The sequence below is a fragment of the Mycoplasma zalophidermidis genome (assembly GCF_018913985.1).
Classification (GTDB): Bacteria; Bacillota_I; Bacilli_A; order Mycoplasmatales; family Metamycoplasmataceae; genus Mycoplasmopsis; species Mycoplasmopsis zalophidermidis.
In genome coordinates this window covers 1-57,671 of sequence record NZ_JAHMHK010000003.1, presented here as the reverse complement: position 1 = coordinate 57,671, position 57,671 = coordinate 1, and the positions used below count along the sequence as shown (strand labels likewise).

At 29.2% G+C, this 57,671-nt stretch carries 53 protein-coding genes (1 of these 53 running past the window's edge); 49 read left to right on the top strand and 4 right to left on the bottom strand.

Annotation, left to right across the window (positions count from 1 at the left end; genetic code table 4):
* Positions 1-1,563, bottom strand: partial view of an NAD-dependent DNA ligase LigA gene (gene ligA, locus KQ878_RS02415; RefSeq protein ID WP_216505456.1) — the 5' portion only. It extends 411 nt beyond the left edge of the window; the window shows 1,563 of its 1,974 coding nt (coding positions 1-1,563); the start codon lies at positions 1,561-1,563; its stop codon lies beyond the left edge, outside the window.
* 93 nt (positions 1,564-1,656) lie between these two features.
* On the opposite strand from ligA, the gene KQ878_RS02410 reads away from it, so the two are divergent.
* Complete coding sequence (locus tag KQ878_RS02410) at positions 1,657-2,463, top strand: alpha/beta fold hydrolase (RefSeq protein WP_216567866.1); 807 nt, start codon at positions 1,657-1,659, stop codon at positions 2,461-2,463.
* An 18-nt stretch (positions 2,464-2,481) separates the two neighbouring features.
* Here the strand turns inward: KQ878_RS02410 and KQ878_RS02405 are convergent, their stop codons facing one another.
* From KQ878_RS02405 to KQ878_RS02395, 3 genes are read right to left on the bottom strand one after another with little or no spacing between them, the layout of a single operon-like run.
* Positions 2,482-3,360, bottom strand: a complete 879-nt coding sequence (locus KQ878_RS02405; RefSeq protein ID WP_216505458.1) for an energy-coupling factor transporter transmembrane component T family protein — start codon at positions 3,358-3,360, stop codon at positions 2,482-2,484.
* The gene (locus KQ878_RS02400; protein ID WP_216505459.1) at positions 3,360-4,334 is read right to left on the bottom strand and encodes an energy-coupling factor transporter ATPase; all 975 of its coding nucleotides are present in this window, start codon (positions 4,332-4,334) and stop codon (positions 3,360-3,362) included. Before KQ878_RS02400 ends, KQ878_RS02405 begins: the two co-directional genes overlap by 1 nt.
* The gene (locus KQ878_RS02395; protein ID WP_216505460.1) at positions 4,319-5,122 is read right to left on the bottom strand and encodes an energy-coupling factor transporter ATPase; all 804 of its coding nucleotides are present in this window, start codon (positions 5,120-5,122) and stop codon (positions 4,319-4,321) included. Before KQ878_RS02395 ends, KQ878_RS02400 begins: the two co-directional genes overlap by 16 nt.
* Before the next feature lie 238 nt (positions 5,123-5,360).
* Here KQ878_RS02395 and KQ878_RS04400 point away from each other — a divergent pair, with 238 nt between their 5' ends.
* The 48 genes from KQ878_RS04400 to KQ878_RS02160 form a co-directional block, all read left to right on the top strand.
* On the top strand, positions 5,361-7,319 hold the full coding sequence (locus KQ878_RS04400) for a thiamine pyrophosphate-binding protein (RefSeq protein ID WP_216505461.1): 1,959 nt from the start codon (positions 5,361-5,363) through the stop codon (positions 7,317-7,319).
* Positions 7,320-7,430: 111 nt separating this feature from the next.
* The gene (gene secY / locus KQ878_RS02385; protein WP_216567865.1) at positions 7,431-8,906 is read left to right on the top strand and encodes a preprotein translocase subunit SecY; all 1,476 of its coding nucleotides are present in this window, start codon (positions 7,431-7,433) and stop codon (positions 8,904-8,906) included.
* Entirely contained in the window at positions 8,900-9,559 is a 660-nt protein-coding gene (locus tag KQ878_RS02380; protein ID WP_246526083.1) for an adenylate kinase family protein, read from the top strand. Before secY ends, KQ878_RS02380 begins: the two co-directional genes overlap by 7 nt.
* Positions 9,560-9,716: 157 nt before the next feature.
* Positions 9,717-10,466 carry a type I methionyl aminopeptidase gene (gene map / locus KQ878_RS02375; protein WP_216505463.1) on the top strand — a complete coding sequence of 250 codons (750 nt, stop codon included), beginning with the start codon at positions 9,717-9,719 and terminating at the stop codon, positions 10,464-10,466.
* Positions 10,467-10,682, top strand: a complete 216-nt coding sequence (gene infA, locus KQ878_RS02370) for a translation initiation factor IF-1 (RefSeq protein ID WP_171110746.1) — start codon at positions 10,467-10,469, stop codon at positions 10,680-10,682.
* Positions 10,683-10,691: 9 nt separating this feature from the next.
* Positions 10,692-10,805 (top strand): 50S ribosomal protein L36, encoded by a 114-nt coding sequence (gene rpmJ, locus KQ878_RS02365; protein WP_216505464.1) that lies wholly within the window; start codon positions 10,692-10,694, stop codon positions 10,803-10,805.
* 8 nt (positions 10,806-10,813) lie between these two features.
* Entirely contained in the window at positions 10,814-11,179 is a 366-nt protein-coding gene (rpsM, locus tag KQ878_RS02360; protein ID WP_171110750.1) for a 30S ribosomal protein S13, read from the top strand.
* A 12-nt stretch (positions 11,180-11,191) separates the two neighbouring features.
* Positions 11,192-11,590 carry a 30S ribosomal protein S11 gene (gene rpsK / locus KQ878_RS02355; protein WP_216505465.1) on the top strand — a complete coding sequence of 133 codons (399 nt, stop codon included), beginning with the start codon at positions 11,192-11,194 and terminating at the stop codon, positions 11,588-11,590.
* Positions 11,591-11,614: 24 nt separating this feature from the next.
* Positions 11,615-12,634, top strand: a complete 1,020-nt coding sequence (locus KQ878_RS02350; RefSeq protein ID WP_171110754.1) for a DNA-directed RNA polymerase subunit alpha — start codon at positions 11,615-11,617, stop codon at positions 12,632-12,634.
* Entirely contained in the window at positions 12,634-12,996 is a 363-nt protein-coding gene (gene rplQ / locus KQ878_RS02345) for a 50S ribosomal protein L17 (RefSeq protein ID WP_216505466.1), read from the top strand. The genes KQ878_RS02350 and rplQ overlap by 1 nt, the downstream gene beginning before the upstream one ends.
* 177 nt (positions 12,997-13,173) lie before the next feature.
* A complete protein-coding gene (locus tag KQ878_RS02340) occupies positions 13,174-15,603 on the top strand; it encodes an MAG1360 family OppF-related protein (RefSeq protein WP_216505467.1) in 2,430 nt (809 codons plus the stop codon).
* 177 nt (positions 15,604-15,780) lie between these two features.
* Entirely contained in the window at positions 15,781-18,285 is a 2,505-nt protein-coding gene (locus KQ878_RS02335) for a valine--tRNA ligase (protein WP_216567864.1), read from the top strand.
* Positions 18,273-19,133, top strand: a complete 861-nt coding sequence (locus KQ878_RS02330) for a bifunctional 5,10-methylenetetrahydrofolate dehydrogenase/5,10-methenyltetrahydrofolate cyclohydrolase (protein ID WP_216505469.1) — start codon at positions 18,273-18,275, stop codon at positions 19,131-19,133. The genes KQ878_RS02335 and KQ878_RS02330 overlap by 13 nt, the downstream gene beginning before the upstream one ends.
* A 210-nt stretch (positions 19,134-19,343) precedes the next feature.
* The gene (locus KQ878_RS02325) at positions 19,344-20,330 is read left to right on the top strand and encodes a phosphotransacetylase (protein WP_216505470.1); all 987 of its coding nucleotides are present in this window, start codon (positions 19,344-19,346) and stop codon (positions 20,328-20,330) included.
* A gap of 1 nt (position 20,331) precedes the next feature.
* The gene (locus KQ878_RS02320; protein WP_216505471.1) at positions 20,332-21,519 is read left to right on the top strand and encodes an acetate/propionate family kinase; all 1,188 of its coding nucleotides are present in this window, start codon (positions 20,332-20,334) and stop codon (positions 21,517-21,519) included.
* The gene (coaD, locus tag KQ878_RS02315) at positions 21,519-21,953 is read left to right on the top strand and encodes a pantetheine-phosphate adenylyltransferase (RefSeq protein WP_216505472.1); all 435 of its coding nucleotides are present in this window, start codon (positions 21,519-21,521) and stop codon (positions 21,951-21,953) included. Before KQ878_RS02320 ends, coaD begins: the two co-directional genes overlap by 1 nt.
* Before the next feature lie 2 nt (positions 21,954-21,955).
* A complete protein-coding gene (yihA, locus tag KQ878_RS02310; RefSeq protein ID WP_216505473.1) occupies positions 21,956-22,558 on the top strand; it encodes a ribosome biogenesis GTP-binding protein YihA/YsxC in 603 nt (200 codons plus the stop codon).
* 15 nt (positions 22,559-22,573) lie between these two features.
* The gene (locus tag KQ878_RS02305; protein ID WP_216505474.1) at positions 22,574-24,094 is read left to right on the top strand and encodes an MAG1430 family protein; all 1,521 of its coding nucleotides are present in this window, start codon (positions 22,574-22,576) and stop codon (positions 24,092-24,094) included.
* Between the two features lie 148 nt (positions 24,095-24,242).
* Positions 24,243-25,664, top strand: coding sequence for a pyruvate kinase (gene pyk / locus KQ878_RS02300; RefSeq protein WP_216505475.1), 1,422 nt, complete (start codon positions 24,243-24,245; stop codon positions 25,662-25,664).
* A 5-nt stretch (positions 25,665-25,669) separates the two neighbouring features.
* Positions 25,670-26,398, top strand: a complete 729-nt coding sequence (locus tag KQ878_RS04215) for a thermonuclease family protein (RefSeq protein WP_216567863.1) — start codon at positions 25,670-25,672, stop codon at positions 26,396-26,398.
* A gap of 64 nt (positions 26,399-26,462) precedes the next feature.
* Positions 26,463-27,299 (top strand): DNA-binding protein WhiA, encoded by an 837-nt coding sequence (gene whiA / locus KQ878_RS02290; RefSeq protein ID WP_216567862.1) that lies wholly within the window; start codon positions 26,463-26,465, stop codon positions 27,297-27,299.
* A gap of 268 nt (positions 27,300-27,567) precedes the next feature.
* Complete coding sequence (locus KQ878_RS02285) at positions 27,568-27,927, top strand: HNH endonuclease (protein WP_216505478.1); 360 nt, start codon at positions 27,568-27,570, stop codon at positions 27,925-27,927.
* A 124-nt stretch (positions 27,928-28,051) separates the two neighbouring features.
* Complete coding sequence (locus KQ878_RS04395; RefSeq protein ID WP_216567861.1) at positions 28,052-32,473, top strand: AAA domain-containing protein; 4,422 nt, start codon at positions 28,052-28,054, stop codon at positions 32,471-32,473.
* Positions 32,421-34,226: a hypothetical protein gene (locus KQ878_RS02275; RefSeq protein ID WP_216567860.1), complete on the top strand. Its 1,806-nt coding sequence runs from the start codon at positions 32,421-32,423 to the stop codon at positions 34,224-34,226. Before KQ878_RS04395 ends, KQ878_RS02275 begins: the two co-directional genes overlap by 53 nt.
* Positions 34,227-34,280: 54 nt before the next feature.
* Positions 34,281-34,412 (top strand): hypothetical protein, encoded by a 132-nt coding sequence (locus KQ878_RS04210; protein WP_281492785.1) that lies wholly within the window; start codon positions 34,281-34,283, stop codon positions 34,410-34,412.
* Between the two features lie 21 nt (positions 34,413-34,433).
* Positions 34,434-34,835, top strand: coding sequence for a hypothetical protein (locus KQ878_RS02270; protein ID WP_216567859.1), 402 nt, complete (start codon positions 34,434-34,436; stop codon positions 34,833-34,835).
* A gap of 95 nt (positions 34,836-34,930) precedes the next feature.
* Positions 34,931-35,431 carry a hypothetical protein gene (locus tag KQ878_RS02265; RefSeq protein WP_216567858.1) on the top strand — a complete coding sequence of 167 codons (501 nt, stop codon included), beginning with the start codon at positions 34,931-34,933 and terminating at the stop codon, positions 35,429-35,431.
* Entirely contained in the window at positions 35,431-37,353 is a 1,923-nt protein-coding gene (locus KQ878_RS04390) for an AAA family ATPase (RefSeq protein WP_308506970.1), read from the top strand. The genes KQ878_RS02265 and KQ878_RS04390 overlap by 1 nt, the downstream gene beginning before the upstream one ends.
* 244 nt (positions 37,354-37,597) lie before the next feature.
* Positions 37,598-38,551 carry a DNA polymerase III subunit delta gene (gene holA / locus KQ878_RS02255; RefSeq protein ID WP_216505482.1) on the top strand — a complete coding sequence of 318 codons (954 nt, stop codon included), beginning with the start codon at positions 37,598-37,600 and terminating at the stop codon, positions 38,549-38,551.
* A 305-nt stretch (positions 38,552-38,856) separates the two neighbouring features.
* A complete protein-coding gene (locus KQ878_RS02250) occupies positions 38,857-39,210 on the top strand; it encodes a type III restriction endonuclease subunit M (protein ID WP_216567857.1) in 354 nt (117 codons plus the stop codon).
* Positions 39,153-40,301, top strand: a complete 1,149-nt coding sequence (locus KQ878_RS02245; protein WP_216567878.1) for a site-specific DNA-methyltransferase — start codon at positions 39,153-39,155, stop codon at positions 40,299-40,301. The genes KQ878_RS02250 and KQ878_RS02245 overlap by 58 nt, the downstream gene beginning before the upstream one ends.
* A 175-nt stretch (positions 40,302-40,476) precedes the next feature.
* Positions 40,477-41,262, top strand: a complete 786-nt coding sequence (locus KQ878_RS02240; RefSeq protein ID WP_216567856.1) for an MAGa4850 family ICE element protein — start codon at positions 40,477-40,479, stop codon at positions 41,260-41,262.
* Between the two features lie 290 nt (positions 41,263-41,552).
* The gene (locus KQ878_RS02235) at positions 41,553-42,833 is read left to right on the top strand and encodes a hypothetical protein (RefSeq protein ID WP_216567855.1); all 1,281 of its coding nucleotides are present in this window, start codon (positions 41,553-41,555) and stop codon (positions 42,831-42,833) included.
* A gap of 2 nt (positions 42,834-42,835) precedes the next feature.
* The gene (locus tag KQ878_RS02230) at positions 42,836-43,306 is read left to right on the top strand and encodes a hypothetical protein (protein WP_216567854.1); all 471 of its coding nucleotides are present in this window, start codon (positions 42,836-42,838) and stop codon (positions 43,304-43,306) included.
* Positions 43,294-44,775, top strand: a complete 1,482-nt coding sequence (locus tag KQ878_RS02225) for a type IV secretory system conjugative DNA transfer family protein (RefSeq protein ID WP_216567853.1) — start codon at positions 43,294-43,296, stop codon at positions 44,773-44,775. Before KQ878_RS02230 ends, KQ878_RS02225 begins: the two co-directional genes overlap by 13 nt.
* 16 nt (positions 44,776-44,791) lie before the next feature.
* A complete protein-coding gene (locus tag KQ878_RS02220) occupies positions 44,792-45,115 on the top strand; it encodes a hypothetical protein (RefSeq protein ID WP_216567852.1) in 324 nt (107 codons plus the stop codon).
* A 1-nt stretch (position 45,116) separates the two neighbouring features.
* On the top strand, positions 45,117-46,220 hold the full coding sequence (locus tag KQ878_RS02215; RefSeq protein WP_216567851.1) for an ArdC-like ssDNA-binding domain-containing protein: 1,104 nt from the start codon (positions 45,117-45,119) through the stop codon (positions 46,218-46,220).
* A 9-nt stretch (positions 46,221-46,229) separates the two neighbouring features.
* On the top strand, positions 46,230-46,613 hold the full coding sequence (locus KQ878_RS02210) for a hypothetical protein (RefSeq protein WP_216567850.1): 384 nt from the start codon (positions 46,230-46,232) through the stop codon (positions 46,611-46,613).
* 377 nt (positions 46,614-46,990) lie between these two features.
* Entirely contained in the window at positions 46,991-47,203 is a 213-nt protein-coding gene (locus tag KQ878_RS02205) for a hypothetical protein (protein ID WP_216567849.1), read from the top strand.
* Positions 47,187-48,749, top strand: a complete 1,563-nt coding sequence (locus tag KQ878_RS02200; RefSeq protein ID WP_216567848.1) for an MAG3960 family lipoprotein — start codon at positions 47,187-47,189, stop codon at positions 48,747-48,749. The genes KQ878_RS02205 and KQ878_RS02200 overlap by 17 nt, the downstream gene beginning before the upstream one ends.
* Before the next feature lie 7 nt (positions 48,750-48,756).
* The gene (locus KQ878_RS02195; protein WP_216567847.1) at positions 48,757-48,942 is read left to right on the top strand and encodes a hypothetical protein; all 186 of its coding nucleotides are present in this window, start codon (positions 48,757-48,759) and stop codon (positions 48,940-48,942) included.
* 80 nt (positions 48,943-49,022) lie between these two features.
* A complete protein-coding gene (locus tag KQ878_RS02190; protein WP_216567846.1) occupies positions 49,023-49,244 on the top strand; it encodes a hypothetical protein in 222 nt (73 codons plus the stop codon).
* Between the two features lie 12 nt (positions 49,245-49,256).
* Positions 49,257-49,661, top strand: coding sequence for a single-stranded DNA-binding protein (locus tag KQ878_RS02185; protein ID WP_216567845.1), 405 nt, complete (start codon positions 49,257-49,259; stop codon positions 49,659-49,661).
* Between the two features lie 8 nt (positions 49,662-49,669).
* Positions 49,670-49,993, top strand: coding sequence for an Mbov_0395 family pilin-like conjugal transfer protein (locus KQ878_RS02180; RefSeq protein WP_246778290.1), 324 nt, complete (start codon positions 49,670-49,672; stop codon positions 49,991-49,993).
* 2 nt (positions 49,994-49,995) lie between these two features.
* Complete coding sequence (locus KQ878_RS02175) at positions 49,996-51,753, top strand: Mbov_0396 family ICE element transmembrane protein (protein WP_216567844.1); 1,758 nt, start codon at positions 49,996-49,998, stop codon at positions 51,751-51,753.
* Positions 51,753-54,587, top strand: a complete 2,835-nt coding sequence (locus tag KQ878_RS04385; protein WP_216567843.1) for an Mbov_0397 family ICE element conjugal transfer ATPase — start codon at positions 51,753-51,755, stop codon at positions 54,585-54,587. Before KQ878_RS02175 ends, KQ878_RS04385 begins: the two co-directional genes overlap by 1 nt.
* A gap of 7 nt (positions 54,588-54,594) precedes the next feature.
* Positions 54,595-55,371 (top strand): Mbov_0398 family ICE element protein, encoded by a 777-nt coding sequence (locus KQ878_RS02165; RefSeq protein ID WP_216567842.1) that lies wholly within the window; start codon positions 54,595-54,597, stop codon positions 55,369-55,371.
* A 3-nt stretch (positions 55,372-55,374) separates the two neighbouring features.
* A partial coding sequence (locus tag KQ878_RS02160; RefSeq protein WP_373422574.1) for an Mbov_0399 family ICE element protein occupies positions 55,375-57,671 on the top strand: 2,297 nt, incomplete at its 3' end.

The window sequence follows — 57,671 nt, the reverse complement described above, 5'->3', positions numbered from 1 at the left end:
CGAAATTAGTTTTGCTGCTCTAGCTCCAACATGTTTTATCCCAAGCGCGAACAAAACCTTATCAAAATCACTATTAAGACTTTTTTGAATACTGTTCAGTAAGTTATTGACTTTTGTTGAGCCGTAGCGCGGTAATTCTAAAATTTGATCTACTTTGGTTTCTAATTTGAAAATATCTTCAATACATTTAATGATTCCGTTTTTATAAAAATCTTTAACGGTGGATAAACCTAACCCTTTGATATTCAAGCTTTCGCGAGCAGAAAAATGATAAATTTTATTGATATTTACATCCGGACATTCCTCATTAGGGCAAAATTGATCTACTATATCATCATGTTCAACCAACATTGAATTACACGATGGACAATTCAAAATTTTAGGAAATACATTTAATGAATTTTTAGAAACAATATCAATTACTTTAGGAATTATTTCTCCAGCTTTTACAATAGTAACTTCATCGCCGATATCTACATTCATGTCTTGTATAAAATTATAATTGTGCATCGTGGCATTTTGGACAGTAGTTTGATTCAATACCACTGGTTCTAAATTAGCAACATATGTAATTTTTCCAGTTCTGCCAACGGTACCCACTATATTTGTAATAATGCTGGTAGCACTTTCAACTTCATATTTGAACGCTATGGAATGTTTCGGGAATTTTGCAGTTTTACCAAGTTTCACTCAGTATTTTAAATTATTAAGTTTTATTACAAGTCCATCCGCATCATAATCTAATTTGTTTTTGATTTCAGCAAATTGCTCTATTTCTTCTTCTAATTCTTCTGTTTCAACAACCTTGGATAATGGATTAGTAGGGATGTTTAAACCGTTCATAAATTCTAATGCTTCTTGTTGAGTATTTACTCCGTGCAATTCAGGTTGTACAAGTTCATATAAAAATGATTGTAGTCCTCTTTGAGCAACTATATCAGAATCCAATTGTCGCAATGTGCCGCTGGCTGCGTTGCGAGGATTCGCGAATGTTTTTTCTCCCAAAATACTCATTTTGCTATTCAATTCAACAAATTTAGTTTTCGGTAGAAACACTTCACCGCGAACCTCTAAATCTTTTTTATAATTAATAATATGTGGAATTGATTTAATTTGCATTATATTTTCTGTAACATCTTCCCCTTCAATACCATTCCCTCTAGTTAAAGCTTGAACTAGATAACCATTTTTATAATGCAATGAAATAGATAAACCATCAATTTTAGGTTCAACACTAAAATTGATATATTCAAATGGTACATTTTTTTCGATGTTGTTTATATATTTAATTATCTCATCATAATTATAGGCTTTAGAAAGAGACAACATAGGTTGTTTATGGGTAACCTTGGTGAATTTAGAATTATAAATATTCATCCCGCTACCAACGTGGTTAGTTGGAGATTGAGGATGTTTTAATTCAGGATATTGCAGTTCTAGTTGTTCCAATTCCTTCAATGCTTTATCATATTCCAAATCAGAAACACTAGGGTTATTATCAATAAAATATTCTTGATTTCACTTATTAATTAATGTTGTTAATTCTTGTATTCTTCTTTTCATAATTATCTCCGCCTAATTTATATAGTAATAATATAGCAAATTTATATATATAATTTAAATAGTACAACTATTTATTAATTTTATGGGGTGAAAATGAGTAAATGATTCGAATATGACGGCAGCAGTTTGCTTGAATGTTTAACCAAAAACAACAATTGTGAACAAAATTTATTAATTCTTCATGGATTCGCTTCCAATTTTAAACATATGAAATCCATATATGAAAATTTGAATGATAAATTTAACATTTACGCCTTAAATTTACCCGCTCATGGAGAAAGCGATTATGAGCCTGAGTGAATGGATTTTAAAGTTTTTCGTAATATCATATTAGAATTTATTCAGAGACTGAAACTGAATAATATTACCTTACTAGGACACTCAATGGGCGGCGCTTTGGCGCTTTTATGCGCTGAAAAAATTCCACATCTCGTTGATAGAGTTATTTTGTTAGCACCGATGAATAGAACGCAATTAGTTTATGAAGATAAATTTGAATATTTTTATCCTCGCAATATAAATCAATATAAAAACTTAGCTCAAATAATATTTGCAAAACCAGAAAATTTTCTCAAAAATAACAAATTTATGAATTCTGTCAAATATTATTTTAATAATAAACAAGAAACATTTAATGTTCTATATCCTTTTGGATTAACACTGAACAACGAAAAATATTTTGCTAAAATAGACCGAGCAATTTCAGTTGCTGATTACCCAATTTACCTAATTAATGGTACCCAAGACGGGATAATGCCGGTTAAATTAACAATAAAACATTTTAAAAAACTCAACAAAAATGTTGAATCATATTTAATTAAAAATTCGGGACACTCAATGTGGTTAGAAAACTTTAAGGATACTTTTAATATAATCAATAAAATCGTTTCGGACAAATAAAAAATCGCCAAAACGATTTTAAAATTGTGCAAAGCTGGTTAATTCATATCAGTTTGGGATTTGTAAAATATTATTTTTAATAAGCGCACACAATACAACTAATCCAGCCATAATGATAAAAACAATCACATCACGTCATGTGGGAATAAGTAGACGGTAACGAGTCCTTTTTCCGTAAGGATCATAGCCTCTAGTTTCCATGGCGTTAGAAAGATCTTCAGCTTTAGCGAATGATGTAGAAAACAAAGGAATAATTAATGTTGTAAAAGCTTTTGCCTTATCTTTAATTTTTCCGTTTGCGAAATCAACACCGCGGCTAGCCTGTGCTTTCATAATTCTTTTGGCTTCAATCATCAAGGTTGGGATGAAGCGTAAAGCAATAGAAATAACCATAGCAATAATGTGTGTGGGGATGAATAGTAATTTTAACGGAATCAGTAGATCTTCGAGTGCTTTCGTTAAAAGTATTGGCTTAGTTGTTGTCACAAATAAAGTAGTAACCATTATCATAATATAAATCCTAAATATCAAGGATAATGTCCGAGCAACTACACCATAACTGAATGCAAAAGTTTGGGAAGTTCCTATAAAAAAATACACATGATAGATATCTCTGGTTTGGTCATTAATTTTCATTGTATACACATTCACAAATAGTATTATTACGCCAATTATTAAAGGCATTTTTAGTAATGAGAATATACCTTTTAAATTTTTTGTACCTATCAAATAAACAATTAATAGTGGCACTAATAAAATAGCTAACGTTATAAAATGAAATGATATAAACGTTAAAACAATGTAAACTATATTACAAATTAACTTAATTCTTGGATCAAGACGATGAACAAACGTATCATCATAAACATATGATCCAACTGGAGATGTAGCAGACATTATTGACCTCCTTTATTAATTTTTTTACTGATGAAATTTGCTAACTCATCAATAGATTTTGTTTTTGGTACATTTCAGCCCAGTGATTCTAATTTAGAAATAAAAGCTAATAATTTTGGTGGTTGCATGTTATTTTTTAATAAAAACTCAGTATCTTTTAGCACGTCATAAGTTGGACCGTCTTTTATAATGGTACCTTTTTTCATCATCACAACTCTTTCGGTTACTTCCAACACATTATCCAAATCATGTGTAACAATGACTATTGTTTTGCCCATTTTATGTAATCTGGTAAAAATTGATAGAATTTCTTCAACACCAACCGGATCTAAACCAGCGGTTGGTTCGTCAGCAACAATAATATCAGGTTCAATTGCTAAAATACCCGCCAAAGCAACTCTACGTTTTTGACCGCCTGATAAACCAAATGGCGACTTTTGAAGATAAGAATCATCAAGTCCGCAAAGATTCAAATATTTTTTAGCTCGCATTTTGGCTTCTTCTTTATCTACACCAAATGACAAAGGGCCAAACATAATGTCTTTTTCAATTGTTTCTTCGAAAAGCTGGTATTCAGCAAATTGAAATGCGATTGCTACTCTTCTACGAATGTCTTTTGCTCTTTTAACTTTTCTTAAGTTTTTCGAGATTAATTTGATTGATTTTTGACCATTCTTATGATTTACTAGTTTAAGTCAAGAAGCCCTCAATTTGAAATCGTCTTGAAAATGTATTATTTGTCCAGTTTTTTTGTCTTTTTTAAAATTAGAAAAATTCCACTCTATTTCGCCTTTTGAAGGCAAAAGTAAACCATTTAAATGTTCAACAAATGTTGACTTACCACAGCCTGTTTGACCAATAACACCAACAAATTCGCCTTGCTTTAAATTAAAGTTAATATCTCGAAGAGCTGTAAATTCCATTCTTGTTCCACGACTATAAATGTGGCTTAATTTAGTTATTTTAATTTGCATAGTTGCTCCAATAGTTCATATTCATTGTATGTTGGTTCTACACCCTTAATTTTGTCGCTTAATTTATAAATAAAAGGTGAGTCAATTTTGGCAGTTTCGACTATTTCTTTATTATTTAATATATCCTTTGGAGCGCCTTGAGCAATTATTTTACCTTGGGAGAATACTAAACAATAGTCAGCCATAATAGCTTCGTCCATATCGTGAGTAATTGAAATAAGTGTTTTTTCTCTTTTTGACTGAATTTCACGAATAATATTTAAAACTTGATTTTTACCGACCGGGTCCAGCATTGATGTAACTTCGTCAAAAATTATCACATTAGGATCTAAGGCTAAAACTGAGGCAATCGCAACTCTTTGTTTTTGCCCACCAGAAAGTAGATGCGGTTCGCGAGTTAAATAATTTTTCATACCAACTCTATTAGCTAATTCATCAATAATTGGCTTCATTTCCTCACGTTTTAAGCATTTGTTTTCCAAACCAAATGCAATGTCATCTTCAACAGAAGCACCAACAAATTGATTATCTGGATTTTGAAAAATAATTCCTATTTGTTTTCTTATTTCGCGAAGTGTTTGTGCACTAATAACTACACCATTTATTTCAATTGAACCACCAGCAGGTTTATAAAGTGCTACCAACAATTTTGAAAATGTAGATTTACCGGAACCATTATGACCTAAAATGGCAACGTATTTACCGTCAGGAATTTCAAAACTAATACCGTCAATTGCATTGCGGTTAGCGTCAGGGTATTTAAATACTAAATCTTTAACTTTAATCATAATAGTTTATTATAACCTACAACCATATAATATTTAAACTTATATATAAAATATTAGTTTTTTAATAATTAATATCTTACATTAATATCCTATTTGCGACATTTCTAAATATAGTTAAATTATTATCTGAGTAACTTTGGTTTTCGATTTAACAGATTAATATTTAATAATAAATACCAGTTTATTGTATTAAATGCTAAAATTTATACTCTAAAATATAAATATTAAAGGTGGTCATATGAATAAGGATAAATTACTAGTTTCAGCAATGCAGGGATTGGCTTTGGACACTATTAACAAAGCAAAAGGAGGGCATTCTGGAATGGCGCTTGGTGCAGCCGAAATAACAGAAACGCTATTTACCAAGCATTTAAACATTACTAACCTAAACCCCAAGTGAGTAAATAGAGATAAATTTTTACTTTCGGCAGGTCACGGATCTGTGTCAATTTACACAATCATGCACTTTATGGGTTTATTAACTCTTGAGGATATGAAAAATTATAGAAATTTAAATTCAAAAACAACGGCTCACCCTGAGACTGATGCATTTGAATACATTGATGCATCAACTGGTTCTCTTGGGCAGGGTATCGCAATGGGTGTTGGTATGGCAATTGCTAGAGATTTTCTTGCAAATAAGTTCAATAAGCCGGATTTTAATCTATTCGACCACTCAGTATATGTTCTTCATGGTGATGGTTGTTTACAAGAAGGGATTGCTCACGAAGCTATTCAGTTAGCAGGTACTTTACAATTAAACAAATTCGTTGTAATTCATGATTTCAACAAGATTCAGCTTGATTCAGAAGTAAAAATCGTTAATAATACTGATTTAATGAAATATTTTGAAGCCATGAATTTTAATGTTTTTAAAATTGACTCAAATACTGAAAATATTGACAACATATTTAATAAAATCAAAAAAATAAATGGCCCAATATATATTCAAATTCACACAAAAATTGCCCAACACACACCGAATGAAGGTACTGTTAAAGGACACTCGGGTGTATTCGATGAGCAAACAACAATTGAAATTAAAAACAAATTGAAACTTAATTTTACTGAACCATTCAAATATAATATTTCAAATTACGAATATGCACAATCGTTTTGAAATAACAAAAATCTAAGATACAAAAATTGAATCAAAATGTTTGAAAACTATAATACTAAATATCCCAAATTATCAATCGAATTAGACAAATTACTGAAGAATAAAATTCAATACGATTTCAGCAAAATAAATTACACAAAATCCAATTTATCAACACGCGAATACACAAAGCAAATTTTGAACTTTATTGAACAAAATTATTGAAGTTATATTGGAGGTTCTGCAGATTTAACCTCTTCAACAAATGTAGGATTTAAGAAAGACTTCACACATGGCGGCCATAATTTAAGATATGGAATTCGCGAACATGCAATGACCGCTATAAATAACGGTATAAATTTAACAACAAACCTTAAAACATTTGCTTCTACCTTTCTAGCTTTTAGTGATTACGCAAAAGGGGCTTTAAGAATGGCTTCGTTAATGAAATTACCAGCAATAAATATTTACTCTCACGATTCTTACGCAATAGGTTCTGACGGTCCTTCCCACCAACCAATTGAGCAACTCACGATGCTAAGAGCAATACCTAATATGAAAGTTTTAAGACCTTGTGATGAAAATGAAATAACTTGAGCTTTTAATTACGCCATGAACCAAAATGACCATCAAATCAGCATCATAACATCTCGTCAAAATTTAGAATCATTTAACAGTGATATTAATACATTAAATACAACCAATTGTGTAAGGTTAATCAATGCTTTCCAAGGTCAATCAAAACACTTTTTAACATTACTAGCTTCTGGATCTGAAGTTATGTTGGCAAACAAGACTGCTGAAAAATTAAATAGTGATTTAGGTATAAATGTCAGAGTTTTTTCAGTACCACTTCTTCAAGAACTAACTGAAGAAAGAGAAATAATCCGGAAATTAGATATTGATAAGTATCCAGTTCTGGCAATCGAAGCATCAAATGATTGTATGTGATATAAATTTGCCCAATACAATGATTTTGATGTTGTTTTAGCCAATAGTTTTGGTGCCTCAGCAGATGCTAAAACAGTTTATGAAATGAATGGTTTTAATATTCAAAATATTATTTCGCGGGCATTAAAACTCCTTAAACTTAGCTAGCTATATTTTCTATTTTTAAATTGAAAAAAACAAAGTCAAAAAATGGACGAAAATTATTATTATTTAGTATAATGATAAATATTATTTATAAATTCAGTGCGAAAGGACTATATGAAAAGATTTTTCGGAAACCTCGGTTATAACATTTCCAAACTTTGATATCGACTGTCTCATTGGTCAAAAAACTTTTGAGAGAATAAAGATGTAACAAAAAAACTTTTATTTACACTAAGTTTTTTAGCAATTTATGTCATTATGACTACAATTGGAGCACCGTTTGTAAAAATTAAAACACAGGATGTTCTAAATCAAGATACGTTTTTTAATACATTAAACCTAATCGGTGGTGGTGGACTAAAAAACTTTTCATTAGTTGCGCTCGGTATTAGTCCGTTTATTAACGCTTCATTAATTATGTCACTGTTACAGACACGTTTATTCCCTTCCATTCAAAAATTAAGTCAATCAGGTCCACATGGTCGTAGGAAGCTAAATGTCATGACAAGAATCTTGACTCTATTTATAGCCTTTCCACAAGCAATATTACTATCGAAATCCCTAGGTTCGGGAGACAATCCATTTATTGAAATTATTCCTGCATATGGTTCGGGTTCATTAAACGTCACAACATACTTTATTGTGCCCATGATCTTAATCGGTGGCTCATTGTTTTCATTATTTATTGCCGAACAAATTACAGATAAGGGTATTGGCAACGGTACTTCATTGATTATTTTTACAGGTATGGCTTTCGCATTACCCAACCAATTTAAACAAGCTGTTAACTACTTTGTAGGTACTGGCTCTTCTTCATCATTATTTGTTGGAGCACTAAACTTTTTAGGATACTTATTTATATTTGCTTTAACTTTATTCGTTGTAGGGTTAATTTATAACTCGGAACGTCATATTCCAATTCAACAAACAGGTGCTGGTCGTTCGCGCAATGTGAAAGAAATGGGAAAATTACCAATCAAATTAAATCCTGGTGGTATTATGCCAATTATTTTCTCTACAATGGTAATTTCATTTCCAATTATGATTGCTCGTATTTTGCCAACCGGTAATGCAGGTAAGGCATGAATAGAAGAATACTTAAAATTTACATCTCCACTTGGACTATCATTATTAGTTGTAATTACCTTTTTCTTCAGTTATTTAATGGGAATACAACAATCAAAAATTGATAAAATCAGTGAAGATTTTGCTAAAAATTCAACTTTTATACCTGGTATACAACCAGGCGAGGAAACCGAAGATTATTTATTTTCAACAGTTTTAAGACTTTCGACATTTAGTGCATTTTATTTGGTTTTATTAGCTTCATTTCAATATCTTCAAATACTGCTAATTAATTGACCCCCGATTATTTCATTCGGCGGTACAAGTATTATGATTTTAGTATCAGTAGCATTAGAAACCATTGGACAATTTAAAGCAAGATTAAAAACAACACATCTTGCAAAACAAAAACAATTATCACGTAAAATTAGTGACCAAATCGCCTACGAAAATACTTACGGTGAACACGCTCCTGATAAAAAATCTAAAAACATTAAAGCAAACGGAGATGGATTATTATGATAGACGGCAAAAACGCAAAATTAAACATGGTCTTTATGGGCCCTCCTGGTGTGGGAAAAGGAACAGTTGCTTCCGTAATCGCAAAACAATACGGATTTATTCACTTATCAACTGGCAGCATATTTCGTGAAGAAATTACTAAAAAAAGTGAACTAGGTTTAAAAGTATCTGAAATTGTAAAATCAGGTAAATACGTTCCTGATGAAATAACAAATGAAATCGTTAAAAATAAATTAACTCAACTACAAAAAGAAAACAAAACAGTAATTCTTGATGGCTACCCTAGAACCTTACACCAAGGACAATTTTTAGACACTATCAAAGGTTTTGAATATGTTGTTATTTCACTATATGCACCTGAAGAATTAATTCTAAAGAGATTATCAGGACGTAGATTTTGTCCTACATGCAACACGGGTTACCACGTTGAATACATGCCATCGAAACTTGGTGATAGATGTGAAAAATGTCAAAGTTTATTAATTACTCGTTCTGATGACGCAATTGATGCAATTAAAGTTAGACAAAAAGTCTATCATGACGAAACAAAACCACTACTAGATTTTTACGAAACCAGTGGAAAAATGATTGATTTCGACGCATCCGGAAACGCTGATGATATCGCAAATAATATTATAAAAAGACTCCAAAAATAGGTCTTTTTTTATTATTAATACGCTTAATTTAAACCAATAAAATAGGTAAAAGGAAGAATTATATAATGTAATAAAATAAAATATTTATTACTAAATATATATATTTATGTTAAAATTTAAAAAGTTATTTGTTAATAACTAATTAAGGAAGAGCAACATGATACTAATCAAAACGCAAAAGCAAATTGAAGATATAACAAAATGTTGTCAAATCCTGGCTGAAGTCAAACAGGTTGTTTATGACGCCATAAGACCAGGGGTCTCATTAAAAGAACTGGATTCAATCGCTTTTAATGAAACAATAAAACGAGGTGCTAGACCTGCCTTCCTAGGATTGTATGGTTTCCCCAATACAATGTGCATCTCAGTAAACGAAGAATTGATCCATGGCATTCCTAGCGACTATGTGTTAAAAGATGGTGATTTAATCTCTTGCGACATGGGTTGCACCTATAACGGAATGAACAGTGATAGTGCTTTCACAAAAGGCGTGGGCAAAATCACTCCCACTGACCAAAAATTAATTAAAGTAGCTAAATTAGCTTTCCAAGCAGGTGTTGACGCTATTAAGCCGGGCGCCAGAATCGGAGATATTAGTTACGCTATTGGTCAAGTAATCAAAAAAAACAAACTTTATACCCCATCGGATTATTGCGGTCATGGCATCGGTCGAGATGTTCATGAAGACCCTAACGTCCACAATGACGGAAAACCAGGGACAGGTCCTAAATTAGTTGATGGAATGGTCATTTGTATTGAACCAATGATTATGCAAAAAAATGCTCGTATAAAAATTAAAAGTGATGGATGAACCGTTGTTAGCGCTAGCGGTTTAAACAATGCACACTATGAGCACACAGTCCTAATTAAGGATGGCAAGGGTGTTATATTGACGAAAGGAATTTAAATGGCAAAAGATGCTATTAAATTTAAAGCCGTTGTAAAGCAAGCCTTCTCTACCGACGAGTATGAGGTTGAACTTGAAAACGGTTTAGTAATTAAAGCTCATATTTCAGGAAAGATGCGTGTTAACCATATTCGTATCTTGCCTGGCGATTCAGTAGACGTAGAAATCAGCCCATATAACTTAAACTTGGGCAGAATTATCTACCGTCACAGATAAGGAGACAAAATGAAAGTTAGAGCTAGTGTTAAAAAAATGTGTAAGGATTGTCGTGTTATTAAACGTAGAGGCATTATCAGAATAATCTGTGCCCTACCAAAACACAAACAAAGACAAGGATAGGAAATTAAATGGCTAGAATTTTAAACATTGAAATACCAAATAACAAACGTGTTGTTGTTTCATTAACATACATTTTTGGAATTGGCCCAACAAGAGCAAAAGAAATTTGTGCAAAAGCAAATATCGATGAAAACGTAAGAGTTAAAGATTTATCAGAAGAACAACTATCAGCAATCCGTGAAGTAGCAAGAGGATACCAAACTGAAGGTGATTTACACCGTGAAGTTTCATTGAACATCAAACGTTTAATGGAAATCAAATGCTACCGTGGAATGAGACACAGAAAAGGACTTCCAGTTAGAGGGCAATCTACAAAAAGTAATGCTCGTACACGTAAAGGTCCTAGAAAAACTGTTGCTGGTAAGAAGAAATAATAGGAGATTATAATGGCTACAAAAACTACTAAAAAAACTAAAAAAAGATTAGTTGTTAGCGGTGTTGCGCACATCCACTCAACTAACCAAAACACAATTGTTACTTTTGCTGATGAGCAAGGTAACGTAGTTGCATGATCTTCTTCTGGTGCAATCGGCTACAAAGGTTCTAAGAAAAAAACACCTTATGCAGCTGGTTTAGCAGCTCAAGCTGCTACAGAATTAGCTAAAGAACGTGGTATGAAAACTGTTAGAGTTGAATTAAAAGGTTTAGGAGCTGGTAAAGATGCTGCTCGTAAACAAATTGAAGTATCAGGAATAACTGTCACAGAAATCAAGGATGTTACACCTGTACCACACAACGGTACAAGACCTCCTAAACGTGTTCTTAAACGTGAAAAAATGAGATAGAAATAATATCAAGAAGGAGTAAATATGGAAAAAATGGCAAAATTAGACTACACACAAGTCGAGACCATCAATTCAAACGCAAAAGAAGTTAACACAACGACTTTTGCAATTCAACCACTTGAAAGAGGTTTTGGTCAAACTGTTGCAGTTGCTTTAAGAAGAGTTCTGTTATCAAACATAACTTCATTAGCATTATGTGCAGTTAAGATTGAAGGTGTTGAGCATGAATTTGAAGTTATGCAAGGTGTAGTTGAAGATGTTACATCATTAATAATGAATTTACGTAAAGTTAAATTCCAATATGACCCAGATTTAGTAAGTGATGACGAAGTTATCAAAGTTGTATTAAATGCTGATAAACCGGGTTTAGTAACCTCAAGAAATCTTGAAGTTGTTAATTCAAATATTGAAATTACCTCAAAATCAGTTGACTTAGCTACAATTAGTGCCAAAGGAAGTCTGCACTTAGAAATGTATCTACGTGCTGGACGTGGCTATACTTCAAGCGAAGAAAATAAAAAGCTTATTTCATCTGTAAATTTTTTAAGTCAAATTCAATCAAATATTAAAAAAGGTATCTTAATTGCTACCGACTCAAACTTTAGTCCAATTGAAAATGTTAACTATAAAGTTAGTGAATTAAACTCAGCTTCAAACAACATTGAAGAAAGACTAGAATTTAATATAACAACCGACGGTACCGTCGGCGCTAAAGAAGCTTTAAAACAAGCTTGTGAAATTTTAGTTGCTCACTTTAGTGTTATTGGCAAAGTTGAAGATATGGTTATTGATTCTATTTTTAAAAAAGAAGAAGTTGAAAAAGAAGTTGAAAAAGAAGAAAATGATTTAGATATTTCTCAATTAAACCTTTCTGTTCGTTCACTAAACGCACTAAGAAAAATTGGAAAAACATCATTATCACAAATTGCTGCTATGACATACGAAGAACTTGAAAATACTAAAAACTTGGGTAAAAAATCTCTTGAAGAAATTATTTCAAAACTACAAGAATTCGATTATGAATTAACTAAAGGAGAAGAATAATGGCTAATCCAAAACAAATTTACAGCCGTGATACTAAATGAAGAAAAGGTGTAATGCGTACACTTGTGAGTGAATTATTCAAACACGGTCGTATTACAACAACTTTAACACGTGCAAAAGAATTGCGTCGTCACGCAGAAAAAATGATCACAAAAGCTAAAAACCCAACTCTTGCAAACCGTCGTGCTGTTGCCTCATTCCTACGTCCAACCTTAGTAGAAGGTAGCAAAGACGTCCTAAAACACTTATTCGACACAATCGCACCTAAATACGCAGAAAGAAATGGTGGATACACACGTATTTACAAATTAGTTTCTCGTCAAGGTGACTCAGCCCCTATGGCTATTATTGAATTAGTCTAACATTCAAATAACTTTAATTACTAATCAACGAAAATGGCTAATGCCATTTTTTGTTTTACCAAAATTATAGAAAAATCAATCAATTCATCAAAAAACATAATAAAATCCATTATTTTTTTGATTCATAATTTTATAAATAGTATCCATATTAAATTATTGAGATAAAATATATATATTATGGAGCAATCAAAAAAAATATTTACACTCGAATTACATTTTAAACCTAATAGAACAAAAGACAACTTTACTGACATCCCGTTGATTGCATTAGACAAAAATTCTTCTAATGCTTTTTTAGTTTTGGATCATGAATCAAAACTGTTTGGTAAAGGATTTGTCAGAATATTGATGTCTAACAAAAATATTAAAACTTTAAAAATTTATAATAACCATTCAATACCCACAGAGGTTTGAAACAATAAAGAAATTTTAAATAATATTTCCTTTTTTAATCTTGATTCATTAAGATTGGATTCCAATTCGATCCCTATTGTTCATGAATATCAACGGATTAAAGAAAACTATCAAATAACTAATTCAAGATTAGACCTCCTTAGATCTGTTATGAGCGTAAAAGAATATGAAATAAGAAATATTTTGTTGAATACAATTAAAACTAAAATTAACACGATTGCATCTGAGATTAGTAATTTTAAACGTGAACATGAATTTTTATTAAAAGAAACAATGAATCAAATTAAAGATAATAATATTTCTGAAGCATTAGGAAGTTCATATAAGCATAACGACATTTTTGAACACTTTATTGACCAAACTATCGGTAACTTCCTAGATGTTTATCGAGAAATTTACCACACTTGCAAAGAAGTTATTGATATGTATTACAGCAGCAATGATTACTTGGGAAGGGCACATTTAGAATCATTAATTAAAAGATTCGAACTACTGAGAAAAATGCATAAAACTTCAAGAGAAATGGTTAAAAGAACATTATTTCTGAACGATATCAAAAATGAAATATCTATACTTAAAAAAACCAGATCAGAAGTATACAAAACTGCGCAAAAAAGAATAAAAAACATTATTTCCTGATATAAGAAAGCAATTAAATTGCAAAGAAATAAGGTGCTATATTTTCAAAAAAACTCTCAACAATATCGATATTTAGCGAAACAAATAGCTGTTAAAAAATATATTATCAAAACCTTAAAAAACAACAAAAGAGGAATTAAATATTTAACTGAATCTAATTTTGATGAATTAAAGACTTATTTAGACTCGAGAATGTCACTTTTTATTGCAAATAACTTATCTAATACAACAATCAGTCAACATAAATTTTCAACAAAAAAAATAAACAGCATAATTAAAAAAGAATTCTATTTAGATTTGAACCAGTACGTAGAAACAAGTTTAAGCAATGAATCAATGTACCACGAGGAAATAAAATCACTTCAAAATAAAAAAAGACGAGTTAAACACAAAAAAATGAATGTCTTTGGTATTGAAAATTTTGACGAAGAAATTAATTATTTAAAGACTGAAATTGACTTGAGTTCAGCAAAAATAGAATGAAAAAAAGAAATTGATCGTAGCGAATATAAAAATACAATTTTAAATAACACTATGTTAAATAACAACTGTAACCAAGTAATTAAGATCCATCAAAATCTTTTATACATTAACACACAATGAACTATTAAATTTGACGAATATATTGAAAAAACAAACAAAAACAACAAATTTGAAATTGATGCATTGCATCAAATTCGCGAATCAACTTATAACTTAAACAAAATTTACTCTTCAATCAATTTCATGTTTGATTATTTAGAATTAATTCGTTATTTAATTTTTGATAAGTTTGATTTATCGGTTAAAAATATTAAACATATCGATTTATTTGCCAGATTAATTGAAATTCTAAACTCTGTTTCTTTTTCAACTGCAAGTTTAACCAAACCTATAACAAACATTTCGCCAATTTCTCGCCTAAAAATGGGTCTTTTATCTGAACTTATGAATGGAGCAACAACTCTATTTATCGCTGACGATATTACAAACAGTGATTATCGTTTGAAAAACGAATTTTTAAGAATAAATAAAGAATTCTGCGCGAAATCTGGCATTACTTACACATTTATTACCAATAACAGAGATTTAATTTTGGATAATGATTTTGAAAATCTTTTTGTCTTCTACGACAATAAATTAATTGAATATGGTAAAACCAAAGACTTATTCAAACAACCACTTCACCCTGTTTTCAGACGCTGATTAGATAATATTCCATTTAAAAAGCAAACTAAAGAAGATATAGAAAATTATGCTTTTAGCGATTTATTCGAGTTTAGCAACGACCATTTTATTGTTGCTCCTAATTCAATAATTAAGCGATTATCAGCTGATGAATTACATCAAATTCAACCAATGATTGAAACTCAAGAGCAAGATTTAACAACTATCAATGATTTAGAATCATATACCGATTCAACAGACACGATGATTGTAAATTTAGATACCACAAATTTAAACAAAATCGATATAGATACACAAAATATAACCAAGGAATTCATGATTTATAATGAAAATCTAGATGTCTCATCATTTGAAATTAATTTAACAGAAAATGAAGATGCCTACTAATTAGACAAAATACTAACACAACTATAAAACACGTAATTTGGAAAAACAACACATAAAAACTTATAATTTTAATCCATATTTAAAAAACTAAATTTTAACTCAATATAAGGGCACAAAGCCCTTATTTTGATATAATAATATATATTAATTATACATATTAACAATGAAGGTGGAATTATGAAACTAAATAAGATTTATGAACCGAATAAATTTGAATCAAAAATTTCAAAAAAATGAAAACAGAAAGGTTTTTTTAGCAAACATGATTTAACTAAAAGACCTTTCACTATAATTTTACCTCCACCGAATGTCACGGGTAAATTGCACATTGGGCACGCGCTAAATACAGCGCTTCAAGACACGATAATCAGATATAAGAAACTGAAAGGTTATGATGTTTTTTATGTTGCAGGAATGGATCATGCTGGTATTGCTACTCAAAGTAAAGTTGAAAGTAATATTTACAAATTAACCGGAAAATCTAGACACGATTTTGGACGAGATGAATTTGTAAATAAAATTTGAGACTGAAAACACAAATACTCAGATTCAATTAGAAAACAATGAGAAACATTGGGATTAGGACTTGATTATAAGCGTGAACGTTTCACTTTAGATAAAGAATCAAACAAAGCCGTTAACAAAGCTTTTATAGATTTTTACAAAAGAGGTTTGATTTACAGAGGCACAAAAGCCATTAATTGAGACCCTAAATTAAAAACAGCTTTATCAAACATTGAGGTGCTGCCTAAAGCCACTGAGCAAAACATGTTATATATCAAATACCCAATTGCAAATTCAAATGAATTTTTAACTATCGCCACAGTAAGACCCGAAACTATGCTTTCGGATGTAGCGGTTATTTACAACCCAAATGATAAACGTTACAACAAATTAAAAAACATTGAAATAATCCACCCATTAACTAAAAAAATTATTCCTTTCATTGCTGATGAGTATACAGAAATTGAATTTGGTAGCGGATTAATGAAATTATCTGCACATGCTGAAGTTGATATTGATATTATTAAAAAACATGATTTAGATGTTATTGAAACGATTAATCAAGACGGTTTCATAAATGCTCCTGACTCAATTTTTCACGGTCTTGAACGTTTTGAAGCTCGTAAAAAAATTGAACAATATTTAATTGATAACGACCTAATTGTCAAGATTGAAAAAACAACTTCTAACGTTGGCTACTCTGAACGAAGCGGCGAACCTGTTGAAATATTGGTTATGCCACAATGATTTGTTAAAATGGAAGAATTGAATAAATTAATTTTGAGTCATTTAAAAAAATGTGATTCTGTTAAATTTTTCCCAAAACGTTTTAAAGATACTTTAAAAACATGAATGGAAAACGCTTATGACTGAACCATTTCACGGCAACTTTGATGAGGGCACCGTATTCCAGCATGATACAATGGTGAAAATATAAAAGTTCAAGAATCATGTCCTGGCGAAGGCTGAGTACAGGACAGTGATGTTCTCGATACTTGATTCTCTTCTGGACTTGCACCATTTTCATTTCTTGGATGACCGCTTAAAAAATCAGAGAATATGCTAAATCGCTACTTTCCAACTTCCCTATTGGTTACCGGCTATGACATAATTTTCTTCTGAGTTGCTAGAATGTACTTTTTCTCATTAGCATTCAAAAACAATAAACCTTTTGAGCATTTACTATTAACAGGTTTGGTTAGAGACGAACAAGGACGTAAAATGTCCAAATCGCTAGGCAATGGTATTGACCCAATGGAAGTAGTTGAAGAATATGGAGCTGATGCTTTAAGATGATTTTTAACAACTAATACAACACCGGGATTGGACATTAGATACTCAACAGAAAAAATTAAATCCGCATGAGGATTATGTAACAAAATCTGAAATATAGCAAGATATATTCAAAACCTGCCCGAAGATAATAACAAAAAACCATCACAAGCAGACCATTGAATTAATAACAAACTTGTTAAATTAAATAAAACAATTGATAACGCTTTTGAAAAATATGAATTAACAATTATAGGCTATGAACTTAACAAATTTATTTACAATGATTTCTCTTCATGATATGTTGAAATGCTTAAAATTATGCCTAATAAAAAAGCAGCTCTTGCCAACTTTAAAAAAATGTTGATAATCCTTCACCCACTACTTCCATTTATAACTGATTACTTATATAAAACTCTTTATAATGAGGAAATTTTGGAATCTGAGCCTCTAAGTCTTAAACTTTCAAAATCTAATATGGTTAATGAAGTAGATTTAATTATTAAAACAGTTTCAATTTTGCGTAAATACAGAGAAGACAACGGAATTAGTAAAAAAGAAACTATCAAATATGATATAAATTTTGTCAAAAATTCATTCATTATAGATTCTATATATAAACTTGCCAATGCCACAATTAAAGAAAATAAAGACACTGTTTTTGTCGACGGAGATTTAATCGTCAATATTGAGGAAAGTGAAGAAAGAAAACAAATATATATTAGTGAACTTAAACAAAAAATACTCGTTTTAGAAAGCGAAATAAAACGAGCTAGTCAAATGTTAAATAATGCTAATTTCGTTGCCAAAGCACCTGCCAATAAAATTCAAGAGGAAAGAGACAAACTTGCTAAATTCAATAAAGAAATTGAGCAATATAGAGAGGAATTAAAATGAAAATCTTAGACGGAAAAATCGTAGCAGAACAAAGGGCTGCAGAATTAAAAAATGAATTCGAAAAAATAACCAAACAAATACAAAGAAAGCCAATTTTAGCAATAATCCAGGTTGGTGAAAATCCATCATCTGATAAATATATTGAGAAAAAAATAGCTAAAGCTCAAGAGTTGGGCGTCGATGCAAGAGTTTATAGATTTCCTGACAAGATCAGATATAAATCGTTATTAAAAAAACTAGATGACATAAACGATGAGGCAGACGGAGTTATTGTACAGTTACCATTGCCTGAATCATTGAGTACTTACACACAACCAATATTGGATGCTGTAAGATGAGAAAAGGATGTTGATGGTCTAAGCACTAGAAACACATTTAACTTTTATAACAAAACTGATGATTTTAGTTTTACACCAGCCACCGCTCAAGCAATAATGACATTAATAGATTACTATAATATCGAAGTCTCAGACAAAAGAGTTGCCGTTATTGGTAGAAGCAATTTAGTCGGAAAACCAACAGCAGCATTATTTAAAAACAGAAACGCTGCCGTTTCAACTCACAACCGTGAATCTGGAATTAAAGGAGTTGAGAATGCTGATATCTTGGTCGTTGCGACTGGGGTGCCAAACTTGATTTGCAAAAAACATATTAAAGAGGGTGCTGTTGTTATTGATGTTGGTACTACTTGAATCGAAAAAGATAATAAAAGAGTTCTTTGTGGAGATGTTAACCAAGAAGGTTTAGCTGAACATATATCAGCGCTAGCACCTACCCCGGGCGGTGTTGGACCGTTGACAGTAATTTGTCTATTCCAAAACTTATTAAACGCTTTAAAAAATAATCACAACATTTAATAGTAATCTTTAAAATACACTCGAATCACTCAGATTCGAGTTTTTTGTAGTTGTAACGAATCATGTGCACAAACAGCATTAATGGCAATTATTCCATAATTGTATAAATAATAACTTATATTAGTCATATGAATTAATATTTGTATTTAATTATTTATATTAAATATTAGTTTTAAGGTAAAATAAAGAAATATTTATATAAGGAGAGAAATGAAATTTACATCTTTAATTCAACACAACATTGAAAAAATTAAGAATAAAAAAAGAATCATCATCGTTGATGGTGATGATATTAGAGCTCAAGAAGCAGCTCAAATTTTAGAACAATACTCAAATTTAGAAGTTGTTTTATTAGTCGAAAAAGACATTAATATAAACACTAAAGCACAAGTAATAAACATTAATTCAGACTTAGCAAAACAACAACATTTAGCTAACGAAATGTTTAAACAACGTCAAGCAGCTGCTGATGCTAAGAGCAAAGAGAATAAAGACACATTAGAAGTTTGTCAAAAAGCAATGTCACAAAGACCTTTTTATGCAATGATGATGTTGCAACTTGGAGAGGTTGATGGTGTTGTTGGCGGTTTAATTTATTCAACCGCAGACATGCTAAGAGCAGCTTTTAAAGTAATCGGTACTGCTAAAGGAATTAAGACTATAAGTTCAGTTATGGTAATGCACAAAGAAGAACAAACATTGTTCTTTAGCGATATCTCAGTAAACCCAAAACCCGATCAAGCAGGACTAACAGATATTGGTATTAATGCCGCCAATTTTGTTAAAAGTTTTAGCATCGACCCTAAAGTTGCGTTTTTAAGTTTTTCTACAAACTACAGTGCAAAAACACCAGAAACAGAAATGGTTCACAACGCAACAATAGACTTCAATAATAAATACCAAGGCACACCGGCAATTGGTGAAATCCAACTTGATGCTGCTTTAGATATGGGGGTTAGAAAATCTAAATATACTTTGGACTCTTTTAACGAACCAGCGAATACACTAATCTTCCCAAATCTTGAAGCTGGAAATATTGGTTATAAATTAGTACAACGTTTAGCTGGCTACGGGGCTATTGGCCCTATTATTGTTGGTACTAAAAAACCAGTTAACGACTTATCAAGAGGAGCTAAAGTTAATGATGTTGTTAACACAGTTTTAATTACAATGATTCAAAGCGAAGGAGAAAAATAATATGCAAAACAAAGTTTTAGTAATTAATGCAGGATCAAGCTCAATAAAACTTCAATTACTTGAAAAAGATTCATTAAAAGTGGTTGCAAGTGGACTTGCTGAAAGAATTACCTTGCAACAAGGTATAATAACAATCAAAACCGACACTGATAAATTTATTAAAAATGTCGATATGCCTAACCACACGGTTGCGGCGCAAAATATACTATCTTTAATGTCGGAAGCAAAATTAATCGAAGATATTAAAGAGATTGAAATTATAGGATTCAGAGTTGTTCACGGAGGAACATTTTTCTCAAAAACAGCTGAAATTACTGATGAAGTTGTTTCAGTTATTGAAAAATGTACTGATTATGCACCATTGCATAACCCAGGGGCTTTACAAGCAATTAATGCTTTTAGAGATGTAATGCCTCACGCAAAACTAGCTGCAGAATTTGATACATCATTCCACACAACAATTCCCGATGTTAACGCCATTTATCCAATCCCATATGAATGAAGTGAAAAATTCGGCATTCGTAGATTTGGTTTCCACGGAATTTCGCACCAATTCATAACCGAAAAAATGAGTGAAATATTGAATAAAGATTCAGTAAATATCATTAATGCGCACATTGGTAATGGTGCAAGTATTTGTGCAATCAAAAACTCAAAATCATTTGATACAACTATGGGTCTTACGCCTTTGGCTGGTGTTATGATGGGAACTAGATCTGGTGATGTCGATCCTGCGCTTGTAGAATTCTTATGCCACCATTTAAACCAAAGTGTTGATGAGGTAACATCTGCTTTAAACAAAAAATCAGGTTTATTAGGCGTTTCAGGAATTTCTTCAGATATGCGCGATATTGAAAAAGCTATTGAAGAAAAAAATCCACGTGCTATTTTCACCTGAGATTTATATGTACAAAAAATTGTTGACTTTATCGCAAACTATGCTAATAAAGTCGGTTCATTAGACGCAATAGTATTTACAGCCGGCGTCGGCGAAAACTCTCCAGAACTACGTCAAAGCGTAATTGATAAAATCAATTTTGCAAATATTAAACTAGACCATTCAATCAATACTTCTAAAATTGGTGAATTTGCTTTAATTTCTACTCCTGACAGCGCCGTCAAAGTTTATGTAATCAGAACAAACGAAGAATTACTAATAGCTAAAAACGCAATAAAATTGTTTAATTAATGAAAACAAAAGCAATTTATGCAGGTTCATTTGACCCGCTTCATACTGGTCACATAGCCGTAGTAAATAAAGCTTTAAAATTCGTTGACAAATTATTGTTAGTGGTCTCGAACAATCCCGATAAAAATAATATAGATAATCTTTTAGAGAGATTTGAATATGTAAAAAACTATTTTAAAAATAATGAAAGTGTCGAAGTTATTTTCAACAAAAATGAATTAATTGGAAATATTGCTAAACGTTACAAAATTAATTTGCTAATAAGATCTGCCCGCAACGATGCTGATTATCAAACTGAACTTGATATAGCCGCAGGAAATCACACTGTAAATCCTGAGCTTGAAACTATATTGATAATTCCTGATTATGAAATGATAGGTATAAGCTCAACTTTAATAAGACATATTAAGGCTTTGGAAAAGGAAGGTAATTAATTATGTGAAGATTCATAACAAGTTCACTCGAAAAACAATCGTGACATAACACTAATGGCAACAACCAAGTTGTTTTTTGAGGTCGTTCAAATGTTGGTAAATCATCATTACTGAATGCTTTAACAGGCCAAAAAGTTTCTTTTGTTTCAAAAAAACCAGGACGAACTCAATTAATAAACTTTTTTGCCGACAATAATGATAAATATATCGTGGATTTACCAGGTTATGGATATGCCGAAATGAGTAAAACAAAGCAAGAGCATATGTTGAAATGTATTAAAGACTATTTGACTCTTGATAAAAATCCAAAACATATATTTTTATTAATAGATTCAAGAACCGGCATTACAAAAATTGATTTTGAAACGTTATCTTGACTCCAAAAACTTCCTTGAGATATTTCCATAATATACACAAAAATAGACAAATTAAATCAAAAAGATCGCTCAACATTAATTAAAAAACATGACTCATTAATTGAAAAAAAACTATTAAATTCATATTTAAATACACATTGAGTTTCAGCGGAAAAGAAATTAAATTTAGATGAATTAGTCTTAGAAATTGAGTCAATATTGTATCCAGACTTCGAGACCGATGAGTAAATAAAGTGAGGTAAAATGAAAAAAAATCGTAAATTTATAATTGGTAGTTCAATAGCGCTTAGTTGTGCTACCGCAGGTGTTGTATTAACAGCAGTTTTTGCAAACTTCAATCACGCTAAAAAGTCTGCAACAAAATTAATAGCAAGTTATTCTTTCATATTAGGCTCAGGTTTCAATGAACATAACAAACTTGAAAACTATTATGCTAGCGACTTTGCTTATGCCTCATACTACGACTCAAGAACATCATACTCAAGTTCTCAATTTCTTTTTCAACCTAAATTAAAAAACACATCTACCGCCGACAACCATTATTGACCTTATCAGTTAGAAATTGGTTACGACTACGAAAAATCTCCAGTTGAAGACTATAAACAAAGACAATTAAATAAGCTTTTCATATTAAAAAATATTAAAACAGGTGCTCCAATTGATGTGTTAAAACAAACACACAATATTTATTACCATTCTTATGCGAATGATTTAGACGGAACACTTTATTTGAGCGTTCTGTTAGAGGACAAAAACAGCGATAAAGCGATTTTGGATAAATCAACTAGTGATTCTGCAAGAATTGACAAATGAAAAATCAAAACTTTTAAAATAACTGGATTTAAAAAGATGGATATTAATTCGATGTCTGAACTAACTATGAATTCAACCACACAAACATCATTGCTTAGTGGATTCAGCATTCTTGAAAGCGCTTCTTTAAGAGAATTATTAAACAAAGGCGAGTATAAAAATACTCTAGACAACACCGAAGCACAAATTTCGAAAGTAAGTGACCTATTAGATAAAAATGTGTTACCTTCATCGAAAGCGACCGATGAAAAAAATATTAAAGAAAATAATGAAAAAGTTAATAAATATTTAAACATTTCACGAACTAATTACAACAATAAATTGTTCGAAATTGATAATTCTAAGCCAATGTGATTTACTAAAACAGATAACCCAGATAAATTGTTATTACATTATTATGTTCTAAGAAATATCCCTTCTGCATCAGAATCAAATTTGACCAAAAATACTCAAATCGCGGTTGAAACGGAACAAACACAGGTTGTTTACTTTAATTATTACCACCTTAAGAATCTAGCACAAAACGCAGTAATTTCTGGTAAAGAAAAAGTTAATCTAGGAGAATATTCACAAGAAGGATCAAGTGCTCTTTCGTTCTACCGTAATTCGAACTATAATGCTAATAATTCTAGCGGCGGATATTTTGACCAACTGGATTTAAAATTTAAAGAAGATTTAGATTTTAACACGTTACCAAACCATGAAAATTTATCTGATTCGGAAAAATCATTGAATAATTATTCATTGAAATTTGTGACAGATAACTACTATAAACCCAATGCAAAAAATGGAACTCAAAGTATTTCCGATACCCCATTCGTTGGTAAACAAGAAGATGATAAAATCATATTTGCATTAGGTTTAAGTTCTGACAAAATATCTTCTTCAAACGGAATCAATACTTATTACTGACCTTATGAATTAACTGGTTTTAAAAAAATGAGTAAATAATATATTTAAATAATGCCTGCTTTAAATCGGGCGTTTTTTTTATTAGGGAATATATTCCACGATATTTACGACATTTTTTAAAAATAAGCATTAATTATCTAATATAAATTTATAATATAAATTAATATAAATATTAAAAGGAGACGCGATGAAATTAAATAATCACAAAGAAAAACTTACTATTACAGCTGGCCCAGCGAGTTCAAGCCTAGAAATAGTTAAACAAATTATTGAAGCGGGTGCTACATGTATTAGAGCTAACTTTAGCCACGGCACACTAGAAGAACAAAACATGAAATTCGAAACTGCTAAAAAAGCAGCCAAAGAATTAGGTGTTAATATTTCACTGATGTTAGACACTAAAGGACCTGAGGTTAGAGTTGGAAAGATGAAGGATGGAGCATGTCCGATTGTTCAAGGACAAGAGCTAAAAATTCTTACCACTCCTGAAGCTTTTGCTAATGTCATTGGTGACTATAAACAAGTAACCGTACCATACGATATGAGTAAAGATTTAAAAGTTGGGGATAAAGTTCTATTTGATGACGGTAAACTAACATCAACCGTTACTAAAGTTGTACCAGGTGAAATTACTGTTGTTACAGCAAATGCTCATGTTTTAAAAACAAATAAAAGAATTAACCTACCAAACGTCGATTTTTCACTTCCATTCCTAAGTGAAAAAGACATACAAGACGTTACATTTGGCGCTAAATATGGTGTAGACTATGTTGCCGCATCATTTGTTAACAGTGCAAAAAATGTTAATGACCTAAGAAAACTATTAGTTGAAAATGGTGGATCACAAATCCAAATTATTTCTAAAATTGAAAGCCAAATTGGCATTAACAATATTGATGAAATAATTGAAGCAAGCGATGGTATCATGGTGGCTCGTGGAGATTTAGGACTAGAAATCCCTTATTACGAAGTTCCATACTGACAAATGCAAATTATTGATAAATGCCGCAAAGCGGGTAAAGTAGTTGTTGTTGCGACACAAATGCTTGACTCATTGGAAAATAACCCACAACCTACAAGAGCAGAAGTTAGTGATGTGTATTGAGCAACATCATATGGTGCTGATTCAACAATGCTTTCAAACGAAACTGCTGCTGGTAAATACCCAGTAACTGCTGTTCAAGTAATGAGAACAATCAACAAAAAAGCAGAAAACGATTATTACAATACACCTTCATACACGAACTGAATCAATTCATTATTAAGCAAACTAGACAAAAAAGATGATTTAGTTAAAAATATTGTAAACTCTGTTTTACAAAACAATCCTAAATTCACTATTGTTGCAACTAAAGATGCTTCACTATTACGTAAACTTTCACAATTCAGATTGAATACAATGATAATCGGTGTTTTAGATAATGACAAATTAGCAACAAGTTTTGGTTTAACATCCGGTGTTAAAATCGTTACAAATACAGCAAAATTATTTAACGAATTAACACAAAAACCAACTGATTTAAACAATGTTCTAAACCAATTAGAAATTGCTAATGGCGATAAATATCTAACGTTGGTTAACGAAAAATTAGAACTAAAAACTAAATAATAACTATGAAACATAAATTTTTTCTATCATTAACTTTCGGCTCAATTATCACTACGACAAGTTTTTCCTCAGCCTGTGTTTTAAATATTAACAAAAACACATATAATGAAAACAATAATGCCAAAGACAATAATTTAAATGAAGAAATAAATTTAAAGAAACAAAACAACAACAATAATAATTCAGCGCACGATAAATCAAACAACCTCAACATCTTTGATTTAAAAAGCGACATATTATTATATGATTTTTCCGATGAATTAGCCCCAAACAAAGCAACTAGAGTCAGTTTGGATTTTATTAAGGATGGTGATACATTTAGATTTAAACATAAAAACGTTCTCTACAATGTTCGTTTTTCTGGGGTTGATACGCCAGAAAAAATGCACAAAACAGATAATGACGACTGAGAAAAAACGACCGGTAAACAATATGAATACGGCATGTTAGCCACTAAATTTACAACCAGTGTACTGACAATAGTCGGAGGCGAAATTTACATAATTCCTCAGCCAACCAAGGGTGGAAAAACAAACATATCAGATCATTATGGTCGTATTGTCGGCATTGTTTATGTTAAATATAACAATAACTGATACAACTTAAATTCCGAAATAGTGCGCCTAGGTTACGGCCGAAAACATTACATTTCTTCTTCAAAATCAAGTAAATATTACAATCCTAATTCTGCCTATATAGCTCAATTAAATTCCTCTGAAGAATTTGCTCGCTAAAAACGTTTAGGCATATATAGCGTGGACGGGGCATTAGAAGAAATATACCCACGATAAGGCAAAAATGGACAAAACAAACTTTACTCAAAAAATCAAGAACGAAATTTTTTCGAAGAAAAGAAATAAAGATGAAATCTCAGAATTTTTGAGGGGTTTCATTTTTGCTAATTGCACACAAAATGAATTCATAACGTTAAAAATAACGTCCAATGAAACTCTTGATTATATCTTGATTTTATTGAATTTTATAAACATTAATTATTCTCTTGACAAAAATCAAATATGTATAAATAAAAACGATTTTAACTTAGAAGTTAATTTTAAAGATCCTGCAAGTTTTTTTGCCGGGGCTTTCGTAGGAGGGGGCACTATTTCAGATTTGAATAAATCATCTTATCATTTGCAACTAAGTTCAAACTATGAAAAATTCATTGATATATTCATGAATAAATTGAATGAATATGATTTTGGATTCCAAAAAATTTTTCATAGAAAAAAATTTCTGATTTATATCAAAAAACACGAAAAAATTTCGGACTTTTTAAAAGCTATTAATGTTATCGACTCAATGTTCAAATTAGAGGATTCTCGTATAAAAAGAGACTTTGATAATACATTTAATAGAATCAACAACATTGATTTAGCAAATCTAAAAAGAATAGTTAAATCAAACCAACAACATCTAAAAAACATTGATTATATTTATCACAATAATTTGGAATCATGTTTTACTGAAAAACAATTAGAATTTTTTACTATTCTTAAAAACAACCCAGATGAAAGTCTTTCAAAAATCAGTGAAATTCTGTTAGACGAATCAGAAATAAAAATATCTAAGAGCGGTTTAAATCATTGATTGATAAAACTTCGCGAGATTGTAAAAAAATATAAAAATAATTAGTAAAATATTTCATAAATCATTACCTCGGTAGTGATTTTTTTATTATTTTAAAATTAAACAAGAATTATCAGGATAAATGGAAAAAATGTGGAAAATAATTGAAAATTAACATTAAATGGTCTCCGGCAACCCATTTTTTTTTTTTTTTAGGGCGATTTAAAATGGAATTGAGAACAAAAATGGAACGATGCTAATTTATAATTTACTATTCGAGTTCTCAAATAGTCGGTCATCCCGCACTATAAATTAGTATCTATTAGAGGCAAACATGAATAATAATATAAATAAAGACATAGCACTACAAATATGACATTTTTATTACGGTACTAAGACTACCGTTTCAGATTATGCTGGTCGTAAAATTGTTAAAAGTGCTTACAACGATAGAAATAGTTTGTATGGTTGAAATATAGATCACAAAATTCCTTTATCTAAAGGCGGAAAAACCACTTATGGTAATTGCTGCCCTATTAACCTTAGATCTAACGAAATAAAAGCTAATCAAAGCACATGGATTGAGGAAGATGATTCAATATGACAAGTCAAAAAAGTTGAACCATTAGAATACAAAAACAAAGATGGTTCGATTATCAAAGAAAAACAATACAATTATTTCAAATTATCATAATAACTAAGGTTATTTAATTTTCTATACAATTTAACAAATTTATACCTTAAAATTTTATATTTTAATGTTTATTTTGTTTTCTTATTAATTCATATTCAATAAAAAAAAAAGGGGGGGGGCTCATATGGCAAATTTATATATTAATGGATTTTGAGTGAATGATATAGAAGCAAGAACTGATAATTGAGGTAAAAATGTTGAAAGTTGAGCTGATTTGTCCATAACAATGACGCGAAACTCAAATAAATATTCTAGAAAAAATTATGGATTCTTATTTTCAAACAACATTAAAAAAGAATATAAAGGTCTTGAAAAATCTCTGAAAGACCATAGCTTATTTAGAATATTCCTTAAAGATTTCGGTTTTATCGAAGATGATAAATCTGACTTTGAATTTGATTATCAAATGTTTATAGCTTCCGAAAGAAAATATAAAGACCCATTCATTTATTTAAACCAAAAACAACTAGACAAAAATAGTTTACCAGTTCCAAAACAAATTAAAAATGTAGTAATTGTTGCTAAAGTAAAAGATATTTATAAACAAAAATTTAAAGAAAAATGGAGAAAAAATTCGGTATCTTTATTCTTCACGGTAAAAAATGATAGCGGGTGGGAATTAACCAGATTAGAGTTTAATAATTTCCAGTACTTAGAACCTAACACAGATGATAAAACTAAATTTTATAACCTAGATAATGTCTTTGTTTCTGATGATTATGAAGAAAAACAAAAAACATCTTTAACATTACTAAGTAATTTAAAAGAGAATATTTTACCCAATGAGGAAACCAATAACTCTAATAAAATTGATTTTTATTTATTTAGAGAAATATTTAATAGTTTAAGGAATTTTTATAGCAATTCATTATCTTTAGGAAAATCAAACAATTATAATCAACAAGATGATTTCTCAAATAATTATGACACATTGTTTAACTATGGTATTAAAGACTTTATCGAGGAACTAAAAACAAAAAAAGATGAAATTGCTTCGAATTTGAGTAAATATTCTTATTTTGTCTTGAAAACGAATATTGAAAAGAAAATCGGTGACAAAATAAGAAATTTAACTCTATTTGACCATTCCGATACCAGTGACGACTGAAACATCGATATAACAATAAAAGATAAAATTGAAAATCCTAAAAAACTCACCACGGTTTTAGATGACAAAATTAAAAAATTGATTAGTGAAATAGATATTATACGAAGCACTATAGAAAAAAACAATAAAGAAATAAGTAACCAGAACAAAGAGTTAAAAGAATTAAATGAGAAAAAACAAGTAAAAGAAGAATATTGAAAGAACAATTGTAAACAGATTAATGAGTCTAATAAATATTTAGATATGGATTTACAAAAATTAGATTTCGAAGATATAAATATAGATAATAAAATAAAAGAAATATTACAATTTATAAAAAAACAAGATAACTGAAATAGCCTAGAATTAGAAAATTTTGAAACAGAAAACAATAAAACAATTAAAGAACTTGAGGATAAATCTAAGAAATTAGACGACACGATTGCTACGGAGAAAATGAAATTTGAGTCACTAAAAAATAAAATTAATAATCTTAAAAAAGAAGCACGGAAACCAAATGCTATTGCAGAAAAAAATGTAGAAATTACAAAAAATATAAAACAAAATGAATCAGAAAATGAGAAAATCAAAAAAAATCTTGATGTCCTAGATTCATACAAGAAAAAGTTGCAAAAAAGTTTAGTTCAAAATCGAAAAAAATTCATAGAAAAATGTATTGAAGCGGTTAAAGACAATATTAGTCCAATTAAAGAAAAATATGAATCGATGCCCGATGTAAACAAAGATATAAATATAATTGAAAAAAACATAAATACAAAAAAGAAAGAGAATTCTTTTCATAACGATTCAATAGAAAATAAAGAAAATGAAACTGAAATTTTAAAAAATCAAATTAAAGAAACAATCGAAAAATTCGACGAGTGAACAAAAAACAAACAACATCTCTATTTTATTGAATTAAAGAGATCAAAACCACAGTCGCAGGAAAATAAAAAAGAAAATAAAACACCACTAAAAATACCATCAAATTTTAAAGATCCTAATACCTGTTTAAATATAACGAATATCAATATCGGTACAAAAATGATTGTCGATCGATATTATAACGCCATAAAAAATTCAGTTGAAGGTTACTATAAAAATCCATATTCCATATACGGTTTAATAAATCCTCCCGTAATTCCTAAATCAATTCTTAGCGAGTCTAATTCATTAAACTTATTAAGTAAAATAATCAAGAAATATAGTTTGAATAATGAACAAGAAAAAAATATAAGAAAAATGCTATTAACCAATAGTATTTATTATTTACAAGGACCCCCAGGGACTGGTAAGACCAGAGTTATATCAGCTATGTGCGAACATCTAATTAAAAATGAGTTGCAAAACGTTCTTATAACATCATCAACACACGAAGCTATAGTTAACTGCTTGGATGAAGTGGATAAAAATAATCAAAGTGACCCTAATTTTATAATATATAAAAAGCAAAGAAAAACAGATATCAGACCAAACAAATATTCTGCACAAAGTCTATTTCATAATTTCATAATTAAAAGCTTTAATAATTTTCTACAAGAAAATGGAGAAACAAAAGAAAAAAATGACGAAATAAATAGATATAAAGAGATATCGGAAGATTTAGACCAATTAACAAAAACACTCAAAAACGAAAATCACGATTTAAAATTGCTAATGTGACTTTTTAGTGATCAGGCAGAAGAAAAGTTTGTTAAAGAGCATGAAAATAAAAAATGTTCCTCTTTTGTTGAAAACTATTCCGAATATCAGAAAAAATATCCTTTCTTACGAGATGATTTACTAATCGGTAATATAACTTCACCATTTTTTTTGCAGGAAAATAAATTAGAAAATGGTCGTAAAATTGTTGAAGAAATCAAAAAATATAAAAATCTCTCCACCTTTTTGAAAGATATGGCAGAAAATGAAAAAAAATTATTTTTAAGTACAGATTCTCTTTCAAAATATTTAAAATCAAAATTATCAATTAAAAACAAATCAAATCCTAAAGTAAAAATATTAAAAAACTTCATTGAATTCAAAAAAAATGAAGATGAAAAAAATAGAAACAATCAGGATGAAAATACGAATGAGTTTCTAAATTTTGATAGCAATAATCAAGATGATTTATTATATATGGATGATTCAAAGTGAAGTTTTGAATTTATAAATTACGCTAATGAAAATAATTTGATTAATCTAATTGGCCTAACAACAACTTCTAGAACAACACTAGACTTAGATGAATCAAATAATAAAGATATATTATTAGATTATCCTATCGACGTAACAATAATGGATGAAGTTTCTAAATCTTCTACGCCGGAAATACTTACACGTTTACTGGTATCAGATAAATTTATTATGTGCGGGGATTATAAACAATTGCCACCTAGTGAGTACATCCCTGAGGATGACATAAAAAAAGTATTAAAAAATAGTTTTGACAAAATTAATAATGAGCTTAGAACTAAGGAAATCGATGATAATAAACCGAGACACCTCATTCATAGATTATTGAAAAGAAAAGAAGTCATATCTAATAATGATTGAGAACAAAATAAAAACAATTGGTATAAACAACTAAAAGATTTCATCAACGCGCCTATTTTTAAAAACCAAATATTAGAAATTAAAAATAAAAAATATTCATCTAATAACGAACCAGTGTATGGGTTCTTTACTGAACAACATAGAACTAATGAAGTTATTATGAAACTGATTAATTGTTTTTATGATAATGATGAAAAACTTAGAATGCCTCAAGTTCATAACAATCTCAACGAAATTATTAAATTTAATAACGCATCGAATAAATTACATTTTATCGACACCACAATTCAACCAGAAAGTTTTATAACCAAATATGTAAAAAAAACAGAATCAAAATCATTGGATTTTAAAGGCGAAATTCCAAGAATAGGAGTGTTCGAAAATGAATTGTTTAAAAAAATTGAAACTCAATCAACATATAATCTTTACAACGCTTTAGTAGTTATTAATATCTTAATTGAGCTTAGAAATAATAATAGTTTCGATAAATTAAAGAAAAAAATTGGAGTCATTTCAATGACTAGGACTCAAACTAATTTAATTAGATTATTAATTGGGCAATGTCAAGAATTAAAAGGACTGAAAATCGACACCAACACTATTGACAACTTCCAAGGAAGAGAAAAAGAAATAATTATTGTTGATTTTGTCAGAAATAAGGACTACTGCATATTTCATGAAGTATCGGAAAATAAAATCGTTGTTACAAAACGAAGAGATGTTGAATTTTTAACAAATGACGAAAGAAATAATGTTGCAGCCTCGAGATCAAAAAATGTTTTATTTATGGTGGGTGCGTTCAAATATTACAAAACAATAAATTCTGATTTTCTGCTTAAGAAGTATTCAAATTACGGTGAAGAAGAACAAAATGAATCAAAATGAACTGACGGAAGTGCTATTTATGGAAAACACAAAGATTAATTTAAAAATAAAAATACCGTATTCAAAATGCGTAATCGAATTCAAAACCAGTACCAGACAAAACCTAACAAGCAATGACTTTTGTCTACTTCTGCCTTTATTATTTTCAGAACACACCAATGACAATTTAGAAAAATATTGGGATGTTGCAGTTAAACATTATAGCTGAAACGAAAAATATAAAGATTTTGTTGAAAAAGGACTTCGTAATTTAGTATTAGAAGAGACATTTAAAAATAAAGAAAAATTCGATAATGTTCAAAAAATAACAGATATGCTTTGTTGTGATTTAGAAATACGAAATGAAATTGTTGAATGAATAAACAAAAATGAATTTTATAAGCTTAAGGTTAATAAAAAACTAGATCAAGAGGAATATTTTGGAAATTATTTTACGAAATTACCATGTGACTCTTCAATAATCAATAATAAACAAAAAAAATTTCAAAAGGGTGAAAGGCCTGAAAGTGAAATTATCAGTGACTCATCATACACCATTGATGAAAAAATATTCAGACAACAATGTGAAATAAAATTAGAAGAAGATTATAAAAGAATAAATTCTCATTCCTTCATAGTTGAAAAAAATGCCTCTATCGTAGATGGCATGTATTACAATGAAATTATACTACCAGTAGATTTACGGTTTAATCAAGATGGTATTTTAGTTGAATCGAATTCTAAGATTTATATGTCATTATCCGAATATTACCCAGTTTATCTTGAAAAGCAGTTCAGTGAATACATTCACAATACATTTTCGCTTGAGATAACAACTAAAAATAAATCGAAAGATGTATTATGCTTTAGACGACTTGTCGATAAATGAAAAAATATTCAAGACTTAATAAATAGAAAACGTCTTTGTTTTGACGGACATCAATATACTTTTGATGAAAAAGGTATTTACCATTTCGTTAATGTTATCTGCCCATTTAAAATTGGTGATACAAAGATTGATTTTAAGTTAATCGGGCTACAAGAAGCAGATATTAATGTTTTTTTAGAAGACATCTATAAAAATGATAATTTCCAAAAGTTTGGGGATTTTAAAACTTATGATTGAAAAGATAAAGTTCAATCATTTATTGAAACAAAAATTTCAAAAGATAAAGATTTATATAAAAATTCCACGAATTTCCAAAATGCGGTTAAGCTTCTAAAAATGTACTCTGATGAAATCAACTACTCGGAGATTTTAAATATTAAAGAATTTGAAGAATTAATATCTGATATTGATATATTCACCAAGTCTAAAGATATAGTTTTATCATTAATACCATCAAATAACAATTTAAATATTGCTTCTCCAATCTGAAAATATCTTTATGAAAATGATAATAGACTATTTGATGACTTACTCGATAAATATTCATTTAATCAAGTATCTTCAGAAAAAAAATTCAAAACAAAATTAAAATTTATTTATGATGACCTTAATGATTTAGATAAAAAATGTGTCTTATTAAATAAAAAAATAAATGATTTAAAAACAAACGAATATATTAATGGAGACATTACCAAAGATTACGAAAAAATTGAAAAAGATGTCGAAAAATTTAATAAAAAAAGTAAACATTTTTGCGTATCTGTCAATTTTAATGAATTAAAAGAAGCTTTCGAAACTAGAAAAAAATCCGATAAAGATATTTGTTACAATAATTTACAATCTAGAGCTGTTAAATTAAGAAATAAAACTTCTGATGCGATAAATGACGATATAAAGAAAGAAATGAGTAAACTTCCTATTTAACAAAAAAATAAATTACTGCATCAAATAATCCACACACCAACATTCGAAGAATTAATGAACAAAATTAAGATAAATAAAATCTCTGAACTTGATAAGAAATTAACAGACCTTGAAAAAGATAATTCATTTATAAAAGAATTTAATGATGAAATTGAAAAAATGCATAAGGCTCAAAAAAGAAATTAAAATGAAAGGAAAAGAAAAAATATGTCGCATTCAGTAACTGTAACGTGTTCGCTAAACAACAAACAAAAATTAGAATTGCAACAATTTTGCGAAGAACAAATTAACGAATTAATACAAACAGGTAAAGCTATAAATGATAAGGAGATAAATTATACAATTGAAGAAACAGTTGGTGAATTAAGAGAATTTGTCAAGACAGAAATCGAAAGAATTGAAATTATTAAAACTTATTCGCAAGATATCTCGATTCAAGAATTTCAGGATCAACTAATTAAAATAATATCTAACCAAATATCAACCTTAAATAGTCGATTCATTAATAATCTTGACTCTATTGCAAAAAATTCTCGGAGAAGCAAACTGATTTTAAAAGTTATGTTGCTAAATATGGAGAAATCGCATATTACGCTGCCGAATATCTAAAAAATAATTTAATAGAATTTGATGAACAGAATCTATCGAACGTAATTGACAAACTTTTACAAAGTCAGGCAGATGAGCAACAAAAAAATATTTTCTTGAATAATGTAAAAGATATATTGAAAAGAAAATACAGCAAACATCCATCACTGCAGAACAAATTATTCTTTTTGGCACGGGATACAAAAAATTTGCAGGAAATGAATGATTATATTGTTTATCTTAATTCAAAAGACATTGCAATTAAGAATATGATTGCAGTAATTAATCCTATACTTGAAACAGTTGCAAAAGAAAATAGATATAAAATCAGCAATATTAAAACGGACTTAGATCATAGACAAAGAATATATATGAAATATACGTTGGTTAATGATTTAGGAGATGATTTTGACATTGAAATAAACGATATTCTAGCAATCGATTGAAAATATGGGGATTACAAAGGACACTGTTGCGAAAAAACAACGAACCTTATTTTCAAAGCTATTGAACAAAAAGGAATCGAAATCAAAGACAAAAAAATCACCAGAAACCACAATGCTCAAAGGTCAACATATAAAGCAAAAGAAAAAATCAAATATATAGGAGATAACTAATGTCATTTAAAAAATCAATCACAGAGCAACTTAAATTAAGATTAAGTTCAAAAAATATACTTGTAATAAAAGGTAATGTTACGGATTTTGTATTTCATAAAATGTTAGATATCAATTTTGAACGTGAACATCTAAATCAAAGCGAAGAAACAGGTATGCTTTCATTCATTGAATATTTATCAAGGTTTTTGTTTGATAACGATTATAAAAATATTCACTATTTTTCGCCAACATACGGGATTAAAATAGCTGAAGAAGGTATTTTAGATTTTGATTCAGCCAATTACGATCAATCAGAATCTGAATTTGAAGATAATTTCAGCAACCAAATTACTGATAATGATGATCTGGAGGCTAGAACCCAAATGCCAGCAGGCAGTCAATTTATAGAGTTAATAAATAACATTGAAAGAGAATTTAAGAATCACGATTCAGATAAAAATACTGTGTACATTGTTGATTTAGCTGAATTTATTTTTTCTGATAAAAATACTGAAATCAATATTAAAGATATTCAAAGATTAATGTCATCGTTCACAGACTACTTAAATAAAAAATATGGTAATTATATAAACGAAAAATTTAAATTAATTCTTATAGCCAATAACCAAGAGTTGTTTTCTTCAATATATTTTTCAAAATCAACAGAATGCGACACATTAATTATTAAACATCCTGATGCCAATGAAAGAAGATTGTTTTTCAAAGCGTTTTTACCTTCATTCAAATACTATACAAATAATCAGATAGTTAATTCAGACGATGAAATTGAGAAAGCAGTAACTTCAACTGATTCTTTAACATATCGAGAAATACTTCAAATGTTAAAAGTTGTTAAGTACAATCAAAAAATTGATGTTAAAAGTTTTAAAGAACTATACAGATTATTTAAATTTGAAGCCAAAGATTCACAATGAGAGAAATTAAGTAAAGAAACAATTCAAAAATGCGATGAAACTTTCGCAAAAAGAGTTCAAGGTCAAGATGAAGCAATTTCAGCGATAAAAAATACATTAATACGTTCATATGTTGGTCTTCAAGGCATCGCTCAATCATCAATTGAAGACAATAACAAACCTAGAGGAATCTTATTTTTAGCTGGGCCTACTGGTACTGGTAAGACTGAAATTGTCAAAGGACTCAGTGAACTTGTTTTTGGTGACCAAAGTAAAATAATTCGTTTCGATATGTCTGAATATAATCATGCTGAATCAGACCAAAAATTAATAGGTTCAGCTCCTGGTTATGTAGGTTATGAAGCTGGTGGACAGCTAACAAACGCTGTTATGGAAAACCCATTCTCGATCCTTTTGTTTGATGAAATAGAAAAAGCAAATGGTAAAGTTTTAGATAAATTTTTACAAATCCTTGAAGATGGGCGTTTAACATCTTCTAAAGGGGAACTTGTAGACTTTAGTGAAACATTTATAGTATTTACATCAAATATAGGAGCAAAGGAATGTAATTACAGTCAAACTAAAGAAAATATCAGAAAACATTTCTTTGATTCTGTAGTTAATTATTTTAAAAATGAATTAGGTAGACCCGAATTACTCAATAGAATAGGTACTAAAAACATCATCCCGTTTAACCCTATTAAAGATAAGGAGATAGCTTTCAGAATCTTAGAACATAAACTATCAAGAATCATCGACAATATTAAAAACAAAAAAAATATATTTATCAAACCTATCATGGAAGAAAAAAAATCAGAATTATTTACTTCTATCCATAAAACATTTAATTCAGAATTAGGGGGTCGTGGTTTAGTCGCTCAACTAGAAACTTTATTCGTAGACCCATTTTCACGTTTCATGTTTGAAAATAGTGATAAGTTAATGAATATCAATAATGAAGAAATAGTGAATGTTGTTTATGATTTCACACCATCAAATAATAAAATAGAATTCCGAATTAATTAGTATTTTTTAACAATTATGATATTTTAAAAACGCTAATCGTAGCATTTATATTATTACTGCTAACAACAAATGTTGATAGCATTTTTTTATTATAGAATTATTTAAAATTTAATGCACATCCTAATATTTGAATTCACTTTAAGTATAACCAACATAGATAAATCAAAAAAATTTTAATAAATATACATTTACTGATTTTGCAGTACTTTCATTTAATTAATGAATTGTTATATATAATTAAAATATGTATTTAATTTATGGTCAAGAAAAGTATTTTGTTAATGAGTATATACAACAAATAATTAAAGCAAATAATAATTTTGAATTAGTCAATTTTTATTACGCAGACGAAAATAAAACAGTTGAATTAACTAATTTAATTGGTTTAAATTCATTATTTCAAGAATCTCGAATCATTGTAGTATATGACTGCCCTTATTTTGAAAATAAAATTTCAAAAGAGGAAGCAATTTTAGCTGAAGAATTAGCTAAGATTATTGAAAAAAATACTCAAGATACAGTGGTTTTCGTAAATACCAACATAGTAAAACAGGAAAAAATTGCTAATAATATTTTTACGAAATATTTAATGAAATTTAATCCCAAATTACTGTTCGCGAATACACTGACAGGTTCAGATTTAACAAAAAAAATAAATCAAATTGTACATGATTTAGGCGGACAAATAGATAACATTTCAATCAATGCTTTATTAAGAAAAGTTCCAAATGACTTATATTTAATAAATTTAGAATTAATCAAACTTGTTAATTTAAATAAAATAATAACAGTTGATATGATTGAAAAAACAATCGGTGAAACATTCAATGAGGATGTGTTTGGCTTTTCTAATAGTTTTGAATCAAATAATTTTAATCTTATTTGAATTAAATATAAGGAAAAAATCAACGAAGGCGTTGATATATCATTGCTAATAGCTCAAGCAAGTCAGTTATTTATTTTAGCTAATGAAATATACTGTTACTCTTTAGCTAAGAAGAATTTAAGCGACTTAGCCGATGACTTTAAATTAAATTTTTATCGTGTTAAAAAAGTTTATTCACTACTCACAATTTTAGGCATTAAACGTATTCAATCAATGATTAAGCATTTAGCTAAATTAGATCGTGAAATTAAATCAGGGCAAACTGATCCTGAAATTGGTTTTGAACGTTTCTTGATTAATTATTTTAGATAATTATTCACTTTTCAAAATCAAAAAAAGATTAAGCTAATTATTTCAATTTTATTGAAATTAATTTTGTTTTATGAACGCGTCTTTTAATCGAATATTAGCTGTTTCTAAGCCAAAATAAGTCCATTTCGTCTTATTTTAATCATTTATATTCCGATAGTATAATCGAATTAATATTTTTTACTGTACTATATTTTTTTCGATCATATTACTAAACCAAGATAATTAAATAGATTCTTTAAATATTATTTATAACTTTAATATAATAATAAAAATAGCACTTTACTATTTTTTATAAGGAGACTAAAATGAATAAATTATTGGAAGAATATTTAATAAAACTTGATGAATTACCTAATACGGAGTTTAATATAGATCAAAAGATATTATGTAAAAAGCTGCTCCAAAAAGTAGAAGATGAAAGAGATTTGCCAAATGTATTTCAGTTCTTAACCCAAAGAGTTAAGACTGGTTTTATTTTTGACATCGCGCCAACAGTAGATTCGGGTTCAGTAGCGATTTTAAAATACGATGAACATAAATCATTTATCAATAAATTAGGCGGAAATGATAACACGCTAATAATTGGTGAAAACTATGATGCATTAAAGAATCTATTAGTGAGAGAGAGAGAGCGGGGCTTGAATTTAATTATGATGTAATTTATATCGATCCTCCTTATAATACCGAAGCATCAAAAAATGACGGCAACAGCGTTGCAAACGACAAAGAGTTCGTTGATTCCAACAAATTTATCTATCGGGATAAATACAGCCGTAACGGTTGGTTAAACATGATAAATGAAAGACTAAGAATGGCAAAAGACCTATTAAAAGAAGATGGGGTTATTTTTGTTTCGATTGATGACAACGAACAAGCTTATTTAAAAGTATTAATGGACGAAATTTTTGGGGAAGAGAATTTTGTTGCAAATATGATAAACAAAACGGGTGCAGGAAGATCTGACTCGAAAAATATTGCTATTAAAAAAGAATATGTTTTATGTTATCAAAAAACCAATTTATTTATAGCTAATAAAAAATCAAGTAATATAGAAAATTATAAATATAAGGATAATAATGGTTTTTACTCAAGAAACTCATTTGATAGACAAGGCTTAAGATATAGCCCATCATTAGATTATGAAATCATAGCACCTGATGGGTCTAAAATTTATCCTGGTAATTCCAAAGAAAAATGATTAGATAGACAAAAAAATAAAAATATTGAAAGAGATTGGTGTTGAACTCTTTCAAAAAAAGAATATAAAAATAGAAACGATAATGGATTAATTGAATGATATAAAGTTAATAATCAATGAAGAGTTGCATATAAAAAATATTTTGACGCTAACGATAAAAGTATACCCTATTCAGATTTAATAAATGATAAATCATATAATGGAATGTATGAAATCAAACAAATATTCAACAATAGAGTTTTTAATTATCCGAAATCAATCGAACTGATAAAGTATTTATTAAATTTGTGTCAAAATAAAAACGCTCGCATTCTTGATTTCTTTGCAGGTTCAGGTACAACAGGTCATGCTGTTATGGAACTAAATAGAGAAGATGGCGGAAATAGAACTTTTACATTAGTGACAAATAATGAAAATAATATTGCCGATGAAATCACGTATGAAAGACTTTATAGAATAAATAACGGTAAAGGAACAAAAGGCGAAACATTTGATTGGTTAAAGAAAAACGAACCTTATCGTGAAAATTTAAATGTTTTTAAGAATGCGTAAAAAATTAGTGTGTAAAAAAGCTGCAACCTACTTGCAGCTTTTTTGATTTTAAAAAAAATTAGTAAATGAAAAGGAGGGAACAACCCCCCCCTGACAACTGAATATATTATACCACAAAAATGTTGTTCCCAACTTTTCATTTTCTAAAAAAACAAAAATTTTTTTAGGAGTTATTATGAGTGTTTGAAGCAATTTAGATTTGATGGAGAAAGAAGGTCAGCAAGAAGAAATTAGAAATTTTTACAGCAATGTAAATTTTGTAAAAAAATATGATCGCAAAGTTTATGATAAACAAAACTTTGAGCATGTTTGAAAATTCATTAAAAATGCGAAGTTGGTTATTTCACGAAGTTGAAAAAATAAATTAGCTGGTAATGAAGTTTTGGTTAAAGTTTTTATGACTATTAGAATGTATAAAAAACTAAATTGTGAGATAAGTAAAAATGATTTAGTTTCGCAACTTGGTTTTAAGAAAACGACGCTGAATTTAGCCATTAAAAAACTTGTTGATTTAAACCTTGTGGATGGCGAAATTTTAAGAGAAAAAAATGTCTTGAAATTGAAAAAAATAAACCTGAGAAATAAGGGTGAAAATTACGTTGTGATTAGAGGTGAAAATGCGATGAAAATTTTGCTTTTAAATGGTTTGAAAGCAGCGTGATATTTTGTAGTTGAAAAATATAAATCTAAAGCTTTAGCAGGCAAAAAATTTATCATGCGTAAGGGTGATAAAAAAGTTATGCTGCAAAATGGTTTTTATGATGATATGAGCCGTAGTGGTGTTTTTAGAATGCATAATGCTTTTGCTGAGATGTTAGGGTTTGGAGTTAAACAAATTTATCAAGTTGTGAGAGGTGTAGAGAAAAAATTTATTTGCTTAAAAAATAAACTAGGACAAGTTTTTAGAAAGTTTGTCGGTTATGAGTTTAAGTGTGAAAGATATTTAATTATGAAGTTTTAATTAGATAAAAGAGAGTCATGTATATGGACGTGTAGTTTAATGTAAAACACGATTTATGATACGTATTCTGGTTCGAGTCCAGATAGTCCGCTGAAAATCAAACATGATTCTGATTAAAACGAAATTAGATATTTTTAAAAAATGGAGAACTATCGATGTCGGTGGTGTTCTTTAGCATAGCGATGATGGGAAAAACGAAGATTTTGAGAGTGGGAAATTTTGGTTTGGACAAAATCTGGAACATAAATATATTAGTCATGTATATGTTATATATATGACGTGGGAGATTAATGAATAGACAAAGGATATATTCTAATATCGAGTTTGCTAAATATGGTTTGGAGAAAAAAATACAAAAAGGTCAAGACCAGGTTCATGACTGGGAGTTTTATTCTTCAGGAAGACATTTGCGTTATATAGCTCGTGTTGATGCTGTTTATGTTCAAGATGATGATAAAACCAAGTTTGATTTAGAAAGTGAATTTAAAAAATCAGGTTTAGATTTTAAATCGTGGATGAATTTACAAACCAGAGTTAAAAAAGATAGTGCAAAATCTGGAGTTTATCGTTTGTTTGAAAATCCCAAAGATATTAATGTTAATGATGAAATTGAATTATTGAATAAGATTTTGCAAAAACAAATTGTTTGAGAAATGATTATTAATCCAGGACAATTTGGAGTTGATAATTTTATGTTAGATAAAAATGAGTGAGCAGATTTATTAAATGTGCATATGCGAAAACTTTTGAAGGCAAATCATTTAGATCCTGAGAATATAAGAGGTCATTGAGTTATGCATTCTAATACAGATTTTCCTCATGTGCATTTAAGTTTTTGAGAAATAAATCCTAATACACAGACTAAAAAAGAGGGATTGGTTTTTAAACAAAAAGGTTGATTTAGTAAAAAATCTGTACAAAATTTTAATAATGTTTTATCTTCGGAGGTTATTTATCAAAAAGAATATCGCAAGTTAAATGAAACCAAAGCTAAAACCTGAGATATTAGAAAGCATATAAAAGCGATTACGACGCTGGATGATGTGCGAAATGAAGAAATTTATGATGATGTATTTAAAGTGCGCGATTATATGCTTAATCGCAAAAATAAAACATATGTTAAAGCTGATGAAGATATTAAAGAAGCAATTTGAAATATTTTTGATTATGTGCAAAGTAATAATGACGACATTAAAATGCAATATCAAAATTACATGTCAGAGTTAGAAAAGTTAAAAGGCGAAAAGTTAGCATCACTATTTAACGAAAAATTAAAAAACAATTTTATTGATAAAGAAAAAGATGAGTTTGAAAAACAAATCGGTAATTTGATTATTAAGTTATGTTTGAATGAAGATGAGATGAGCGAAAGGTCAGATTGATTTAAGGGTTTAAATAGTGTTCAAAAAATATTTATTCAAAAATCAGCAAGACGCAAAAGTGAAGCTAAACGAAACCTGAATTTAAAATGAATAATTGATGGTTGAAATTGAGAAGCAAACGGAGTGCATTTTAGACATAAATTGGAAGCTTTACGAAGTTATCGCAAAAATGTTAAGGCAAGGTATTAAATATGAAGCACAAAAAATTCTTTGATTCTAAGTTTTTTAGATTTTTAAAATATTTTTTTAGTTTAGTTATTGTGCCTTTTATTTGTTTTGTATTAGTTGGTATTGTCGGAACGGTATTAATTAGTCGTGATAAGGCAATTAAGGGGTGATTTAAGGGTGAAAGAGATGTCTGGGGCGATATAGTTAATTTCTATGTGCTCGAGAATAAATATCGGCTTTATGGTTTAGTTTTGATTTTAGTTGTCAGTTTTATATGTTTGGTTGTTTTGAATTATAAGGACTGATTAAAAAATATATCTAGATCACAAGCAAATGATAATTCACCATTTTTATATAACCAGGAAAGTGGTGAGGGTAATTTAAAAAAATTTAAAAAGGAATTTGCGAATAATAATGAATCTGGGTTTGTAATAGGTATATTAAAAAATACGGCGATATGGTTAATCACTCTGACTCTCATATGATTTTATTAGGGATTGCTGGTTCGGGTAAAACTTGAAGAATACTTTTTCAAAATATCGTCCGTAATGCAAGTTTGTCTGATGATAAAAAAGCAAATATGGTAATAATCGATCCAAAACAAGAATTATTAGAAGCAACGGGTGGTATTTTAAAAAAACAAGGTTATGACGTGAAGCTGTTTGATTTAGATAATCCTAATAACTCCGTACGCTGAAATCCATTGAAGTTAGCTTGAGATTACTTTCATTCAAAAGAGTATAAAGAATTAAGTAATTTAGATTATTCGGAAGGTTTTGATGCACTGCGTGAAGTGGTTGAAGAATTAAAATGAGGCGATAGACAAGACGACGGGATTTGAGTAGCACAAGCGAAAAATGTCGTGATGACAATATTAAAATTTATGGTTCTTTACTCGTTAGAAAATAAAAAGTTTAGTTTAAATTACTTTACATTGTCAAATGTTGTTGCGTTTTTAAATTTAGATACTTTTACGATGGGTGAATGAACCAAGATTGTAAATGAAAATAGATATAAATCAATTTATTGAGAAAAATTAAAACGTGAGATGGATGCACTAATTACGACAGTGCCTGAGACATTAACTGGTATTTTGATTAATGCTACGAAGGCTCTAATTCAATTTTCTAATGATTTAAAAACTGAAGAAATTACATCGAAAAATAATGTTGATTTTGAACAAATGATTGGTAATGATAGACCATTTGCGATATTTATCAGTTTTCCAGACCATAAAAAATCATCATCATTTCTAATTCCGATTTTAATTAGTCAAATTTATAAAAGTGCGATTTCGAAGGCAAATTCTTTACCAGGTAAAAAATTGAATAGAAGTTTGCTATTTATTATGGAAGAGTTTAACTCAATTGAAAAAATACCAAATTTAGGTGATTGAATGTCGATATCAAGGTCGAGAAAAATATTTTTCCTTTTGGTATTGCAGGACTATACACAATTAGATAAATATAACAGTGGTAAATCAGAGCATAAATTAATTAAATCGCAGGCAAGATTAACAGTGTTTTTAGAAACTAATAATGAGGAAACGCTAAAAGCGTATGCTGAGGTGTTAGGTAAGTATGAAAAAGAGAGAAAATCGACTTCATATAATGGCAAAACAAAATCAGTTTCATCATCATTAAATAAAGAATTTGTGATGGATGTTGGCGATTTGAAATACAAATCTAAGGAGTTGGCGATTGTGTTAGCTGGTGGGTATAAACCGATAGCGATTAAACCAATGTTTTTATTTGATTATATGGATAAACCGAATTATGAGCATAGAGAGATTGTTGCTGATAGAAATGATGGTATTTTGTGAGATTTTGAAAAAATGACCGAAATTAATATTGATGGTGGAGGTAGCGTTGAAAAAATATATGATGAAGATTTAAATAAACTGATAGAACAGAGAAAAAATTTAAATATTTTGTGCTCGAATGCAAATAGTGAAGAAAACTAAAATTAAGGGGGTCAAAATGACACAATATAATGAATATAAATTTATTAAAAGTTTAGGAGAAGATAAAGCTAAGAAAATTCTTGGTTTGTTAGATACCTGAATGGATTATGCAAAAAATGAAGTTAAGCAAGAACTTTATCATGGTTCAAAAGTTAATAAAGATGCTGATGTACTTTATTGAAAAGCAATTCAAAAATTAGTTGATATTAAAAATGGTTTTTGAGAATTTTATAAAAAATATAATGAAGATCAAAAATATGCTGATTCATTAAATGATGCTGAGTTAGGTGAAGTTGAGCAATTATATGTAGATATTGCGAGAAAGGCTGAAAACAATTAATATGCAAGATCATTTTGAAAAGGCAGAAGTGTTTTATAAAGGCATTGAAGAAGAGAAAGATGATAAAGTTGAGCAGCAACAAAGTAAAAAAGAAGATATGGAATTAAAAAAACCTGATGAAGATAAACAAGATAAATCATCAATTGATTTACTGATTGAAAAATCGAGTGCAGAATTAGATGAGTATTTTAATAGTGAAGAGAAAATGAAAGAATATTTAGATTTTATATCTGGTTTTGCTAATAAATATAGTTTCAAAAATATGAACTTGATTAAATCACAAATGGAAGGCGCAGCAATTGTTAAATCATTTACTGAGTGAAAAAAAGAAGGTGTATCGATTAAAGCTGGCCAGAAAGGTTTGAAAATATTAGCACCTAATGAAATAGTTATGCTGGAAGAAATTGACGAGCAGGGAAATATTAGATGAGTGCCGATTAAAAAAGCAAAAAAAGAAACAGTTAAAAAATATCACGAAGGAAAAGTTAAGTGAAAAAACGAGATTGTAGGGTTTAGAATTGCAAATGTTTTTGATATAGCACAAACTACAATGCCTAAGGAAAATTATCCTAAAAAATACTTTAATGCTTTTATCACTGATGAGAGTGAAGATAGTAAAAAGTTATTTGAATTAGTAAAAGAGACAATTATCAAAAATAATGATGCTGTGATAAGAGAAAATGAGACTTTAGGTCAGGTTAAGGGAATGTCGTCTTTAGATGATAAAGATAATGTAAAAATATATTTGAATGAGTTAAACTCTGATTTACAAAATTTAAAAACTTTATTGCATGAATATGCTCATGTGAAGTTAAAACATAGTTTAAGAGATTTAGAAAGACCTAGTTGCGAATTGCAAGCTGAGATGACAGCGTATGTGGTAGGTAAGGAATTAGGAATAGATACTAAGGACCATAGTTTTAAATATATGCGAAGTTGATCGAAGGGTGCAAGCATAAAAGAAAAACAAAATTTATTAACCGAAGTTAATGAAGTTTCTAAGGCTATTTTCAGCGAAATTGAGAGCAATTTTTTAGCTAATGGCGATGTTTATCAAGACAAAAATAAAAGCAAAAAGAATTTGAAAAATAAGCTAAGTTTGTAGAGGTAAGAGATGAATAAAAATGCAGGTAGAGGTGAAAAAAGAGTTATTAGTGGGATTAATAGTGTTGTTTTTGAAAATGAAAAATCCATTTTAGTGGTTTTACCACAGATGCTGGAAGAGCATTTACCAGAATATCGTTATCAGTGAGAAGGTTATAAGTTTTTCTATCCTAAGAAAATGAGTAGAAAATTAAAAAATGGAAATTGAGAGATTTCATATTATTCTGATTTTAAAGTTAATGTTTTTAAACAAGAAAAAAACGTCATATCAGAGAAGTGAGAAACCATAGATTCGCAGGAAATTGATATGGAGCAGATTGCTAAATTTTATGTTGTTTATAAAAAATATATTCGAGAATTAGGGCGATTACGTAAAAGCTCGAATAATGATTAATGCTCGCGTGTGAGCGCGCATAATGCGTACACGTGTGTGAAGAGTTGAGAAAGGATAGTTATGGCAAAAATAAACTTAAAAAAGTCATTTTAATATGGCTTTCAATAATTACGATTCCTGTTATTTGTTGTAGTTTTGGAATTGGAATAGTATTAATAGAAAATACGAATATTAGCTTATTAGTTTCTGGAATATTACTTTTGATTTTTAGTTCTATATGGATATTAAGTTTAATAGTTATGACATTTATTATTCTTCATAATAGTTATAGGTTTGTTAATATTCATGATTTACGAAAAAGCTCAAATAATGATTAATGCTCGCGTGTGAGCGCGCATTATGCATACACGTGTGCGAAGAGTTGAGAAAGGATAGTTATGGCAAAAAGTAAATATGGCGTTGTTTATTATCGACTTCGGGGTTCGAAAAATAATTATTCTAAATCAATTAATCGCTGCAAGGTATGAAAAAAGGTATTAGAAGTCATTGATTATGAGCAAAAAAGAGGACATTGAGATAAAATTATAGTAGAGCAAACAAAAGTGATTAAAGTTGTGAAGGTAGTTAGAGATGATGAAAAAAAAGATTAAATGATTATTAAGTGGTGCTGGACTTAGCGCGGTACCGGTGATGACTAGTTCGTGCATTTGAAGTCATTATGATGAACCAATTCCAAAACCTGATGAGTCGAAAAAAACGCAGACAATTGCGATAAGAGAAAAAAACAAAGATGATGCTGATGAAAAACATAACGAAGTTGAAGTCAGAGATGTTAGACAATTTAGTTATAACGGAATGACATTTAATGTTGCACCAGAAGATACATATGATGCTAATAAGAGATATTATGCTGATATGGTTTTAGAAAATGATGCGAGTGAGTTTAAGAAGTTTTTAAATAGCTATGGTGATTATTGAATTACTAATTTAAACGAGTATGATTTTCCGACTCTGGTTGATGTTAGTCGTTATGTGCGAAGCTTGGTGGTGAAGAAAGGTGATGGAATTAAATATTCTAGTGCTGATGAGCGAAATATTAGTGCGAAAGAATATAATGCTTTAATTACGAAATTGTTGGAAATACTTGATGTTAGTGGGGACTTTGATTTTAAAAAAGAAGAAAATAGAGAACAAAAAATTAGTTATGTTTTAAATAAAGATGATGCAATTGGTATTCTTAATGATTGATTAATTACTGATAGAGCAAGTTTGTTTTCAAAACATTATAATGATTGATTAAATATTATGGGTGATAATGTTTCATTTGGCCGGAAAAAAATCGAGTTTGGTGACCCTTATTGATATGAAATATCGGCTAAAGATGAAGACGCTAAAGTCAAAAACATTAATGGTAAGAAAAAGAAAGTTCCTTCGGCTGTTTGAAAATTAAATCGTGATATTTATTTGAGAAATATGTTTGATAATGAGATGTTTTTATCAAGAGCATTTTATGAGAAAACATTAGCTGAGAATGAAATCATTAATAACGACTGGATTGATTGATTGTATTTGAATGATTCCAGTGTGTTGGCAATGCAGGTACCACAATATAGGTTATTAGTTGCATATTTAAGATTAATGAAAAAACTAACTGATAGTATTAATTTTGTTGCTGTGGATGATGAAGCAGAGAATGCGAAAAAAATTAAGGAAAATGGCTCAATTGTAGATAAAAGTAAGAATTTAGAATTAAATATATTAGATAGTGGAACTTACGCTTTAATTGAAGAGTATGAAAAAGCATTATTAGATTATTTAGCGTTGGAACACGCAATGGGATTTATGGGTCGTGAGGACCATAATCCTAATTTACAACTTTTTGGTGGTGGAACTAATTATGGTTATAAGGTCGATTATAGAGACACTTATAAATGAGCTAAAAAGCAATATGAAGAGTTTGTGTTGCCGTTAAAAGTTGGTTTAGGTAATGCGACCTGAGCATCATCATCATCATCATATAATAAACGATTTAATAATCCTCAAACAATTGAGAAATATAAATTAATTTGAGCAGATATTAAAGAAGTTGATGGAGTTGAAAGACCACAATTAATTACGATTGAGTTAGCACGAGAAAGATTAGGTAAGATTATTAATTTATTTAATGATAAATTTGGTTGAAAATATAAAAGATAGGAGTAGGATGCCAGAGAAAAAGCATGTGGTTTATGACCACGAAGAATATATGAGATGTTTGAAAGAGGACATCGCCAGAGATTATGGTTTATCGATGGAAGAATTTAATTTATTAGATGATTTTAGTCCCGAAGCTAAAAAACTATATGATGATCTAATTGAGAAAGTTCATGCAAAAATAAAATCAAAATAAAAATACGTAAAGTTAAACGCCAATTTACGATCTAAGTTGCTTAGATTGTTTGTTGGCGTTTTTTTGATTAAAGGAGGTATATGGAAGGATCGTTTGTCATTGCTGGCATTGAATTTTTGGCGATTGTTTTAATTTTGATGATAGTGGTGCTGGTTAGAGGTTATAAAGAGTGTTTTGCTCGTGATAAGAAGTTAAGACAAAAAGCACGGTCTAATCAAAAGGAATGAAAGTATTTAGTGTCTGGCGTTGTTGTGAATGTTTTAGGAATATGAACAATGGTGACGTATTTTATTATGAAATAAGAAAGGAAGAATATGAATAAAGTATTACTGACAGGAAGAGTTGCTAATGAGAGTTTTTGAGAAATGAATACTAGTAAAGCAAATATTTTAAAGTTTAGTATAGCTACAAATGAGATTAATAATGAAAGTGAGTTTATTGATGTTGTTATTTTTCAAAATAATGCATTAAATTTTAAAAAATATGTGAAACAAGGTGATTTAGTAGAGGTTGTTGGCACATTAAAAAAGAATAGTTTTATTAATAGTGAAGGAGTTAAGGAATATCGTTTAGAGGTTATTGGGAATAGTGTTATTTATTCTACGAAAGCACTAAAAAATAAAACAAATAATTATGTTGTTGATGAAGAAAAAACAAATGATGAGAATGAGAAAGAAAATAGTCAGGAAGACTATTTAGAAGATTTAATTATTAGATAGGAGATATTATGAATTTATTAAATAAAGTATTAGACGGTAGTACAAGTACCGGTGGTAATCAAGGAATTAAAGAAAGTTTTGATGCGATTGCAACACAAATACAATATTACATTAATATAGTATTAGGAGCGTTTGCAGGGGTTTTAACAATAGTAATTGTGATTATTGCAGCTATTGCATTTTTTAAAGCAGGTAAGACAGAATCAGAAGAAGAAAGACAAGGTCAAATGAGAAGAATTAAATGATTAGGAATTTTTCTTATTGCTGTAGTTGTGTTATGAGCTCTTAGTCCGATAATTACTTCGATTATTAAGTCTGCGATCGGAGCATAAAAGTGTTGTTCGAAGGAGTTATAAATAAGATTAGTTATGGTGCTTTTATGATTGGTTATGGCCCGTTTGTAATTTTGCCATTGCTATTAATTAATGCTATTGTGGTGCTGTTTGAGTTAGTTGCTGTTGGGCTACCACAATATTTATTATTTGGTTTGAGTTTATCGCAAAAATTTGAGTTCGCCGTGCTACCTGATATGTTTAAACGATTAGCTATTATATCGAGTTTAGTTTATGTTTTGTTATTTGCTTTTAGTGCTTTGAGAATGTGAGCGTATAAAGGTGATGATGGAGTAAATCCGGTGCGAGTTGCGTTAAAAAACTCGCTTGTGGGAACGGTGTGGTTAATTGGTCTGCCGGTGTGTGTTTATTTATTTAATTTGATTATTGGCTTGATGTTGAATTTAGTTTTAGGGTCTAATAGTTTAACTTTAGATAAAACACTTTTTAGAAGTATTTGAGCAGAGGACCAGTTAGATGGTATTAGTTTTAAAAGATGAAATGAAATAGGCGATAATTACTTTAATATCACATATGATGATTATGAACATTTAGCATGAGGTCAAGGACCTAGATTGGTATTTTTGGGTGCATTGATGTCGATTGGTACATTAGTACCTCTGACATTAGGTTTAATAACTTTGGTGACGAAAATATTTCAACAGTTGTTTTTATTCGTTATTTCGCCATTTGTGGCAGCATCATCGATTGCAGATGATGGTAAGCGAATGAAACAATGACAAGAAATGTATATGGCAAAATCATTTGCGATTTTGGGTTTTGTTGTCGGAATACAGATATATGCTGTTTTTTTACAAAGAAGTACTGATTGAGCGAATAATTTAGATACTAACTGATTTACGAAAATATTATTAATTGTTGGTTTAGCGATTGGTGGGGCTGTCGCTAGCACGGGATTATCTGGCGAGATTGCAGCATTTGTTGGAGAATCTGCATCAGTGAGAGAGACTATGTCGGAAACTAAAGGTTTATTGGCTAGTGGAATGGCATTAGGTGCTGGTATTGGTGGTGCGTTTAAAGCACTTGGTAAGGCAACGAAAGCTGGTGGTAAAGCATTAAAAACTGCTGGTGTGGGTTTAACTCGTGGTAAGGCAGGATTACAAAAATTAGAAGCTAAGAGAGATTTAAAAAATAAATTGAAATCAGGCGAGTTATCAAAAGCTGGATATGCTAAAGAAATGCAAAGCTTAAATATGCGTTCAGAAGACCAAAGAATGGCTATAGCAAATGATAAGTTGGAAAGTAAAGCTGAAAGAGCAATGATTAGAAAAGAATTAGCTTCAGGAAATAGTGCTTATAAAAAATCTGATTTAAGAGCTAGTGATAATAAATTAATTAAACAAGAAAATCAAACCTTGAAAGAAATGGAAAAACTAGCTGCTCAGGAAGGTGGAGTTAATTCGGAGAAATATAAAGAATTAGCACAAAGACATGAAGCGTTAGGAAGTTTAATTGATGCGAGAACACAGCGTAGTTCGAGAAAAGAATTAAATATTAATGACCAAAAATCAAGATTGATGGCTCAAAACTCAAAACGTGGAGTTGCATCGAAAAATATTGTTTCAGCTGCTGAATTAGAAAAACAAAAACTAATTAAAGAACGTGAAGCTAATAAAGATAACAAGTTGATTTCATCATTTATAGATGGTCGAATAAAAAGTGCTGATGCAAGAGAAGCTGCAAACAAAAAACGAGCAAAAAGTATAGTAAAAAGTAAAGAAAATATTAAGAAAGGTTAATGAGAATGCTACAACCAAAAAATATAAAGAAAACTAAGTTAAAAGTGTTTAAGAATTTTGACTGAATTGATTTTGTAGTGTTATTAGCTTGTGTTATTAGTTCGATTTTCTTAACGCAATCAGTGTTGCCTAAGAAAATGAATCCTTATTTCAAAATATTAATTTGATTTTTAACATTCGGTGTATTTAGTGTGCTTTTAATAAAAATTAGAAAATATGATGTTAGATTATATAGATTGCTGATTAGGATGATTTGTTATATTTTTAAAACTAAAAAATATAATAAGAGAAACAGCACGAAAAATTTAATACCATATGCCGAAATGCTCGAAGATAGATATATTAAAACAAAAATGTTGCGTGGTGGAGTTAAATATTTTAGCGTATTAAAATTTAAAGGTAAGACTCCTTGAAGTGAAGAAGAAAGCGATAGAGAGTCGTTTTTAGCAAAATTTATTGATGTATTAGATAATACAAAAATACAGATTAGTTTTGTTAGACAAAAGGAATTAATTGATTATTCAAAAAACTTTGAAGCTTTAAAAACTAATTTAGACCAAAAAATGCAATATTTAAAGCTAAATAATGCAAGTGCTGAAGTGATTGAAAATTACACAAATTTATATGAAGAAAAGTTTTTAGACTTTGAAACATTAGATAAAGAAATAATGCTTGATACATATTATGTTGTACTGTATGAGCGTAGAATATCAGAACTACAAAAAAATATTGATATGGTTTATCAGTATATGAACTCGATGGAATTAGAACCTCGTTTATTAAAGTCTGCTGATTTAGTGAGATTTTTGGCTAGATTAAACGATAAAGAATTAGATGAGGAATTACTTAAAAAATATATAGATCAGCAACAATTAAAAACTAATGGGTTGAGACGAAATTATCGTGATGAAGAAGAAATTTTAAGTAATGATTGAATTTTGAGATTTAAAAAATGATTATTATCAAAATCGAAAAAACATAAAAATGATAGCTCTTCTTCAAAAACAAAATTGATTAGTTTAGATGAGTTATTAAGAGCAGAAAATGTCGTTTTTAAAGCTAATTACTTTATTAAAGACATGTTATATTATTCAATTCAGACAGTTAATGAACTGCCATTGAGATTACAGGATGGATGAAATAGCGAGTTATTGAATAATGATTCTGTTATTGTGTGAAATTTAGGTGCAATTTCAACAGAAGCACAAGCACATTTATTAGATAGTGTGGCTAAAAAGAATATTGATAACTCAGCTGTTATTAATTCAAAATTTCAAAGAAAGTCTAATAATTTACAATTAGAAGCTATGGAATATTTACAAGACCAGCTATTAATTGATGGTAATAATTTATTTGATTCACATTTTATGATTATTAATAAAGCAAGTTCATTAAAAGAATTAAAGATGATTGAGAGTAAAAATTATCATGCAGCTGTTAAAGCTAGAATTTATTTAACTTCATTACCATTTAGACAGTTTGAAGCTTATGCTCAAAGTTGTTTGATAACCACAAATAATTTAAAAGAAGCAGTACAGATATCATCATTTAATGCTGCATATGGTTGAAGCTTCGAAAATGAGTTTCATAATGACGGTAATATTAGTATTTTAGGGACAACTATATCTACGGGTGAGCCGATTATAGTTGATAGATTTTATAAAAAAGACGCAAAGAGAACTAATTATAACTGGATGACTGTTGGGACTAGTGGAACAGGAAAATCATCATCAAAATCAAAATCGATAGTTGATGAGTTAGCACAAAATAGAAATGTTTATGTTATCGATTTAGAGAATGAGTATAAATATTTAGCAAAAAAATTCGGTGGAACAATTTTCAATATTGGTAATAGTGGTAAAACCACTTTAAATCCTTTGGAGATTAGGGTATCGATTTGAGATAATGAAGATGATAATAAAAAAGAGGTTAGCGTCGAAGGTATCGTTTTAAAACATTTGGAATGATTAGAAGGGTTTTTTAAATTAGTAAATGTAAATTTTAGAGATGAACATATTATGGTTATTTTATCGTGTTTGAAAAGACTTTATGAGCAAACCGGAGTTTATGATATTAGAAGCGTTGAAGAATTTAAAATGATTAAAAAATGACCGATTATGTCAGATTTAATTGTGGAATTAGAAAACTATAAATATGTTGATGAATTTGAAAAACAAAGAAAACGTGAAATGGTAGCTAATATTGCTGATTCGTTTAAATTTTTATTTGAGAATAATGGTAAATATCAAAACTTATATAATGCTGAAACCAAGATTGATTTAGATAATGAATTTATTATTTTTAACACAAAAGAATTAATGTCGTTAGGGAAAGATGATTCAAATTTAGGTAGTTATGTCTTACTGAGTTTAATACAAGATTTGGTTTATCAAAATGTGGTTAAAAATCCTAATAAACATACGGTCTTATTTATCGATGAGATTCATCAGTATGTCGATAATTCTCGTCCAATAATGTTAAATTTCGTTTGAAAATTAACTAAGACAGGACGTAAATATTTATTTGGTTTAGATTTAACAACACAGTCGCCATCAGATTTATTAGTTTCTGCTAAAGCTGAGTCGATAGTGCAGAATTGTCAGTACTCTACAATTTTTGGGCTTAAGGAAAAAGACTTGAAAGCAGTCGAGCAGATGTATGAATATACCGGTGGTTTAAATAAATCGATGACTTCATTTTTAAGTGCTGGAGTAATTGGTAATAATATGATTTCACTGAATTTAAACTCAAAAATTAAGATTGATGTTTGATATAACGAATATGAAAAAGGATTGTACTTTAAACAAGGCGATTTTAGAAAACAAGAACTATAGGAGTATTATGGATAAAGAAAAACTAGATATGAGTAAAGAATTGTTGTTAAAACAATATGAAAATATAGCTTTAAAAAACGAGTTAATGAACCAACAAGCAGAATTGCAGGAAAAAGAATTAACACAACAAATAGAATATAAAGATGATAAAGCAAGCGAAGAAAAAGAAGTAAAACCTAAAAAACGAGGTCGAAAACCGAAAAAGAAAGCAAAAGATGAAGCTCCAAAACAAGATAATGGGGTGCAATTAAGTTTTAGGTTATATGATGAAAACGATATTTTAAAATTTAAATCATTTCGTAAAACAGTTGAAGGTAAAGGACAGTCTTTATCGAATGCTTTATCTGATATTGTAGTTTCATTTTTAGATGAAAAAGATAAAAGAAAAGTAATGTCATCGTTGAAGGTTGATTTATTTTATGCGTTTAGAAAGGCATTTTATGCGTCTTTATCGCCTTATACTGCAAATATTATTAATCAAATTTTAAAAGTTAGAGTTGAGAATAATATTATTAATAAAAAACTGGATTTATTACTAAATGCATTGGCTGGCGGCGATGTTTCGAAAGAGATAATTGATAATCCTGGTTCGGAATTGTTAGTTGAGCCGAAATATTTTGAGCAAATTCGTCAGATTTTAAATATTGAAAATGATGAAAAAGGCTTAAAAACAAATGAGAAAGTGGCAAAAGTTAAAAAACGTGAAGAAATATATGAAAATTATGAGTTTAATAATGATACAGATCCCGAGATTTTGGCAGAGTATTTTGATTTAGGTAAATAATTTATGAGAAATAAACTAAAAAAGATTTTAAATTTTGGGCTGGTAAGTGCTCCATTTGCTGTGCCATTATGTTTTGTTTCTACTAGTTTTAAAACTGACGCTAATAGTACTACCACTTATTACTCTTTGCCTAGAGAATGGGGTAGGAATGTAAGGAGTCAGCAATTAAGTAAATCATTTTCGGTGGATTCTAACAAAGCATTTATGAAATCACCTTATTGAGAAGATTTTTATGAAAGTGAATGAAGAATAAGTGCTGATGATATATTTTTAAACGAAAATTTAACTTGACAATTTAGATCGGATGGCCAAAGAGTATCTGATCAAGAGTTTAATAAATATTTAAAAGATTTAGAAGACATTAATAATTGAGGAAAACATGTAGGTTATGAAATATCGACAACAATTGATTTTAATCGTTTTGAAGCTATGTATCAAAAGATAATGAGAAATAGTTCTCTTGATGTAAGTGTTAAAAATGAAATTAAAAGTCAGTGAGAAAATGCTAAATTAGGATTAATAAAAGGTAAGAGAGTTGAGATAAAATTACAAAACGATGATTATCAATATATTAGCTATGACTCATTTGAAGAAATAGAATATGACAGATGAGAATGGGTAAATGGTCGTTTAATTGATATAAATACACAAGACCAGGCAAAAAGACTGATTATTAATATTAGTGGCGAGTATGAAAAAGCACACGATAATTATGAGGAATTAAAAACTGGTTGATACAAAATTCAAAATGAAATTTTAGAAAATAAAACAGAATTTATGATTAGCTCTGATAGTGGTGGTAATTTAAATACTAAACCTAAATCAGGGTTTAAGTCTAATAAAAAATTTCTTGATGATTATATTAAAAAATTAAATGAAAATATAACCTCTGCAAAAATCAATATGCGATTAGTTTATAAGCAAGCTTCTAGCGATAAAATAAATCTTTATGTTATTTGAAATGGCGAAAAGAAATTATTAGCAGATAATGTTAAAGTTAAATTTAAACCTAATTCTAATTTTGAAGGTTTGCAAATAGATGAAAGATTAAAAATTGAATTAGGTAAGTGAGTAGATTTTGATGCAAAAACAACTCGTTTAGTTGATGATGTTTTAATTAGAGATCCAAAAGATACTAAGAGTATAGGCGTTAAACAGAGAGAAAAGAAATATTGAGCAGGTAGATGGAAAGCTCATACACCTTTAAAAGTAATATTTAATACAACGTTAAGTGAGAATGAAGTTTTAAAAATTAATGGTAAAAGAATAGAGGTATTAGATAGAACATTTGAAGAATTTTTACAAGATAATCGGAGTAATGCTGGTGATGATGAAAGAGTGTTTGATTATGGTGTTGTCGTTAATGATGATACACAAAAAACACAAGAAAATTCACATCTAAAAAATGAATATAAAATTGATATTTATAAATATTCTCGTCCAGGTAATTTAGATGCTGATTTAGAAATGCATTATACAAAAGTATTATTTATAGATTCAAAATCAGCACAAGTTGATTTTAAGTGATATGCCTGAGAACCTGAAAATAATCCACAACAAAAAGAATTAATTGAGGAATTTATAAAAGATAGTGAGGGAAATTTATTAAGAGATGATAAGGGAAATAGCATTAAAAACCCTAAATATGATCCGAGTATAGATCCAGAAACAGGGACGAAAAAACAACTAGTTTGGTTTGATTTTGGTATCTTTGATAGTAAAAGTCAGCTAAAAAATGAAGCTTTAAATAATTTTGATATATATTACAATGATGAAAAAGATAGAGAATATTATAAATTAACTAAGCTACCATTTAACACTAAAACACTTTTTGCACCTCACGATAATAATAGTTTAGATAAAGGTTTAATTGTTGAAGCTATTGTACTTGGTAAAGGAGGATTAAAACAACTTATTGGTAAGACAGAAAAATTTACATTATATAAATTAGAACAAAACGATAATTATTTGTGGTTTGTAAAACAAGATAATAATAAATTTTATAATGAAGAGGTTATAAAGACTTCTGATAATACATATTTTTCTAATTCAGGGATTTGGTTATTTGCTTCAAATGCTGAAAAGTCAATTAGTAATTTTAAACTGGTTTTAATAAAAGAAAATTCAAATCCACAAAGCTATTTTACGGAAAATGTTGTTTTGGATTCTAAACAGATTAGACCTCTTTGAAAAACAAAACAAGGAATAAAGTTCTTTAACTATTTAAAAATAAAACATAATTTAAAAGATGAAGATATTGTAGCTTTAAATTATGAAAGTGCTATGCAGTATTATAAAAG